At 69.8% G+C, this 57,671-nt stretch carries 38 protein-coding genes (2 of these 38 cut by a window edge); 23 read left to right on the forward strand and 15 right to left on the reverse strand.

The features are described from left to right. Window positions 1-866, reverse strand: the beginning of a protein-coding gene (locus tag ACFU5O_RS07445; RefSeq protein WP_384237499.1) for an N-6 DNA methylase. The gene continues 1,120 nt to the left of window position 1, outside the view; only the first 866 of its 1,986 coding nucleotides appear in the window; its start codon is at window positions 864-866; the stop codon falls past the left edge of the window. A 144-nt stretch (window positions 867-1,010) separates the two neighbouring features. Between ACFU5O_RS07445 and ACFU5O_RS07450 the strand changes: the two genes are divergently transcribed. From ACFU5O_RS07450 to ACFU5O_RS07465, 4 genes are all read left to right on the forward strand, one after another. Next, window positions 1,011-1,952 (forward strand): serine/threonine-protein kinase, encoded by a 942-nt coding sequence (locus tag ACFU5O_RS07450; protein ID WP_384237502.1) that lies wholly within the window; start codon window positions 1,011-1,013, stop codon window positions 1,950-1,952. A gap of 180 nt (window positions 1,953-2,132) precedes the next feature. Continuing rightward, window positions 2,133-3,395, forward strand: coding sequence for a serine/threonine-protein kinase (locus ACFU5O_RS07455; protein WP_384237504.1), 1,263 nt, complete (start codon window positions 2,133-2,135; stop codon window positions 3,393-3,395). A gap of 159 nt (window positions 3,396-3,554) precedes the next feature. Continuing rightward, window positions 3,555-6,797 (forward strand): DISARM system SNF2-like helicase DrmD, encoded by a 3,243-nt coding sequence (gene drmD, locus ACFU5O_RS07460; RefSeq protein WP_384237506.1) that lies wholly within the window; start codon window positions 3,555-3,557, stop codon window positions 6,795-6,797. Next, window positions 6,794-11,113, forward strand: coding sequence for an Eco57I restriction-modification methylase domain-containing protein (locus ACFU5O_RS07465; protein ID WP_384237508.1), 4,320 nt, complete (start codon window positions 6,794-6,796; stop codon window positions 11,111-11,113). Before drmD ends, ACFU5O_RS07465 begins: the two co-directional genes overlap by 4 nt. A gap of 84 nt (window positions 11,114-11,197) precedes the next feature. On the opposite strand, the gene ACFU5O_RS07470 is transcribed toward ACFU5O_RS07465, so the two are convergent. Together ACFU5O_RS07470 and ACFU5O_RS07475 are read right to left on the reverse strand one after the other, a co-directional pair. Next, entirely contained in the window at window positions 11,198-11,404 is a 207-nt protein-coding gene (locus ACFU5O_RS07470; RefSeq protein ID WP_384237511.1) for a DUF397 domain-containing protein, read from the reverse strand. Then, complete coding sequence (locus tag ACFU5O_RS07475) at window positions 11,401-12,270, reverse strand: helix-turn-helix transcriptional regulator (RefSeq protein WP_384237513.1); 870 nt, start codon at window positions 12,268-12,270, stop codon at window positions 11,401-11,403. The genes ACFU5O_RS07470 and ACFU5O_RS07475 overlap by 4 nt, the downstream gene beginning before the upstream one ends. A gap of 227 nt (window positions 12,271-12,497) precedes the next feature. On the opposite strand from ACFU5O_RS07475, the gene ACFU5O_RS07480 reads away from it, so the two are divergent. Continuing rightward, window positions 12,498-12,962 carry an ATP-binding protein gene (locus ACFU5O_RS07480; protein WP_384237515.1) on the forward strand — a complete coding sequence of 155 codons (465 nt, stop codon included), beginning with the start codon at window positions 12,498-12,500 and terminating at the stop codon, window positions 12,960-12,962. A gap of 66 nt (window positions 12,963-13,028) precedes the next feature. Here the strand turns inward: ACFU5O_RS07480 and ACFU5O_RS07485 are convergent, their stop codons facing one another. Next, complete coding sequence (locus ACFU5O_RS07485) at window positions 13,029-13,397, reverse strand: hypothetical protein (RefSeq protein WP_384237517.1); 369 nt, start codon at window positions 13,395-13,397, stop codon at window positions 13,029-13,031. A gap of 180 nt (window positions 13,398-13,577) precedes the next feature. On the opposite strand from ACFU5O_RS07485, the gene ACFU5O_RS07490 reads away from it, so the two are divergent. Then, window positions 13,578-15,224 (forward strand): hypothetical protein, encoded by a 1,647-nt coding sequence (locus tag ACFU5O_RS07490; RefSeq protein ID WP_384237519.1) that lies wholly within the window; start codon window positions 13,578-13,580, stop codon window positions 15,222-15,224. A 175-nt stretch (window positions 15,225-15,399) separates the two neighbouring features. Beyond that, window positions 15,400-16,455 carry an EcsC family protein gene (locus ACFU5O_RS07495; protein ID WP_384237522.1) on the forward strand — a complete coding sequence of 352 codons (1,056 nt, stop codon included), beginning with the start codon at window positions 15,400-15,402 and terminating at the stop codon, window positions 16,453-16,455. Window positions 16,456-16,491: 36 nt separating this feature from the next. Here the strand turns inward: ACFU5O_RS07495 and ACFU5O_RS07500 are convergent, their stop codons facing one another. Further along, window positions 16,492-17,199, reverse strand: coding sequence for a hypothetical protein (locus ACFU5O_RS07500; protein WP_384237525.1), 708 nt, complete (start codon window positions 17,197-17,199; stop codon window positions 16,492-16,494). Window positions 17,200-17,313: 114 nt separating this feature from the next. On the opposite strand from ACFU5O_RS07500, the gene ACFU5O_RS07505 reads away from it, so the two are divergent. Then, a complete protein-coding gene (locus ACFU5O_RS07505; protein WP_384237527.1) occupies window positions 17,314-17,679 on the forward strand; it encodes a hypothetical protein in 366 nt (121 codons plus the stop codon). On the opposite strand, the gene ACFU5O_RS07510 is transcribed toward ACFU5O_RS07505, so the two are convergent. The 6 genes from ACFU5O_RS07510 to ACFU5O_RS07535 form a co-directional block, all read right to left on the reverse strand. Continuing rightward, window positions 17,674-20,976: a type ISP restriction/modification enzyme gene (locus ACFU5O_RS07510; protein ID WP_384237529.1), complete on the reverse strand. Its 3,303-nt coding sequence runs from the start codon at window positions 20,974-20,976 to the stop codon at window positions 17,674-17,676. The genes ACFU5O_RS07505 and ACFU5O_RS07510 overlap by 6 nt on opposite strands. A gap of 329 nt (window positions 20,977-21,305) precedes the next feature. After that, on the reverse strand, window positions 21,306-21,887 hold the full coding sequence (locus ACFU5O_RS07515) for a hypothetical protein (protein WP_384237532.1): 582 nt from the start codon (window positions 21,885-21,887) through the stop codon (window positions 21,306-21,308). A gap of 112 nt (window positions 21,888-21,999) precedes the next feature. After that, window positions 22,000-22,656: a hypothetical protein gene (locus ACFU5O_RS07520; protein WP_384237534.1), complete on the reverse strand. Its 657-nt coding sequence runs from the start codon at window positions 22,654-22,656 to the stop codon at window positions 22,000-22,002. A 14-nt stretch (window positions 22,657-22,670) separates the two neighbouring features. Then, window positions 22,671-23,279 (reverse strand): hypothetical protein, encoded by a 609-nt coding sequence (locus tag ACFU5O_RS07525; RefSeq protein WP_352208829.1) that lies wholly within the window; start codon window positions 23,277-23,279, stop codon window positions 22,671-22,673. Between the two features lie 36 nt (window positions 23,280-23,315). Then, window positions 23,316-25,862, reverse strand: a complete 2,547-nt coding sequence (locus ACFU5O_RS07530) for a DUF262 domain-containing protein (RefSeq protein ID WP_384237536.1) — start codon at window positions 25,860-25,862, stop codon at window positions 23,316-23,318. A gap of 103 nt (window positions 25,863-25,965) precedes the next feature. Continuing rightward, the gene (locus tag ACFU5O_RS07535; RefSeq protein WP_384237538.1) at window positions 25,966-26,799 is read right to left on the reverse strand and encodes a hypothetical protein; all 834 of its coding nucleotides are present in this window, start codon (window positions 26,797-26,799) and stop codon (window positions 25,966-25,968) included. Between the two features lie 334 nt (window positions 26,800-27,133). On the opposite strand from ACFU5O_RS07535, the gene ACFU5O_RS07540 reads away from it, so the two are divergent. After that, window positions 27,134-33,274 (forward strand): AAA domain-containing protein, encoded by a 6,141-nt coding sequence (locus tag ACFU5O_RS07540; RefSeq protein WP_384237541.1) that lies wholly within the window; start codon window positions 27,134-27,136, stop codon window positions 33,272-33,274. Window positions 33,275-33,353: 79 nt separating this feature from the next. On the opposite strand, the gene ACFU5O_RS07545 is transcribed toward ACFU5O_RS07540, so the two are convergent. Next, a complete protein-coding gene (locus ACFU5O_RS07545) occupies window positions 33,354-35,525 on the reverse strand; it encodes a UvrD-helicase domain-containing protein (RefSeq protein WP_384237542.1) in 2,172 nt (723 codons plus the stop codon). A 192-nt stretch (window positions 35,526-35,717) separates the two neighbouring features. Between ACFU5O_RS07545 and drmA the strand changes: the two genes are divergently transcribed. From drmA to ACFU5O_RS07575, 6 genes are all read left to right on the forward strand, one after another. Beyond that, entirely contained in the window at window positions 35,718-39,548 is a 3,831-nt protein-coding gene (gene drmA / locus ACFU5O_RS07550; protein WP_384237545.1) for a DISARM system helicase DrmA, read from the forward strand. Next, complete coding sequence (gene drmB / locus ACFU5O_RS07555; RefSeq protein WP_384237548.1) at window positions 39,545-41,440, forward strand: DrmB family protein; 1,896 nt, start codon at window positions 39,545-39,547, stop codon at window positions 41,438-41,440. The genes drmA and drmB overlap by 4 nt, the downstream gene beginning before the upstream one ends. After that, window positions 41,437-42,216: a DISARM system phospholipase D-like protein DrmC gene (drmC, locus tag ACFU5O_RS07560; protein ID WP_384237549.1), complete on the forward strand. Its 780-nt coding sequence runs from the start codon at window positions 41,437-41,439 to the stop codon at window positions 42,214-42,216. The genes drmB and drmC overlap by 4 nt, the downstream gene beginning before the upstream one ends. A gap of 326 nt (window positions 42,217-42,542) precedes the next feature. Beyond that, a complete protein-coding gene (panD, locus tag ACFU5O_RS07565; protein WP_384237551.1) occupies window positions 42,543-42,977 on the forward strand; it encodes an aspartate 1-decarboxylase in 435 nt (144 codons plus the stop codon). A gap of 96 nt (window positions 42,978-43,073) precedes the next feature. Then, window positions 43,074-43,415, forward strand: a complete 342-nt coding sequence (locus ACFU5O_RS07570; RefSeq protein ID WP_384237553.1) for a GNAT family N-acetyltransferase — start codon at window positions 43,074-43,076, stop codon at window positions 43,413-43,415. 26 nt (window positions 43,416-43,441) lie between these two features. Further along, window positions 43,442-44,068: an aspartate/glutamate racemase family protein gene (locus tag ACFU5O_RS07575; RefSeq protein ID WP_384237802.1), complete on the forward strand. Its 627-nt coding sequence runs from the start codon at window positions 43,442-43,444 to the stop codon at window positions 44,066-44,068. Between the two features lie 319 nt (window positions 44,069-44,387). Here ACFU5O_RS07575 and gndA read toward each other — a convergent pair whose 3' ends face one another. Next, window positions 44,388-45,830 carry an NADP-dependent phosphogluconate dehydrogenase gene (gene gndA, locus ACFU5O_RS07580; protein WP_384237554.1) on the reverse strand — a complete coding sequence of 481 codons (1,443 nt, stop codon included), beginning with the start codon at window positions 45,828-45,830 and terminating at the stop codon, window positions 44,388-44,390. A gap of 256 nt (window positions 45,831-46,086) precedes the next feature. Here gndA and ACFU5O_RS07585 point away from each other — a divergent pair, with 256 nt between their 5' ends. After that, on the forward strand, window positions 46,087-47,340 hold the full coding sequence (locus tag ACFU5O_RS07585) for a transglycosylase family protein (RefSeq protein ID WP_384237556.1): 1,254 nt from the start codon (window positions 46,087-46,089) through the stop codon (window positions 47,338-47,340). Here ACFU5O_RS07585 and ACFU5O_RS07590 read toward each other — a convergent pair. After that, window positions 47,221-48,189, reverse strand: a complete 969-nt coding sequence (locus ACFU5O_RS07590; protein WP_384237559.1) for a DMT family transporter — start codon at window positions 48,187-48,189, stop codon at window positions 47,221-47,223. The genes ACFU5O_RS07585 and ACFU5O_RS07590 overlap by 120 nt on opposite strands. Before the next feature lie 180 nt (window positions 48,190-48,369). On the opposite strand from ACFU5O_RS07590, the gene ACFU5O_RS07595 reads away from it, so the two are divergent. From ACFU5O_RS07595 to ACFU5O_RS07615, 5 genes are all read left to right on the forward strand, one after another. Next, a complete protein-coding gene (locus tag ACFU5O_RS07595; RefSeq protein WP_384237804.1) occupies window positions 48,370-49,089 on the forward strand; it encodes a (2Fe-2S)-binding protein in 720 nt (239 codons plus the stop codon). Window positions 49,090-49,099: 10 nt separating this feature from the next. Beyond that, window positions 49,100-50,266: a glycogen synthase gene (glgA, locus tag ACFU5O_RS07600; RefSeq protein WP_384237561.1), complete on the forward strand. Its 1,167-nt coding sequence runs from the start codon at window positions 49,100-49,102 to the stop codon at window positions 50,264-50,266. Between the two features lie 30 nt (window positions 50,267-50,296). Further along, window positions 50,297-51,514 (forward strand): glucose-1-phosphate adenylyltransferase, encoded by a 1,218-nt coding sequence (gene glgC, locus ACFU5O_RS07605; protein ID WP_384237564.1) that lies wholly within the window; start codon window positions 50,297-50,299, stop codon window positions 51,512-51,514. Between the two features lie 256 nt (window positions 51,515-51,770). After that, window positions 51,771-53,270 (forward strand): SDR family NAD(P)-dependent oxidoreductase, encoded by a 1,500-nt coding sequence (locus tag ACFU5O_RS07610; RefSeq protein WP_384237565.1) that lies wholly within the window; start codon window positions 51,771-51,773, stop codon window positions 53,268-53,270. Window positions 53,271-53,564: 294 nt separating this feature from the next. Beyond that, window positions 53,565-53,738 carry a hypothetical protein gene (locus ACFU5O_RS07615; protein ID WP_384237568.1) on the forward strand — a complete coding sequence of 58 codons (174 nt, stop codon included), beginning with the start codon at window positions 53,565-53,567 and terminating at the stop codon, window positions 53,736-53,738. A 79-nt stretch (window positions 53,739-53,817) separates the two neighbouring features. Here ACFU5O_RS07615 and ACFU5O_RS07620 read toward each other — a convergent pair whose 3' ends face one another. Continuing rightward, window positions 53,818-55,254 (reverse strand): lipase maturation factor family protein, encoded by a 1,437-nt coding sequence (locus ACFU5O_RS07620; RefSeq protein ID WP_384237571.1) that lies wholly within the window; start codon window positions 55,252-55,254, stop codon window positions 53,818-53,820. 348 nt (window positions 55,255-55,602) lie between these two features. Between ACFU5O_RS07620 and ACFU5O_RS07625 the strand changes: the two genes are divergently transcribed. Both ACFU5O_RS07625 and ACFU5O_RS07630 read left to right on the forward strand, forming a co-directional pair. Then, a complete protein-coding gene (locus tag ACFU5O_RS07625; RefSeq protein WP_384237574.1) occupies window positions 55,603-57,012 on the forward strand; it encodes a DUF6777 domain-containing protein in 1,410 nt (469 codons plus the stop codon). Between the two features lie 65 nt (window positions 57,013-57,077). Then, window positions 57,078-57,671 carry the beginning of a SpoIIE family protein phosphatase gene (locus ACFU5O_RS07630; protein ID WP_384237576.1) on the forward strand. 1,491 nt of this gene lie beyond the right edge of the window, so 594 of the gene's 2,085 nt are visible here — the first part of the coding sequence; it begins with the start codon at window positions 57,078-57,080; the stop codon falls past the right edge of the window.

Genomic DNA, 57,671 nt, shown 5'->3' on the forward strand with positions numbered 1-57,671 from the left:
TGCTGCACCCAGGCCAGTTCGGGCTCGGTGCGAGGGGGCAGGCCGTGCGTCCAGCGCTGGTCGGTGGCGAGGTCCTCGTAGCCCCAGTCGCGTTCGTTGAAAGGGGGGTTGCACAGTGCGATGTCGGCCTTCGCTCCGGGAAAGGGGTCGTCTCGCAGTGTGTCGGCGGTGGCGATCCGCGTCCGGATGTCGCGGTCCTCCGCGAGGAACTCGAGCCGGCCGGCCGTCAACGCGGCCAGCGCCGGGTCCCTTTCGCACGCGAGCACCTCCAGCCCAGGGCTGTCGTACTCCTGCACGGCCGCGGCGGCCAGGTGTCCGGTACCGCACGCCGGATCGAGTAGGGTCAGTCCACCCTGTGCCGGGCCGAGGCGGACGGCGAGGGCGATCCGGGCCATCAGCCCGGCGAGTTGCGGCGGCGTGGTACTGAGCTGTCGGACATGGGTTTCCAACCACCGCTGCAGCAGGAACTCGAAGGTCTCGCGCGGTCCCTCTTCACGTCCCACCCTGGCCGCTTCGGCCACCAGGTCACGGGCTCGCGCGGAGAGTTCGGGATGGGCGACCCGCGCCTTGGAGGAACGCATCCGGCGAGCCGCCTCGGCGATGGCCAGCCCCGACTCGTTCCGGCTGCCGAGTGCCTCGAAGCGCGGCCAGAGGAGTTCCCGACCGCCGATTACCCTGAGCTTGCCGTTGTCCCGCAGCCACCGCTCAACCTCTGCCAGCGAGAACTGGGGACTGACGTCGGTGCCCCCGATCCGGGTGGGGAAGGAGTCGTGGCGGCGGCGCCAGTTGCTCACGGCGGCTCGCCCGACGCCGGCGATCCGGGCGATCTCGGCCAGGCTGACGGGGACGGCGTCATGGGCACTCATGGTTCAGTCTCCGAGGTACTTGGCGGCTGGGCTGGTCGGCGTTCCCAGCGGCCGTTCATGCAGGGAAGGCTACTACCCTCATTGACTTTGTTCACAGCGTGTACGTTCCATGTTGTTGTGTGGGGAATGTGGAGGTCGGCAGATATGTGGAGTCTCACGCCGGGAGTGGTGATCCATGACCGCTATCGGCTGGAGTCCATCCTGGGCCGCGGAGTGATGGGGCACGTGTGGCAGGGACGCGACCTGCCTCTTGACCGGCCCGTCGCGGTGAAGACCGTCGCCACGGAACTGCTGGCCGTGGCGAGCAGCCGCGACTCCGCACTCGCACGGTTCGGCAGGGAGACGCGGGCGGCCGCGCGCCTCGACCACGCGAACGTCGCCACGGTCTTCGACGCGTCGATCACGGACGACACGTGCTGCCTGGTGATGGAACTGATCGACGGCGCCACGCTCGAGTACCTCTTCGACCAGCAGGAGGATGGCCGCTTCGACGTGCCCTCGGCGGCCGCCGTCGCCGCCCAGCTGTGCGCGGGGCTGTCCGCGGTCCACGCGGCCGACCTGGTGCACCGTGACCTCAAAACGCAGAACGTCATGGTCCGCCGCGACGGCGTCGTGAAGATCCTCGACTTCGGCCTGGTCAAGCTGCTCAGTGACACCGACCCGCGGCTGACGACGACCGGCGAGGGCGTCGGCAACCTCATCTGCGCCTCTCCCGAACTGCTGGCCGGCCGGGACCGGCTCGACGGCCGCAGCGACCTGTACGCCGTGGGGTGCCTGCTGCACCACATGCTCACCGGTGAGACGCCCTTTCCCACGGATCAGCCTGCGCTCCTGGCCTCCCACCATCTCGCCTCGCCCCCACCCCTCGTCGCCGACGCGGGGGTGCGTGTGCCCGGGGATCTCCAGGACCTGATCACGGCCCTGCTGGCCAAGCGGCCGGACGACCGTCCCGCGTCGGCGGCCGAAGTCTACGCCGCTCTGGCACCCCACCTGCCGAAGCCGGATCCCGGACTGGCCGTCAGGCGGACTCCGCCCGAGGACCCGCGCCGTCCCTTCCTGGTCCCCCAGGGCCCGGTGCCGCTGTGAGCGACAGAGCCACCCGGTTCCAGAGGGCTCTGATCGTTGCAGCCCGCACTTTCTTGGTCACGCGCGGCACATCAGTCTCGTGACCGGTGACAGAATGGCCCGGTCGGCCGGGGCGCCGCGACGCTCCCGGTCGCGGGCGGCGGCGGGCGCGGCAGGCACCGGAACTGAGGGCGGGGCGCGATGGGGCGGAGCCTTGGGCGGTACGAGCTGACGCACGAGCTGGGCCGGGGCGGGATGGGCGTCGTCTGGGCGGCCCACGACCGCGATCGCGACCGCGAGGTCGCCGTCAAGCTCCTCGCGACCCGCGGCCGTGGTGGCGAACCGAGCACGCTGGAGCGCCGGTTCCTGCGCGAGATCCGCCTGACCGGTCGCTTGCGGCACCCGGGTGTCCCCGCCGTCCACGACCACGGCAATCACGAGGGCGAGCTGTTCCTGGTCATGGATCTCGTCCCGGGCCGCGCCCTGGACGCCGTCCTCAAGAACGATGGCCCTCTGCGTGTCGAGCAGGCCGCGGACGTGGCCCGCCGCACGTCCGAGGTGCTGTCCTACGCCCACGGTCAGGGGGTCGTGCATCGCGACCTGAAGCCGTCGAACCTGATGCTGACCCCCGACGGGGGGATCAAGGTCCTGGACTTCGGGGTCGCCGCGGCTCTGGAGCCCGAGCCCGGGGAGACCCGTTTCACCGCTGCCAACGCCACTCCCGGCACGGTCGTCTATATGGCGCCCGAACAAGCCGTCGGACGGACCGTGCCCGCGAGCGACCTGTACTCGCTGGGCTGCGTCCTGTACGAACTGCTCACCGGCGCGCCCCCTTTCACGGACGCCAGCCCGTTCATGCTGTACCACCGGCACGCCAACGACCCCGTCCCGCCGCTCGCCGACCGTCGCCCCGGCGTACCGGACGGCCTGCGGGCGCTGGTTGAGCGGCTGCTGTTGAAGAAGCCCGAGGACCGGCCCGCCTCCGCCGAGGAGGTGGCCGCCCTGCTCGCCGCCTGGACGCCCCGACCGGCTCGCGTCGCCGGGACCACGCCCGCTCACCCGCGGCTGGACGAGCTGGCCGCCCTGCGCCGGGCGGGACGTCCGGCCCGCGCTCTGGAGGAGTACCGCGAGCTGATGGCCGACCCCGGCCTCGACCGCGCGGGCACGCTCGCCGCCCGTGCCGGAGCCGCCCTGTGCGCGGGGGCACTCGGCCGCACCCGCGAGGCCCTGGACGAGCTGAAGTCCGTCCTCGCCGAACAGCGCAGCCTGCTCGGTCCGGGCCACCCCGCCGTGCTGGACACCCGCTACGAGATCGCCGTTCTGCTGATCCGTACTGGGGAACGGCATGCCGCCGAGGAGCTGTTGCGCCGTCTGGCCGACGAGGAGGAGACGGTCCTGCCCGCGTCCGACGACGGGCATGGACGGAGCCGGACGCTGCTGGGGCGGCTGCGTCGCATGGGCTGAGGGCCACCGGTGATCCCAACCGCCGATCCGGTGGTTTGTAATCTCTGTTCACACGATATGGCTCGTGCTAATCTGCCGTCACGTCGTTCCGGAGGGGAGACAGGACACGGGACACTGTCTGCGGACGACGGCAGGTGAACACCGAGGAGAACAGCGCCCATGACGCCAGCAGCTCAGCGCGAGACCGAGCGGACGGGGGCGCAGCCGCTCCCCGAAGAAGGGAATCTGGTCGAGGTGCGCGGCCAGTCCTGGGTGGTCGCCCGCGTCGAGCCGTCCCCTGCCGCGTCCGACGGCGAGGAGAACCGGCGCCCCGCGACCCTGGTCCACCTCCAGTCCGTCGCCGACGGCCGCTTCGGCGACACCCTTGCCGTGATCTGGGAGGTCGAACCCGGCCGCCGCGTCCTGCCCGCAGGCTCCCTGCCCGACGCCTCCACGGGCTCCTATGACTCCCCGAACCGCCTCGCCGCGTTCCTCGACGCCGTCCGCTGGTCCGCCGTCGCCTCCGCCGACGGCAGGACCCTCCAGGCCCCGTTCCGCTCCGGCGTCGCCGTCGAGCCGTACCAGCTGGAACCGGTCTCCCGGGCGGTCGGCGCGCCCCGCGTCAACCTCCTCCTCGCCGACGACGTCGGCCTCGGCAAGACCATCGAGGCCGGCCTCGTCGTGCAGGAACTCATGCTGCGCGGCCGGGCCCGCCGCACCATGGTCGTCTGCCCCGCCGGCCTCACCCTCAAGTGGCGCGACGAGATGGCTGAGAAGTTCGGCCTGGAGTTCACCATCGTCGACTCCGAGCACTGCGCCCGCCTGCGCCGCACCCACGGCACCGCCGCCAACCCCTTCCGGGTGCACCCGCTCACCATCGTCTCCCTGCCCTGGCTGCGCGGCCAGAAGGCCCAGCGCCTCCTCGACGAGGTCATCGGCGCCCCCGAGGAGAGCCCCGACGGCGAACACAAGCGCTTCTTCGACCTGCTCGTCCTCGACGAGGCGCACCACGTCGCGCCCGCCGCGCCCAAGCAGGTGTACGCGGTCGACTCCCAGCAGACCAAGCTGATCCGGCGCCTCGTCCCGCACTTCGAGCACCGGCTCTTCCTCTCCGCCACCCCGCACAACGGCTACCCCGAGTCATACACGGCGCTCCTCGAACTCATCGACGACCAGCGCTTCGCACGCGGCGTCGACCCCGACAAGGAAGCCCTCAAGGACACCGTCGTACGACGCCTGAAGTCGACGGTCACCAACGCCGACGGCACACCCCGCTTCCGCACCCGCAAGACCCTCGAACTCTCCGTCGACTACACCCAGCAGGAACGCGAGATCCACCAGCTGCTCGGTTCCTTCGCCGAGTTGCGGCGCAAGAAGCTGACCCCGAAGGCCCGGGGCGGCCGCCGCGCCGCCGACCTGGTGACCCTGCTGCTGAAGAAGCGGCTGTTCTCCTCCCCGGCGGCCTTCCTCCACACCGTCCAGGTCTACCTCTCCCACCTGGAGGACACCGGCCCCGCGCGCGGCCGTACGGCAGCCGCCGAAGTCCCCGAGTGGCTGGAGGAGTTCGCCGACCTCGTCGCCGATCTCGACGACACGGGTCTGGTCGACGCCGAGGACGACGCGCTGACCCGCTCCACCTCGCTCACCCCGGCGGAGGACGGCCGGGAACTGGACCTGCTTCAGGAGATGGAGCGCTGGGCCCTCACCCACGAGGCCGCGCCCGACTCCAAGGCCGAGGCGCTGATCGCCGAACTCAAGGCCGTCTGCCGCCCCGACGGCAAGCACTGGACCAACAACCGGGTCGTGGTCTTCACCGAGTACCGCGACACCCAGAAGTGGCTCCACGACCTCCTCCAGCAGGAGGAACTCACCGACGGGGGCCGCGTCGAGCGCCTGCACGGCGGCCTGTCCGCCGAGGAGCGCGAGCGCATCCGCCTCGGCTTCCAGACCGATCCGTCCCGCGCGGAGGGCAGGGTCCGCATCCTCCTGGCCACCGACGCCGCCGGCGAGGGCATCGACCTCCAGAACCACTGCCACCGCCTGATCAACTACGACATCCCCTTCAACCCCAACAAGCTCGAACAGCGCATCGGCCGTATCGACCGCTGGGGCCAGAAGCACGATCCGGAGATCACCCACTTCATCGGCTCCGGCTGGCAGCAGGCACAGGCCGGCTCGTACGAGGCTGACCTGGAGTTCCTCTCCCGAGTGGCCAAGAAGGTCGCGCGCATGGAGGCCGACCTCGGCTCCGTCAACGCCGTCCTCGCCGACGCCGTCCAGCGCCGGATGACCGGCGACACCGCACCGGTCGACATCGAGAACGCCAAACCCAAGCCGATCAAGGGCCGCCGCACGGGTGGCGAGGTCGCCCCGGAGCAGAACGTCACCGCGCAGACGAAGCGGCTCGCCGACCAGTACGACGAGACGGTGAGCGCGCTCGGCCTCACGCCCGACAACGTCAAGCGCGTCGTGGACACCGCGCTGGCGCTGGACAACCAGCCGCCTCTGCTGCAGTCCACGCTCCGGGCGGAGGACTTCGAGCCGGGCGACCTCTTCGAGGTGCAGCCCCTGTCCGGCAGCTGGGAGCGGGCCACCCGTGGTCTCGCGCACAAGCTCCGCGAGGGCGAGCAGCGGCCGCTCACCTTCTCCCCGGCGGTGGCCGCCCAGGGCAGGGACGACGTGGTCCTCGCCCACCTCAAGCACCCGCTCGTGGCCCTTTCCACGCGCCTGCTGACCGCCGCCGTCTGGAACGCGGACCTGATCGACCTCCACCGCGTCACCGCCGTCGTCTCCGACGACCCCGCCGTGACCACCACGCTGGTCTCCGCGTACGCGCGGTACGTCCTCGTCGGCACCGACGGCACCCGCCTGCACGAGGAAGTGCTGTACGCGGGCGGCTGGTTCGGCGACACCGGCCGCTTCCGCCGCTGGGAGTCGGTGAACGAACAGGGCAGGGTCCTCTCCCGGGCACTCACCGACGGCGTCGAGGCGGCCCCCCACCTCCGCAAGGAACTCACCGAGGCCTGGTCGAAACTCCGCGACCCCCTCTACCGGTCCCTGGAAACCCGCGCCGGTGAACTCGGCCGCCAGCTGGAGAGCAGGCTCGCCGACCGCCGGACGGAGGAGGAGAGCCGTATCACCGCGACCCTCGACCGCTTCGAGGCCACCCTGCGCGCCAAGCTCAAGGAGGAGGGTGACGGCGAGGGCGAACAGCTCGCGCTGCTGTCCACCCACGAGCTGACCGGCCACGAGCGCCGCCAGTTCGAGGACGACCGCCGCCGCTGGCAGGAACGCCTCGAAGGCCTCCCCGCCGAACGCGAACGCGAACTCGCCGCCATCGCCGCCCGCTACCGCGAGCCCCGTTCCCACCTCTTCCCCGCCGCCGTCGTCTTCGTGATCCCCGCAAAGGAAGCCCGCCGATGAGCCCCCGCCGCCCCGTGAGCTCCGGAGTAGCCGCCGCCAAGGCCCAGGCCGCCGACGGCCGCCGGCAGCACCAGGAGTGGCTCGACCTCACCGAGGTCTCCGGCCCCTTCCTGACCATGCCCGTCCTGCTGCGCGCCTGGCCCCAGCTCGACGCCCTGGAGAAGGACGAGCGCGCCCGCCTCCGGGCCCGCCACGCCGACTGGCAGACGGACACGACGGCGGGCCGCGACGAGTGGGTGGCCTACGTGCTGGGCCGCCTGCTGGGCTGGGACGACCCGTTGGCGTTCCGCCAGGGCGAGTCGGAGCACCAGGGCCTCGACCGCCTCACCCTGCGCGTGGCGGAGCACAACACCGAGGTGCGCCCCGACTTCGCGCTGGTCGAACCGGGCACGGACCTCGCGGTCGAACCGGACGCGGAGTCGGCCGCCAAGCGCGTACGCCTCCTCGGCATGACGGTCCCGGCCGGTACGGCGCCGACTGCCCGCCTCGGCGGTGGCGGCGACTGGTCCGCGGCCCCCGCCGACCGTCTGGCCCGCCTCCTGCGCCACCACGGCGTACCGCTCGGCCTGATCACCGACGGCCGCTGGTGGTGCCTGGTCTGGGCCCCGCTCGGCGGCGTCACGACCACGGCCGTCTTCGACTCCATCGGCTGGAACGAGCGGGCCGAGCGCAACGTCGTCCGCGCGTTCGTGTCCCTGCTGCGCCGCCGCCGCTTCTTCGAGTACGACGACGCCGAGACGCTGGTGGGCCTGCTGAAGGCGAGCCTCGCGGCGGGCGAGGACGTCACCGAGGCGCTGGGCGTCCAGGTCCGCCAGGCGGTCGAACTCCTCGTGGACGCCATCGGGCGCGCGGATGTGCGGGCGGTCGAGCACGGGGCGCCGGGTCTGCACGCGTCCGGCGTCAGCGCGGGCGAGGTCTACCGCGGCGCGGTGGCGGTCATGATGCGCGTCGTCTTCCTGCTGTTCGCGGAGGAGCGGGGCCTGCTCCCGGCGGACAACGAGGTGTACGCCCGCTCGTACTCGGCCCGCTTCCTGCGCGACGAGCTGAAGGCGCGGGCGGACGAGGAGGGCGAGACGTCACTGGAGCACACGACGTCCGCGTGGCACCGCCTGATCGCCCTCTTCCACGCCGTGCACGGGGGAGTGGACCACCCGGGTTCGGGCTTCCACCTCCCGGCATACGACGGCTCGATCTTCGACCCGGACAAGTACCCGTGGCTGGAGCGCACCACCCCGCTCCTCCCCATCGACGACCGCACGGCCCTGCACATGCTCCAGGCGGTCCAGGAGGTCCGCGTCGGCAAGGGCAAGGACCGCGAGGTCCGCACGCTCAGCTTCCGCGCGCTGGACGTCGAGCAGATCGGCTACGTGTACGAGGGCCTCCTGTCGTTCGACGGGCGCAGGGCCACCGAGCACATGGTGGGCCTGATCGGCCCCGACGGCCTGGAACACGAGGTCACGCTGCGGGAGTTGGAGGCGCTCGCGGCGAAGGCCGGCGGTTCCGTGAAGACGCTCGCCAAGTCCGTCCACGAGAAGTGGAAGGACCCGAAGCCCCCGGCGACGGCGGGCCAGTTGGAGAAGAAGCTCGCTCCGCTCGGGGCGGAGGAGTCGGCGGAGGCCCGTCGCCGGCTGAACGCGGTGACGAAGGACCCGGCACTGACGGAGCGGCTCCTGCCGTTCGTCGGCATGCTCCGGGACGACCTGCGGGGCCTGCCGACGGTCATCCCGAACGGCGCGCTGTACGTCACGGAGTCCTCGCTGAGGAAGAACACGGGCACGCACTACACGCCCCGGTTCCTCGCGGAGGAGGTCGTGCTGCACGCGCTGGAGCCGCTGGTGTACGAGCCGGGTCCGCTCCAGACGGCGGAAACGGGGGAGTGGCGCCTGAAGTCGGCGGACCAGATCCTCGACTTGAAGGTCGCGGACATCGCGATGGGCTCGGCGGCGTTCCTGGTCGCGGCCTGCCGCTACCTGGGCGATCGCCTGATCGAGGCATGGGAGTCCGAGGGCCGCGCGGACGCGATGGCGTACCGGGCGGGCCGGGCCGTGGACGCGGTGACGGCGGCGGACGCGGAGCAGGACCCGGTGGTCGTCGAGGCGCGACGCCAGATCATCGAGCACTGCCTGTACGGCGTGGACATCAACCCAATGGCGGTGGAGATGGCCAAGCTGTCGCTGTGGCTGGTGTCGATGGACCCGGGACGGCCGTTCACGTTCCTGGACGACCGGTTGGTCGCGGGGGACTCACTGCTCGGCGTGCACAACATGGAGCAGATCCAGTCCGTCCACATGAAGCCAGGCCAGCAGACCGACATCCTGGCCGAGCAGACCCGGCAGTTGGTGGACCAGCTGACGCGCGAGCGGTTGGCCATCACGGCCATCAAGGGCGTGGACTTGCTGGCGCTCCAGGAGAAGCGGGAGCGGCTGGAGGAGGTCAACCGGCACTCGCGGTGGCTGCGTTTGGTGGGGGACCTGATCGCGGGGGCGGCGATTGCCACTTGTGCTTCGGGGCGGGTGCCTTGGTACGAGGAGGAGGGCGGGGAGCGGGTTCGGGACCTGTTCCCTCGGGCTGCGTGGATCGTGCAGCGGATCATGGAGGACGGGGTCGAGGACGACTCCGAGGTGGTGGGGGCGGCCCGGGAAACGGCGGAGGAGTGGTTGGGGGCGGAGCTGCCGGAGGGGGTGTTGGAGCGGCGGCCGGTGCATTGGCCTTTGGTGTTTCCGGAAGTGTTCTCACTGAGGGGTGGGTTCGACGCCATTGTAGGGAATCCGCCGTTCTTGGGAGGAAGCAAGATTACTGGCGCGGCGGGAGAAGGCTATCGAGAGTGGCTCGTCGATTACATCGCAGATGGGAGGCGAGGAAACGCCGACCTCGTGGCGTATTTCACATTGCGAGTCCACCGGTTGCTTAATGAGGCCGGACAGACGGGCCTGATTGCCACGAACACGCTGGCGCAGGGTGACAGTCGTGAAGTCGGTCTCGATCAGCTGGCTTCCGTAGGTACGAAGATTCGGCGCGCCGTTAAGAGTGCTCCATGGCCGTCTAATTCTGCGATGCTCGAGTATTGTGCAGTGTGGACGAGTAGCACTCAGGTAGGTGCTGGGGCGGCTAGGGTGCTGAATGGTGATGTCGTAGCGAATGGTATCTCTACTTCGCTCAATCCTGAAACTCGTGAGGCACCCTGGGCGCAGTCTCTACGGAGGAATAGTGGTCTGTCTTTTACAGGCAGCAAGATCGATGGCATCGGTTTCACCTTGCCGGAATCAGAAGCCTGTGACTGGATTTCTACAGACGGCAAGTATAAGGATGTCCTGTTTCCATTCCTTAACGGGAGAGATGTCAATCATCACCCCGACTGTAAGACTGCACGCTGGGTGATCAACTTTCATGACTGGTCCGAAGCGCGAGCCAGACAGTATCCTCGCGCGTACGACCAGGTCCTGCGTGATGTAAAGCCGGAGCGGGACCGCAACAACCGCAAGGTCTACCGGGATTATTGGTGGCAGTACGCAGAAAAGCGTCCTGCCATGCTTGAGGCGTTGGCTCGGTTGCAAGAGTGTATCGTTATTACAATTCATACGCATTCTGTCATGCCTGTGATCGTGCCAACCGGGCAAGTTTTCTCTCATGCCCTCGCGTTGTTCGCCTCTGATGACCGGGCGTTGCTTGCCCTTTTGAGTAGTAGCCCACACTACTGGTGGGCCATCGATCGAGCCTCTACTCTGGAAACGCGGGTTCGCTACACGACCACTGACGTTTTTGAAACGCTCCGACTTCCTCCGATGGTCAGTTCCCTTCGTGCGGCAGGTGCTCGGCTGGAGAGTCATCGTCGCGAAGTTATGCTGTGTCGCGACATTGGCCTCACTGATATCTACAACCTATTCCACGACCCGGCGTGTCAGGCCGACGATATCGCTGAACTTCGCCGAATTCATGAGGGCATCGACCGCGATACCGTGGCCGCCTATGGGTGGCACGACCTCCTGGTTAGCCCCGAGCGGACGCCACCCGTCGACCCGACCCACGAGACGTTTCCCCTTGACCATGGCTTCCATGAGACCGACCAAGGCACCCGCTACACGATCGGTCTACTTGCTCGAACCGAGATCATTGATCGCCTGCGTCAGTTGAATCATCAGGCCTATGCCGACGAGGTTCACCTCGGGCTGCATAAAGGCGTGACGGAGAAGAAGGCGAGGGAGAAGCGCCCCGACCTTCCCCCGCCGTCGCCCGAGGCCGTCCGGAAGCGCAAGGAACAGCTCGCCGCGCGAGGTGGGTCGGATTTCGGTGAGGGCGCCGAGGGCGCCCTCTTCTGAGCCGTCGGCATGACAACGGGCTCGCTCACGTCACCCAAGTGACGTGAGCGAGCCCGTTGTTCCGCTCAGAAGCCGTACTCGACCCTACTCCACCGTGAGCGCCACGAACGCCGCCCACTCGCCCCGGCCGACCCGCAGCACTGGCCCACCACCGACGACCTTCGAGTCCCGTATGTACACGGCGTCCAGGCCGGCAGCCACCTCCACGCAGTCGCCACCGTTCGTCCCGCTGTAGCTGCTCTTGAACCAATTCAGTTCAGCGGCCTGAGAAGTGTGCTGGTCGGTGCTCATAGCTCCCCTGCCATGCGCTCGATGAGACGGGAGGACTCCTCGGTGTTGAGGGCCTGCGTGCGCAGCATCCCATACCGCAGCCAGAACTCGCTGACCTCATCCTCATTGGACCTGACGGTCACCACGCCCTGCGCATCGATGTAGACGTGTCGCGTGCGATCCATTGACTCCAGCAACACCATGGGCCCGTTGAGTCCGCTGTGGGCACCTCGGGCGGTTGGCATGATCTGAAGTTCGACGTTACGCCGACGCGAGCATGTCAGCAGGCCTTCCAACTGTGCGCGCGTCACCGCCTTGTTGCCCACCACACGCCGAAGTGCGTCTTCCTCCACCACGAACACGAAGACCACGGGCGGGCTTTTGCGAGTCAACAGGCTCTGCCGTGCCAGACGGGCTGCGACGCGTTGCTCGATGGTCTCGTCGTCCAAGGGCGGGAAGTGAGCTTCGAGCAACGCCTGCGCGTAGGCCTCCGTCTGCAACAGACCAGGAATGAGGAGGGGATCGTACGAGAATCTGCTCAATGCCTCCGCCTCCAGCAGTGCGACGTTGCGGAAGAACCGGGGCAACTTGGCCCGATCTACCTCCTCCTGGAGCGCCTCCAGAACCCCGCCTGCTTCCAGCACCCGCTCCGCCGCCACCGTGAACGCCGCCTTCGCCGGCCGCCGCCCCTGCTCCACCGAGGCGACCTGCTCCAGTGAGTAGCCGATCGTGTCCCCGAGTTGCTGCTGGTTCAACCCGGACCGCTTCCGCAGGTACTGCAACAGCACGCCGTACGCCGACCACACGCCCGGCAGATCGGGCCCCTCGTCCTTCGTCTTCGCGCCCCGCCCCGTCCGCGTGTCCCGTACGCCCCGTACCGTCCTCACAGTCCCACGCCCTTCCCATCCCGCTCCACGCCCCGCCCACGGCCGCGCTCGCCGCCGGTCCATGTCCAACGCGACGGGCGGGAACCGGGACACGCGCCGGACCCGTACAACGCCCGTACAAACCCCGTACAACCAAGCCCACAGCAGGCCGCCCACTCCGTACGACGAGGACGACGTACGGCCGTCGTACCTGGTCAGCCGACTACTCACCCCACCAGGCTGACCCCGTGACCCACCATCAGCTCACCGACGAGGCGAAGCCGCCTCCCACGCCCGTCCGCCAACTGACCCTGCGCTTCAGCAGCACGAGACGTGGCGCTCGCCTCGCCCGCCAGCTCGCCGTCCAGCAGTTCACCGAGTGGACCGGCCTCCCGTACGACTCCGACCCCGCCCGCGCCGTCGCCCTCGTCTCCGCCGAGCTGGCGTCCAACGCGGTCCGCCACGGCAGCCTCCCGGGCCGGGACTTCCGCCTGGCGCTGCTGCTCCTGCCCGACCGTTTCCGCGTCGAGGTGACGGACACCCGCCCCGAGCGCCTGCCTCCGCCGCCCGTGACGCCACAGCCCGCCGACGAGACGTCGGGCCGCGGACTGCTCATCGTCCAGTCCTATGCCGACCGTTGGGGAAGCACGGTCCGCGACGCGTACACGAAGACGGTCTGGGCGGAGGTGCAACTCCGCACCACGGGCTCGTGACGCCGGCCCGCCCCTCGTCCGGGACGGCCCTGGCGAGAGCCGCCGCAACGCCGACGAAAAGGACCGTCAGTGATCGGCGTAGTGCTCCGCCAGCTTCTCGATCTCCCGGGTCCACAGCACCATGTCGTCGCCCGGCCGCTTGTACGGTGAGCGCCGGGCCAGCTTGAAGAAGCCGCCGGACGGCCAGCCGCTGTCCTTCAGTACCACGAGCGCCGACAGCAGGGGCAGCGATCCGTCCGGGCTTTCCCGGACGGACGCGTCCTCCAAGAGGTAAGGCATGGGGCCCTCGTGGGCGGGGACGTGCTGACCGAGCCGTGCCAGTTCGCTGCTGAGATCGCCGTACGGAATGGGTGCCGCGCCCTGGCGTGCCCGCGAACGCAGGATCTCGATCACGGCGTCCAGAGCCTGTTCGTACTCCAGGGTGCCCTTGTGCATATGCCCTCCCGACCTCGGATTCCGACGATCGCCGAACCTACGCAACCGGCCACCCGACCGAGGCCCGAATGCTCGAAGTAGACGTCAACCTCTTGTGAACTGAGTGCATGGATCGCATACTGATGGCGATCAACCGCTACCCGCCCTCCCGGCAGGCGCGCGGACCCCGGGGGGAAATTCATGATCGGCTCAGACGGCAGACTCGTGCAGACCGCGGTGATCGGGAGCCGGAACTCCGGACGCGCGGTCATCCTGCCGACGGACGCCGACGAACTGACTCGCTGGCGCCGACGCCACCCCTCCTACACCTACTGGTGCGGCACCCAGCTCGGCGGTTGCGGCAACGAGCTCTCGGACCGCCTGTACCGGGACAAGGTCTGCCACTTCGCTCACCGACCCCACACCTCCTGCCACCGTACGGCCACAGGCGCAGCCAGCGCGGACCACCTCTTCATCAAGGACGACCTCGCCGCATGGGCCGGACGCAACAGACTGAAAGGGCGGGCCACTTCACGCGACCTCGGTTCCGGACCCGGAGACGCCGTCGACTTCCGAGTGGGCGCGGCGAGGCAGCATGTGCGATTCCAGTTCAGCAGGCTCGCGCACGCCGGGTGGCATCAGGCCCGCCAGCGGCTCTCCAGTGAATCGGCCACCCTCGACTGGGTCTTCGGTCCGGGCACCGCCCAGCCGGAGACGATGGAGGAGCTGTACGACGAGTACGGATACCTGCTCCGCTTCCACTTCGAGACGCACGGTGCGGTACGGCGAATCCGTCTCAGGGCGGAGGACCCCCGGCGCAGCACCGACTGGGTGCCCCTCGACGCCTGTGCGATGACCCCTGCGGGGCTCCGGATCCCGGGAGCGGAGCCGCGACGACGTTCGGGACCCGGCCCGGCCGCCGAGGCGCGAGCCGAGCGTGGCGCGGCGCCGGTGCGACGGTCCCGCGAGGAGCAGGCGCTCGCGCTGAAGGAGGCGCTCCTGACCGCCGCAAGCTTCCGAACACGGCCCACCTGGGAGGCGCTGGCCCGAACCGCCGGCAGCGACCTGCTCGGGCTGTCCGTCCCGGACCGTGTCGGTTTGCTGGTCGCTGTAGAGCAAGCCGGCGGCGGTGAGGGGAGCCCCCTGCTGTCGGCGCTGATCAGGACCGGGGAGAGCGACCCGCCGCCCTACGTGGGGAACGTGGTCGCCGCTGTCGGTTGCGGGGTTCCCGCGACGGCGGCGGTACTCAGACGATGGTGCCAGCGTGAGGCGGACCGGGCGTTCGCCGTGCACGGGGTGCCGTCCCGCACGGCTCCGCCGCGGCTGCTGCTCACCGTGGACGGTCAGATCGCCGCTCAGCAGAGTGCGGACCCCGCTCAGCACCAGACCATCGTCCATGTCAAGGGCGGTCTGGTTCGACAGTCCGCGGCCCCGCCGAAGCCGGAGCCGAAGGGGCACGCCGGTGTTCCCCTGCTCCGTGACACGGAGATTCGGCATGCTCTGCGCAGCGCACGGCAGAGGCGCGGCCCCAGGCCCAGGTACGCCGCGGCTCTCATGGCGCGGGCGGAAGAGGCAATGACGAGGCTGCCGGAGCCGCAACGCACCGAGCTGGTCGCGGAGATGGTGACCACCCGCCGTTGGCTGGACAGCCGACCGGACACTCCGGCGCGCAAGCCGAAGGAGAGCCGGCGAGCCAAGAAGACGGCGGACGCGAAGAAGACCGCGGCCGCGAAGCAGACGGCGCGAGCGCAGAAGACGCGGCAGGGGAAGAAGGCGAAGAACCCGTTGCTGGGTGCACGTCCCCTACCCGGAGTCGGCGACGCCCGACCGAAGACGAGGCCGAAGTGAGCGCCGTTCTCACCGCGAACTGCCGCCCTCGGGGCCTCCGGAGCCGTGCAGGCCCGGCGAATCCGGCTGAGGTCACGGAGGGAAGCTGCGACAAGTTCCTCGTCCAGCGGCGTGAACTCATGGCCGCGATCATGCGGGACTGCTTTCAGACACTTTGATACTTGGGGGCGATGACATGACTCTCTCTGCTTACGAACAACAGGAGTGGGACAAACTCCAAAAGCGAAAGGCGGCCTCCCTCAGCAAGGAGGCGAGGAAGATCCTTCCGCAGTCGGCCCGGGACCGACTCGCTTCGCTCGGCCAGAAGGTGAAGAGCGCCCCGGGCGCCGACAAAGTGGCTGCCGCCTATGGCGGAGCCGCAAGGGGTCTCGGCAAGGCTGTGGGAGACACCGCAAGCCGGACCGTGAGCAAGAAGCGTGTCGTCGTACAGTATGGACGTGCCGGACATGACGTCGCCGGGTTGGACGAGATCCGTGAGCTCGACCTGCGCGTCGTCGATGAGGTCACCAGGCACAACCTGCTTCGGTACGGCCACGCGCTCTCGGCAGCTGCAACCGGCCTCGGCTCCGCCGCGGTCGTGACAGGCGGCGAGGTGCTCGCCAGCGCCGGAACAATCGCCGGCGCAGGCGCGGGTGCCGCACCCGGATTCGGAACCGTAGCCGGGGCGATGGCCGCCGACACCGCGATGATGCTTGCCCTTTCCACTCGAACGGTCGCCGCCACAGCTCTCTACTACGGCTACGACCCAAGCGATCCCGAAGAGGAAATCTTCGTGATGTCCGTGATCGCTCTCGGAATGTCCACGGGCACATCGGCGAAGACGGCCGCTTACGCCGAACTGTCTCAACTCACCCAGTTGCTGGTGAGGAACGCTCCTTGGGCCAAGTTGAACGAGAAGGTTCTCACCAAGATCGCCCAGGCCTTCGCGGCGAAGTTCACGCAGCAGCTACCGAAGAAGAAGCTCGGGCAGCTCGTGCCCATCGCCGGCATGGCTGTCGGCGCGGGGCTGAGTTACATGCTCATCGATCGGATCGCCGTTTCGGCGCGCGACGCGTATCGCGAACGCTTCTTGATCGAGAAGTCGGGTGGCGACCTGACCGGTGACCTTGACTACGGCGACGCCGACCTCGTGCAGGACGATGACGCGATCGGCGTGTTCGAACTGCTCCGGGAGGAGGATGCGCTGCCGACGTCCACCCCGTCCGACTCCGTGGATCAGCCGGACAACTGAGCTCGGCGTACTACCGCACGAGGCGCTTCCTGGAGATCACGCAAGTTTCTTGCCACGGGCGAACAACGCGGCTTCGATCTGGTCCGGGAGGACACCCACTCCTTGCGCGTACTCGTGGGCGAGGAACAGGTACCGGCGGTACCACGGCGTCGTCCAACCGCTTGTGGGCCACATCTCGCCGGTGTCGGCGGCCCGCAGCGCCAGGGCGACGAAACGGTCCAGGATCAGCGGACGCCACGCTCCCTCGCCCTGCTCGTGACCGGCGAAGTAGATCACCTTTGTGAAGAACGCCGGGCCCAAGTACTTGATGTGCTGGTCGTTGTTGAAGGCGTAGTACGCCGCGACGGGGCCCTCCTCCCGGAGCGTGCCCAACCCTGCCTCCAGGCGCGCGTCGATGTCCCCGGCGGAGGCGGCCGCGAAGATGTCAGCGCGACGTGTGACCGAACGGGCCTTGGTACCCGTGCCCCAGACGAGGGCGGCGATCAGCAAATGCCGACGGCCTTCGACGGTGTCCGAGCGACGCGCGACACCGAAGACCGTGTTGCGGTCGACTCTCCGCCGACCGGCCACCGTCGGGCAGTCATCGAGCTCCGGCGGCCACCAGTCGGCGCTGGGCAGCAGGGGCATCCAACGGGCCCGGTCGAACGGAATCGCTTGCCCGAGCACTTCGCCACGGTCAGGGACGGGAGTCCCGGTCGGCATCAAGTCCACCTTGGCCGCCGGCACGCTCTGAGTGTTCCGCATCGCCGTATCAACTCCTCTGTGTTGGGGCGCCGGGGCGCCGCCGCGCGCAATACTGGGGGCATGCTTGTTCCCAGCGGTCAACTGTCGCCGCTCCAGCAACATTTGTTGCGGGAAATGGACCTTTGTGACCTCCCGGCTCCCGAGACGGCGCCGGAGTCCTACGCGGCCCGGGACCTCGACACGGACGAGGTCCGGGACGCCTTGCCGACCCTGTTGTGGTCCGGGCTGGTCGAACAGCGCGGTGGCGACCGGGGCACCCTCCGCCTCACCCCGCTCGGAGCGGCGACCCTGCGTGCGGCGGAGTGCGACGAGCTGACGGCTCGCCTGAGCGCGGTGGCGTCCTTCGCCGACACTGTGTCCACGGGCGCGGTGCCCCGCCCCGCCGGACTCGCCCTGAGACGACTCGCGGAGGGGACATGGACCCTGGAGCAGGCGAAGTCCTATGTCCGCACGGGTGAGACGGGCGCCGACCGCTCATGACTCGTCCGGCTGGCCGAAGTCCAGGACGACGCGGCGCCGTGCACGAGTCGCCCCGGGCTGCGGCGGGAGCACGCCCGCCGATGTGAGGTCGGTGATGGTGACGACCGGCGAACCCACGATCTTCGTGGTGAGCGCCTGCTGTGTAGGTGCTAAGTCGACCAACCGCCGCAGGACGGACAGCAGGTCGATCAGTTCCTCGGTCCACTCGCTCGGCCAGGACGTGACGTGGATGTCGTCGAGCGGGCTGGTCTTCCGGCTGGTGGGGGAGGCCTTCCGGTAACCGAACCACTTCTTGACGACGTTCATCCCGCCGACTTCGTAGTTCCAGACCTCGGGCGGGACACCGGTGAAGGTGCCCGGACCCACCCGCAGGGTGCCGGTCTCCGCGTCGTAGGCGAGCGTGTCGGGCACGGTGGAGCCGATCCCGGTCTCGTAACGCACCTGCCGTGGGTCTCCCGCTGGGAAGGCGACGCTCTCCCGGCCCGACTCCTGCCCGGCGGGAGGGGCGCCGGCGTCGCCGTAGGTCGCCGCCCACAGGAACTCGCGGCCGACGCGGACCGCCTCGCTCCAGAGCACCGGATCGCGGGTGAGGGGTAACCGGACGCCGGGAGTGAGCAGTTCCTCGGCGAAGTGCTCCGTGAAGGCACTATGCCCGGCGACGGCCACGGCGTAGGCGGCGAGGTCGTGCACGGTCAGGTCGTCCATGCCGAGGGCACCGGCCAGGTACCGGAGCAGCCCGCTGGGCACGTTGGCGCTGCCGTCGGGATGGAGCACGGGGTGCACCCTTCCGCCTCGGCCGTTGAAGTGGTGCGTGTCCGGTAACAGCGCGGTCGCCACCAGCGCGGGACCACCGCTTATCTCATGGCTGCTCTGCTGATTGAGGAACACCTGCCCCGGCTGGAGCGACTCCCACAGGTCGGGCCGTGGGAAGTCGAGTGCCCGGTTGTCGGCGATGAGCCACTGGCGGTCGAAACTGCGCAGGGCAATCCGCAACAGTGGTGGGCGGGTGCCGGCCTCCTCGCCGATGCTCCGGTCGGGATGTGGGAATCCCGGCAAGCAGGCCACCCGCCTGTCGAGTTGACGGTCGCGCGTCTCCTTGAACAGCAGGGCCTTGGCCTCCGGGTCCGTCTCACCGATGAGACGAGCCCATCGACGTTCAAGAACCGCCGCGGAAGGAGAGGTCACCCATGACCTATTGGTCTTGCTACCGGGGCTTCCCCACGGGAACACGTCATCCAGCGCCGGATAGTCGTCCCACCCCGACAAGGTCGCCGGAGTGAACGGCCGCACCCCCCGCGCATGCGCGTCCCGCCAGCCCCCGTCATCCAGACTCACCCCCCGGAGCTGAGCGAACTTCTCCGCCCGCCTGCCCTGCAGAGCCCGGTAGTGGACGCGGGCCGGGCGGCCCGAGTCGTGATCCGCCCGCCGTACGAACACGCAGATCGACAACGGCTGGGCGACGTGGGGGAACACGCGGGTCGCCACGTCCGACCGCTGCCCCTCCGGCGACAGGTTGATGACCCACCCTTCGTCGCACGTCCTGCGTAGATAGTCACGCATGCCCCGCCCGGCGGGACCGGTGGCGAACGCCGACGGGGTGATGAAGCAGACGACGCCGTGCCGGTCGTCCGCGTGGGCGTCGAAGACCTTCCAGGTGGCCCAGCGCCAGAAGTAGACGTACAGGTTCTTCAGCGCGTGCTCATAACGGCCGTTGCCCGGATACCGGAAGTCGTCCAGGGGAGGACGGCCTTGACCTTTTACCCGTTTCTCGATCCAGCCGCCGCGGTTCTCCGCCTTGTCGTCGTACGGCGGATTGGAGATGACCACGGTGACGGGGACGTTGGCCTTGACGTGGTTGGCGCGGGCGCGTGACACGGAGAGGGCCGCGTACGTCGAGGCGAGTTGCTCCTCCTGGACATAGGGGTCGTCGAGCGTGTCCGTGACGTGGAGGTTGAGTCCGCCCGGCGGGAGTGGGGCGCCGTGCTTCTTCAGCAGGTCGGCCGCGCGGAGTTCGGCGACCGCGAACGGGCCCATCTGGAGCTCGAAGCCGTACAGTCGCTGCGCCAGCCGGCCGATCGCGTCAGGTGCCATGGCCTCGCCGTGCCGCTCGGCCGCCTGGCGCGCCACCCGCTCGATGACGGTGTGCAGGTAGGTGCCGGTGCCCATCGCGGGGTCGACGATGTGCACGCTCTCGTCGCCGTAGCCGCGCGCCTTGCCCAGGCGGGTGCGCAGCACCTCTTCGGCGAGCCGGACCATCTCCTCTACGACCTGGTGCGGGGTGTAGTACGAGCCGCTGCGCTGGCGCAGGCTGTCGTCGTAGACGGAGAGGAACGACTCGTACAGGTGGAGGTAGGCGTCCCGGTTGCCCTGCCGGATGGTCTCCCACTCGACGGCCGCGACGGTACGGGCGAGGAGGTTCAAGGTCACTTCGAACCGCTCGTTGACGTTGTCGGTGAGCAGCTGGAGGGCTTTGCCCATCAGGGCGTGGCCCGCGTTGAGGCGGCGGCCGATCTCGTGGAAGCTCGTGTCGGTGACCGGGATGTTCTCGGTACGGGCGAGGAGCAGCGCGAAGGTAATCGTCTGGGCACAGCCGTCGGCGAAGGTCGCGTCGTCCGCGGTGGGGAAGAGGTACCGGCGCCAGTCGCTTCTGAGGCCGGTGAAAGGGCGGTCGGCGGCGGAGTCCGCGGCGTTCAGCCCGGCTTCGGCTCGCAGTTGCTCCCTTACGGCCTCGCGCAGCAGACGGCACAGCGGAGCGATGTGCTGGACGAGCACCGAAACACGACGGATCTCCGGCGGATCCCAGCACAGCACAGCCTGTGCCAGTGCGTCGAAGGCGGCGAGGTCGACGGCGGTCAGTCTCGCCCCGGCGCTCTTCAAAGCCCCCGACAGCACGACCTCCTCACCGATCTGCACGCCGTACTGGAACACACGCCAATGGGTGCCGTTGGTGTAGAGCAGGTTGGGGAGGTCGCGCAGGCGTTCCCACTGCTTCTTGTTGTGACCGGTGAAGGAGTCGGGGTCGATGCTTTTTCCAGGCCGCTTCACCTCGATGTAGCCGGTCACGTCCTTGTCGACGCGTACGGCGTAGTCGGGTCGTACCCCCAGGTGCGGGATGCGGGTCTCCGGGTACCAGCCGATCTCGTGGCGAGCATGGTGCGCGGCTATGGTGAGGAACAGTTGTTCCAGAGGGCTGCGGATGGCCGCCTCGCGGTCACCCGGGCCCAGCAGGTTCCGTTTGCATTCGGCGCCGAAGACGGAAACAGCTTCCTTGAGCCACTGAAGACGTGCGTCAGCCATGATCGTCCCCCCATCCCCCCGGTCCCGGACGAGATACGGGACCAGCCCCTTGGTGAAGTATGGGACAGCAACATCCCAAATGGGCAGGGGTGTGCAGGAGTTCGGCCGAGGTGGCGATGCGCCCCACAGCACAGCCGGATGGAGCCGTGGCCCTGGAGCGTGTTGAGAAAACCACCGCTTGAAGGCAATCGCATCGATCACCTCATGGTGACTACGCCACCGGCCACCTCGCTTGGGCGTGCGGTCCGGGAGCAACGGCTCGATCCGCGCCCATTGCGCATCACTCAACGGCGCACCCGGACAGACAAGTGGCTGATCCTCACGAAGCACTAGTCGTCGACGCCCAGATCGGCGCGCATGGACCGCTTCAGTGCCCCCAGGTAAGGCCAGACCTCCCTGTGGAGTTCACTCTCCAGGTTCGCCAGTTCCTCCGCGTATGTGGAGGGTGCCGCTCCGTACTTCCTGAGCTTGCCGTACGCGGCGTTCAAACGCGTCTTTGCCGTGCTGGAGGCGCGCGACACCGCCTCCGGAACGACCAGCTGGGATTCCGCGTAGCTGTCCCGATAGGCCAGCCTGCCCGCCTCGAGATTCTCGAGGGACGTGGCAACGTCTTCACTGCCTTGAAGTGCGTAGAGGTAGCTGGTCATTGCCGTCAGGTACTGGCGTGAGGCAGTGTTCAGTGTGATGTAGCAGGTGCGCCGCCGTTCAAGGCTGTCAAGCTGCCATTGTCTGGCCTGCTCCGTCTTGAGCAGCTCCTCGGCATGACTGCGTTCCTCGCGCCGTTGTTCAGCTGCGGCCTCGAGCTCCATGCGCTTGGTGCGGTCCGCTCGGTTCTGTGTCAGCAGCGCTGCTCCCAGCGTTCCCGCCACGCCCACCATGGCGATCAACATCCCCGCCCAACTGGCGTCCACGATGCCCCCTTTGATGAAGTCGGATGACCTCGTCCCACGGCAGGTCCCCCCGTGCGCCGCTACGGAACCTTCTGACTTCCCAGGTCGGCGCCGGTAGCCGTGAAGCAAGGTCTCACTCGTCATGCCGGGGCACACGAGCCGGCATGATCCGAACGAAAGACCCCCCACCGCGTGACCACCCGGCGTCGAATTCCGGAGCGTCGGCAGCATACGTACATGCCTCGATGCCCTGGCGGGACAGGCGGGCGATGAGCGCTCCGACCGTCGCCTCGTGCACCGCCGTCGCCTCGTCGAGACGGCTGAGGTCCAGCGTGAGATCACCGGAGGCGCGTCGGCCGGTCCTTCGTACCCGGAGAGGGCCGCCGAGAATGTGTGCTTCCGTCGTAGCGGCCGCGACGGGAGTAACGCGTCCAGTGCGTGCCTTTCTCAGCTCCAGACACGGTGCGGGACGCCCCTTGAGCAGTGCCGAGAAGCCGTCTCCGTCGACGACGCAGATGTGCCGTCCCCGGCGGCGCTCGGCCTCGGCGTTCACGAGCGTGCTGCTGTAGGTGCGGCTGTCGTCGGTCACGACCTTGCTGGCCAGATCGCCGTAGATGACAAGGGTGACCTTCTGCGAGAAGTCGGTCTTAGGGGTCGCGCCCTCCTGCCTGGCCCTCTCGGCGCAGTGCGTTCTGACCCTCCACTCGTCGTCGACGAGGACTCGACCTGTGAAGCAGATCGTCTGGCCATTGAGCCTGCGAACAATTCCTCGGCACGGTCGGACCGGCACAGACACTGCCTCCTTCAGTCGCCGTCCCGCGACAGCCAGCCGATATGCCGCAGCACGGGCACGATCCGGAAGCGGACGAAGGCGACTACCGGTGTCTCGTCATCCGCGGCGGGAAAGAACAAAGCGTGCTGGAGGGGTTTCTCGTGCTGTGGGTCGTACAGGTCCACCGGAGGCAGATCCGGTCGGTCGAACGCGGCCTCCAACATGACACCCTCCCGAGCGGTCAGCTCTCTGAGATGGTGCAGTCCCATGGCGTCCGCGAGGTCCACTGTGGTGAGGGACTTCTTGATCCGTGGTCTGCCATGAACGTCGACGTACGTGGGGAACACCATGATGCGCAGTTCCCCAGGCCTCGCAGATGCGCATATTCCGGAGCGCAGTCGGTTGTGCAGATTGGAGAGGGCCGCCGGCATCTCGGGGACGACCGTGGGCTTGTGGAGCACCACGTCGCGCTCGCCGTTCACCCAGTGATTGTCATGGACCGTCAGCGACGCTTGCCCGGGGAGGCGTAGCTCCCACTCGACGGCGGTGGCCCTGGACATTTCCCCGGAACAGGTCGTTCCGCTCTTCTCGATGCCCCTTCCGGCGTTTCGGACCAGCGTGAGGTCGTTCAATAACCGCACGAGTGATGCCTCCTTTGGGAAATCCCCACCACGCATTCAGTCCCTCCGTGCCAGATCCAGCGCCGCCACCCCGACGAACCAGTCCAGCACTTCGCAGATCTCGTCCCCGTGCTCCGCGAAGACCCTGACCGGGAAGGACGGACGCAGCTCCAGTTTCGCCTCGGGCAGGTCGATGCCCTCGATCTTGTTGAGGCGGTTCAGGAGTTCCCGGCGCTGCTCCGTGTCGTCGAAGGGGCTGCGGGTCTTCAGGTACTGGAAGACCACCTCGACCGTTCCGCTGACGGGGTAGATCCCGACCGGCCACATCAGGTGCGGCCGACGGCTGGTCCCGAGGTCCAGCATGGGGAAGCAGCTCGTCTCCTCGTGCCGGCCGTAGGTCACATGGCCGCCCTGGCGGCGCCAGAAGTCGAGGGCCGCCACCACTCCGGCGTACGTGTCAGGCCAGTTCTCCCGCAACTGCGCACGGAACCGCTCGGCGGCCACCGCGTCCTCCCCCTCGGGGAGCGGGTCGTGCGCGGTGGGCTGCGTCACGTCCTTGCCCAGCAGGGTGGCCAGCTCGGCGGCGGACAGGCGCTGGGAGGGGTGAGCCCGCCCGAGCGAGTCGAAGCGCACTCCCTCGCTCGTCAGCAGCTCCTGCGGTGGCGGCCGGTCACTGCCGTCGGCCCAGCGGAACGACGGGGAGATCCTGCCTTCCACGGTGAGTACCCGGTAGGCGCCGAGCACGCTCGTGTTGGCGCCCAGGTAGGTCCCCACGGGTACCGGATGGCTGCCGATCAGCTCGGCGACATCGCCGTACGTCGTCCAGGTGCCGCTCGGCATCGCCGTCAGAGCGGCCCGCAGTTCGGCCCAGCCCGGCGATTCCTCACCGGTCGGCTTGACCCCCCCGATTGGACCGGGCCACAGCTCCACGGCGCGGTTGGCCAGGCGGTCGGCACGCTCCAGGATCTGCGCCTTGCCCCAGCGCTGTGCCGAGGCGATCTCGAGGTTCATGCGCAGCGCGCTGGAGTCGAGGATCTGCTGCTTGCGCTCGAAGGGGTGGTTGGAGAGCTTGGCGTTGTCACCGCTCAGCGTCAGGTTGCCGAGCGTGTGTACCAGCAGGTCGTGCAGCTCCTGCGGAGTCTGGTTCGGCTCCGTCTCCTCCGCGAGCAGGTCGAACCACGCGGGAGCGGGGCGTTGCGGCAGGACGTGTTCCACGCTGAGGGAAGCCTTGGCGAAGTCCACGGGTTCGGAGGCGCGGTAGCTCTCCTCCAGGCGGCGCAGGATGTAGCTGCGCTGTGGAGGGCGCCCGGACCACCAGAACGGTTTGGTGCGGACCGCCTCGCGCAGCTCCTCGTCGCTCGGCCACCGTCGGCGCCGGCCGGACAGGAACCGCCTCACCGCCTCGGCGGCCGGCCGGTCGGTCTCCAGCTCCTTCGGCGCTTCCATGAAGATGCGGTTGAGGTTGGTGGTCGGCGTCTGACAGATCAGGCGTCGCACCAGATACGACTCGACGTAGCCCAATGCCTGGGCGGCGTCGTCCGACGTCGTCCCGCCGGCGTCGAGAAGGTCCAGCAGGTGCAGCGTGAGCGGGTAGTGCGTCTGGCCACCCCAGGCGGCCAGACGTTCCAGGACCGCCCGAAGGGCGGGGGACCGCTCACGCGAGGGGTCGATGATCCGCAGGAACCTCCCGGCCCGCTCGGCCAGTTGCTCGATCTCGCGCTGCAGCGCGTCCTCGTCGCCGGCCAGCGGCTGAAGGCGCTTTTGCTGCTCGCGATAGATCTCACTCTGCTTGGTCTTGTAGTGGCCGCGTACCACCAGGTCGAGCCAGACCAGGAGTTCGAGGTTCTTCGGGCCGAGGCTCTGCTGCATGGGCAGCCACAGTTCCTGATAGATCCGCTCGCCTCGTTTGGGCAGCAGCATGAACACGTAGTTGCGCAACAGGTCGCTCTGACTGAGCCCGACCCCCGTGTTGTTGATCGACTCGAAGATCCGGTACACGTTGTCGCCCGGCTCAGCGGTGATCTCCACGATGGAGAGCAGGTCCTTGAGCGCCGTTTCGACCGTGGCAGTCCACTGCGCGTTGCCCGCCTCATGGCCCTCGGTGAGCACACCGCGGAAGAACCGGTAGGCAGCTCCGATGTTGTCGCTTCCGCCGGCGTCCGCGCGGGACTGGACGCAGGCGGCATACGCGTCCCGGTCCGCCTGAGTGGGCAGCAACCGATAGTGGTCCGCGCCCTCGTGGAACTCGTTGACCAGTATCTGGCGGTGCACCCGGTCCACCCCGCGCGCATCACCCGTCTCCTTCAGGTGGTCGCGCAGGGCGGTGAAGGCCAGCATCAGTGTGGTCAACCGCTGTTGCCCGTCCACCACCAGCCATCTCTGAACCCCGCCCGCCTGGATCTGACCGGGTGCGAGCACCACAGAGCCGAGGAAGTGCGGCGCGGCCGGTTCGCCGGCCAGATGCTGGTCGACGAGTTCCCCGATGTCCTCCCACAGTCGTTGAAGCTGATCCCGGCCCCAGCTGTACGTGCGCTGGTAGAGCGGCACCTGGAACTGCTTGTCCCCTTGGACGAGCTTGAGGAAGGTGATCTCCTGGGCGCGCATGCGCCTCCCTTTCCCACGGCACCTTGACGGGTGTACAAACCGATCCCGTTCATGTCCGATGTATCACGGCCCAGAGGCAGTTGTCCGTTGAATCCATGCTTCGTCAGGCATCGCTGTCTGCCGATGCCAGGGACGAACGGCTGGAGATGCGCGGCATCGTCTCGTTGGGGGAGCGGCGCAGCAGCTTGATGGTGCGGCCCTCGACCCACGCGTTCCACGCTTTGAGGTAGTAGAGCAGGTGCTCGCGTGAGTCGTCGCGGCGCCGGTGCGTGTTGCCCAGGGCCAGGTTGAGCATGGTGTTGCGCAACGTCAGACGCGGATCGCCCGGCTCCAGGCGGGCGCCGGTGACGACCCCCGCCTCCCAGTCGGACTGGTCGATGTCGGGCCGGGCCTCGCTGGTGACGTACCAGCCGATCGTCGCGGCTGTGACGGTGATACGGCATCCCCGGTTCAGCGCGATGCCGTGGTGCAGGGCGTCGCGGACACCGGGGTGTTCGCCGAGCAGGTTCAGGAGCTGGTCGTTGCTGGTGACCGACGATCCGCCGCTCCACGCGGAGTTGGGGGCGTTGCGATACAGGTGCAGTCCGCGCAGGGCTGCCGCCAGGTGGGTCGCGTTGGCCTCCCCCGCGAGAGCCAGCGCGTCCCGGCCGGTGCGCTTACGGCCCGTGTCCATCACGGTGAACGCGGTGCGCGGCACGCCGTGCGTGACGGTCAGGGGCACGGTGATGCCCGCCTTGACGATGGCGGCCAGGCGATGCTGTCCGTCGATGAGAACGTCGTCCTCGTCGAAGGCGATGCCCTGGTGCGTCAGCTGCCATTCCCCGCGCTGGATCTGACCGGCCAATTGCTGCACCGTGCTCTTGCTGAGCGGCCGATTGCTGGTGTTGCGGGTGAGCCACTGCGCCGCCAACTGCGGCGACACGTCAACCACTTGCATGTGCATGGCACCTTTGCCTTCCTCTGGGATGACGCCGAGGACAGCCTCTCGCTCCTTGTGAACTAAGTCAACACTGATATCGCGAAAGGTCGGACTCGAAGGTGTCCTCGAGGGCGGCCGACGTCGTCGGCGATCACTCGTTGGTGGCGATCCGTGCGGGGTGGGAGTCATGGCGTGATGGGTGTCCGGGTTTGCTGATACGCTCGCGATGTGTGCTCAGTTCACACTCGAGTTCGTGCGCCGGGGGGTGCAATTGTGATCGAACTCGTGGTGGTCGGGGCGGTATGACCGGACGGGCCACCGGATGGCCCTCAGCAGCAGTGGGGTGGGGCGTGTGAGTCAGGATGAGCGCGGGCTGAGCGAAGGTCTGCAGCCGGTCGGTTCCGTCTACCAGTACGACGACGGCCTGTATGTGAGGGTGGACGACGTCGTGCCCTACGTACTGGCAGACCCCGAGGACAGCCATGGGTACCGGCAGGGCGACGACCTCGTGCGGTGCACCCTGTCTCTGAGCAACGGCACCGGGCGGCCGCTTGACCTCGACGGCGTCACCCTGCTGGTGCGGGGAGGGCCGTACGGCAAGACGGCCCGTCAGGTGCTCGACTACCGGAGTGACGTGCTCGACGACGAGCTCGAGGGCACCCTGCGTGCGGGGCGCAGGGTCTCCGCCACGTGGGCCTACAGCATCCCGGCCGGCACCGCCGGTGACCTCGACATCGAGGTCCGCTTCCCGGCGCGCGACCGGGGGAGCGTCACGTTCAGCACGGCGTCGGCCGCTGCAACGGTGATCGGCGAGCGCCCCGTACCGATGGCGTTCGACCAGTCCGTACTGTTCGGTGAGCGGCAGCAGTCGTTGTTCGCGGAGCCGGACGACGCCCCGGGGCCCGCGGCCGGGGCCGGGCACGCGGCCCCGGCCGCGGATGGGCAGCGAGCGACCGCACCTGCCGGGCTCGACGGCGTCCCGGCTCAGTCGACCGGCCCCGGGCGTCGGACCGGCCGGTCGCTGGTCCCGGAGGCCTCCGCCGACGATCTGGACGCTGCTCGCGTCCGGCAGATCTTCCGGTTCCTCGCCGAGGCCGAGGAGTCGAAGACGCGCCCCGTGCGCACGCTCGACGGGGCGGCCGGCGCCGTATGGTTCGACGAGTTGCCGGACGACGACGGTGTCGAGGTGATGATCGACGGCGCTCTCGCGGGGGACGGCCCGGCCTGGCTGACCGTCGCTCGCCCCGAACGCGAGGACGTGCCACATCTCAAGGCCCTGCTCGCGCCCTGGGTGGACGAGACCCGTATCCGTGACTTCAAGGAGCCTCGCGCCCCGCACCTGCGCCGGCGTATCGAACCCGAGTTCCCTGACTGGTCGCGGGGTATCCCGCTCGACAAGACCTACCACGAGCTGGACGAACACCCCCAGCGGGAGAAGATCGAGAAGCTGTACGCCGCCTGGGAGCAGGAATGGCTGGCGTGGGCGGAACGGCGCCGCGCGATCGACCCCGTGGTCAGGCTGTACGACCGGCTTCACAAGATGCACGAGGACGCCGCGGGCCTCGGTGAGGCGTACGAACTCGTGCTCGGGCTGGGCCGGCTCACGTGGCAGACGACGTCCGGGCAGCGGGTGGAACGGCACCTCATCACGCACCGCGCCACCATCCAGCTCGACCCGTCCACCGGCACGCTCACCGCCGCTCCCGACCCCACGGGCGCGGGCCTGGAACTCGAAGAAGGCATGCTCGAAGGGGCCCAGCACGTGCCGGGCGCCGTGCGCGAGACGATCGTCGAGGTGCTGGAAGGCGCCTTGGACGTGACCGACCCCGAACACCTCGACGCCGTACACACCGCCCTGCGCAGCTGGGTCAACGCCGCCCACAGCGCCGGAAGTTACGCTCCGACCGTCGAGCGCGCCAAGCCGCGCAGCCTTGACGTCCCGCAGGTGGGGCTCACCCCCGCACTCGTCCTGCGTGAGCGCAGCCGCCGCTCCACCATGGACGCTCTCAAGGCCATTGCCCGGCAGATCGACGCGGGCACGCCGCCCACCGCACTGCTCGCCTACATCGCCGGCCGGGACGGCGCGCTGACCGCGGCGGACCTCGCGGCGGCGGAGGACGACGGAACGGCCCAGGGCGGCGACGAGATGTACTTCGCACTGCCCGCCAACGAGGAGCAGCGCACGATCGCCGAACGCCTGCGCGCCAACCGGCTCGTCGTCGTCCAGGGGCCGCCCGGCACCGGCAAGACGCACACCATCGCCAACCTGGTCACCGACCTGCTCGCCCAGGGCAAGCGCGTCCTCATCACCAGCCACACCCCGCGCGCGCTGCGCGTGCTGCGCGACAAGCTGCCCGAGTCCGTCCGTGACCTGTGCGTGAGCCGCACCGAGGACGGCGCGGCCGCCCAGCGGGAGCTGGAGGCGTCCGTGCAGCGGATCCTCGGCGAGTACGCGGGCTACGACGAGAAGGCCTCCCGCAACGGGATCCGCACCCTCCAGACGCGCCTTGCCCAGGCCCGCGCCGCTCAGCAGGCCATGCTCCGCGACCTCGCCGTACTGCGCGAACAGGAGACCCACCGCTTCGAGGCGGAGATCGGCGACTACAGCGGCAGTCTGCAGAAGATAGCCGAGCGCCTCACCGCGGAGGCGGGACGGTACGACTGGCTGGGCCCGGTCCCGCAGGAACAGCCCGCCCTGAGCGCCGACGAGGCCCTGCGCCTGCTGCACACCACCCGTGCGTACACCCCGCACCACCAGGCCCTCGCGGCCGAGGTGCCCGGCCCCTCCGAACTCCCGGGCCCCGGCGACTTCGAGGAGGCCGTACGCATCGTACGATCGGCCGAGGAAGCACATACGGACGCGCGACAGGACCCGCTGTGCGCGGAGTACGACACGGCCGTGAGGAGCCTCGGCGAGAGGGAACAGCAGCGGCTGTCCTCTGCGCTCGACGCCTTCGCCACCACCCGCGCCCGGGCCACGGCTCTCGCCGCCGCGGCCGGTGACTGGGCCGCAGCGCTCCTGAGGCAGGTGACCGAGGGACAGGACTGGCAGGCACGCAGCCGGCGGGCCGCCGTCGTCGAAACCCTGGCAGCCGTCGACAGCTCGCTCGCCGTCCTGGGCACGGCCATGGTCAGCGGCCTGGAGCAGTACGACCCGGCCACGGCGCTCGCCCAGGTCACCGCACTCCACGACGGTCTCGGTCAGGGACAGAAACTGCGCGGCCCCCTCGGTATGCGCTCCAAGCTGGCGAAGACGGTCGGCGCGTTCGCGGAGAACGTACGAGTCGACGGCCGCGCGCCGGAGGACGTTCCGACGTCGGCCGTCGTCCTCGCCCGCGTCCAGCTGGAACTGCGCCTGGCCCAGGTGGAGTCCGAGTGGGGCACGCCCGTCGCCGCCTGGCAGGGGCACGGACCGCGCCTCGCGCGGCTGCGTCAGGACGCGGAGGTCCTGGACGCGCTGCTCGCCGTCGCCGCCGCCCGCACCGACGTCCTGACCGCCGCGGCCACCTCCCCGGAACTCGCGGTCGCCACCTGGCACGACCCGTCCGTCGAGAACGCCGTACGCACACTTCTCCGCGCGTCGACCACCCTGCGCGCCGCCGAACAGTCACGCAAGGTCATCGCGGACACCGAGGAACTGCTACGCGCCTGGGGCGACCGGCCCGGTGTATCGCCCGCCGTCGGGCGCGCACTCGGCACCGTCCGTGACCGTGACCCCGATGGCTACCGCGCGTTCGGCGACGAGATGGCCGAGGTGCGCGAGGCCGCCCGGCTGCGAGCCGAGCACGACGTGGCCCTCGCTCGTGTCCGCGAGGCGTTTCCGGCCCTGGCCGACCGGATCACCGCCACACACGAGGACAGCGCCTGGGACGTCAGACTGCCCTCGCTCGGCGAGGCCTGGGCCTGGTCCGCGTGGCGCGACCGCATGGAGCGGCTGACCGACCCCGAGGCCGAGCGTGCCCTGCGCCGACGGCTGACGGAGGCAGACGACGAGGCCCGCATCATGCTCGCGCGGCTCGCCGCCGCCCGTGCCTGGCACCGCTGCCTCGGCCTGCTCACCGGCGATCAGTCTCGGGCACTGAGCGCCTACCAGCAGGCGGCGCGGCGTATCAAGGGCAAGTACCAGCACCGCTACCGGCGCGACGCGCAGGCCGCCCTGCGCAAGGCGCAGACGGCGGTGCCGGCCTGGATCATGCCCCTGCACCAGGTCGCCGAGACCGTGCCCATGGACCGGCCGGGTCTGTTCGACGTCGTCATCGTCGACGAGGCCAGCCAGTCCGGCCTGGAGGCCATGCTGCTCAGCTGGCTCGCCGACCGGATGGTCGTCGTCGGCGACAGCAAGCAGGTCAGTCCGTCCAACGTCGGCCTCAAGCAGGACGAGTACTTCCACCTCAGGGATCGTCTGCTCACCGCATTGGAACCGGATGTCCGCAGCCTGTTCGGCCCCGAGTCCAGCTTCTTCGACCTCACGGAAGCCCTCTCGGCGGGCCGCGGCACGCTCATGCTCAAGGAGCACTTCCGGTGCATGCCGGAGATCATCTCCTTCTCCAACGACCTCTGCTACAACCGTGATCTGCTGCCCCTGCGGCAGTACGGCGCCGACCGGCTGCCCCCGGTCCGCACGGTGTACGTCGAGACCGGCGAAGCCATCGGCGCCAACACCCGGCTGACCAACGCCGCCGAGGCCGAGGCTCTCGTCGACGAGATCGTGCGCTGCTGTGCCGACCCCGCCTACGACGGGAAGACCATGGGCGTCGTCAGCCTCCGTGCCAGCAAGGGGCACCTGACGGAGCTCGAGAACCTGCTGGCCGAGCGTCTCGACTACGAGCAGCGCGAGGAGCGGCGCATCCGGGTCGGTGACGCCGAGGACTTCCAGGGCGACGAGCGGCACATCATGTTCATCTCGTTCGTCAACTCGGCGACCACGGCCGCCGGAGCGGTCCCGGGCGGCTTCAACGGCAAGACCTACGAGCAGCGCATCAACGTGGCGGCCTCGCGTGCTCAGGACCAGGTATGGGTGTTCCACAGCGCGCGGGCCGAACAGTTCCACGAGAACGACCTGCGCCGACGGTGGCTCGACCACCTCACCCGGCCCGCGGAGGAGGACGTCGTCGCGGTCGAGGGCGAGGTTCTGCCCGATGTCCGGCACGAAGCGTTCGACAGCCTGTTCCAGCAGAAGGTGTACCTGGAACTGACGGAACGGGGCCACCGGGTCCGTCCGGGATACAAGGTGGGCCGCCACACGATCGACCTCGTGGTGGAGGGCGGAACGCGTCGCCTCGCGGTCGCCTGCGACGGGGATGCCTTCGCCGAGGGCGAGGACGCCTCCACCGCGGCCGCCAGACAGCGCGACCTGGAACGCGTCGACTGGACGTTCGTCCGGATCCGGGGCAGTCGCTTCCACCTCGACCGCGAGCAAGCGCTGGCCCCGCTGTGGGCCGAGCTGGAACGGCTGGGCATCGAACCGGTCGGGCGGGAGCCGGAAGACTCCGGTGCAGCCGACGCCGCGCCCAGCGGGGCGGAGGCGACCGGTGATGCGGCGGCCGGCGGTGAAGCGGCGGCCAGCGGTGACGTGGCCAAGGCGGGGCGCGTGGAGGCGGCTGGTGAGGTTGTCCGCGCGGGGCGCGTTGCCGGGGCGGGTGACGTTGCCTGGGCAGGGGCCGGTGATGCTGCCGTCGGCGACGGCGTGCCGTCCGAGAGGCGGGGTGCATCGAGCCACGATGTGGGGAGCCGGGACGCGGCGCGAACGCAAGCGCCGACCGGGAGTGCGGCCGCCCTGGGAGCGGTGCCCGCGCCCAGGGCCAGGGACCCGCGCGAGTCCCTGCGTGGTCAGGCTCCACAGGTGATGCCTGCCCCGACCCGGCCGCGTGCCGTGACCGCGGAGAGCGGGGCGACTGCTGCAGGGGCGGCGGGGGCGACGGTGTCCGAGGCGACGCCCGCCGTACGGCAGGCGGGCCCGGCTCGGTCGGCGGGGCAGGTCGATCCGTCCGAGGCCTCAGGGCGGTCAGCGGTGCGCACCCCGATCGCGCCGAGCCTCCTGCCGGTCAGGGAGATCCCCGCCGGGGCCTTCCAGCGGCTGGTGCGCGAAGTGCAGCAATTGCAGGCGGCAGTCGACGCTCCCTACGAGACCCCCGCAGGAGCGGACGCGGCCCAGCTGGTCTTCCTCAGGAAGACCCAGGCCGAACAGCGCGACCGGCGCGCCAAGCGCCTCGCCTTCCTACGGACCTTCCTCGACGCCGTCAGCCTCGGGAGGGAGGGGGCCGTCCCCGAGGTCGTGATCCCGGGTGCGCTGCTCCGCCTGGAGTTCGACGGCCAGGTGGACGAGGACACTCTGTACACGATCGCCGAACTGCCCACGGAGGAGGCGGACATCGTCTCTCCGTCCTCTCCACTCGGCCACGCGCTGACCTGGCAGCCGACAGGACGCGAGATCACGTACGACGCGTCCCAGGGCAAGACACGCACGGTCGTCGTGCGGGAGATCCGCGTTTGACCGCAGCCACGGCACTGTGAAAGACGAGCCCTGTCGCGCGGACCCACCTTTCGGTCCGCGGGACAGGGCCCGGTGTGGCTCAGCCGGTGACCGGGTCCAGCATGCGGCTCCGCTCACCGCTCCAGGAGATCGCCAGAGCGTCGCGCGCCCGCGTACAGGCAACGAAGAGAAGACAGTGCTCAGCCAGAAGATCCGAACGGTGCTGCACGGCGTCCTCGTCGGCCGGCGTCACCTGTGGAGCGAACGGCAGCACGTTGGACGTCACGCCGACCACGGCCACACAGCGGAACTCCAGCCCCTTCATGGCGTGCATCGTCGCCACGCGCACGCCCGACACCGTCGGCCCCGGGTCATCCTTGACCGCGACCGCGGGAATGCCCTCCCGGCGCAGGCGGGCGATGACCGCGTCGACCAGTGTGTTGAACCGGGCGCACACCGCCACTTCGGACGGCTTCACACCGTCCTGGTCGACCCACGTGCGGACCTGCTCCACCAGTGCGCGCAGTTCATCGTCCTGGTTGCCATGGCCGCGAGCCACCGGAACGCGGCCGTGCAGCTCGGAACGGTAGCCCCGCAGCGAGTCCTGGCCGCCGTCGTCCTCGTCGTCCTCACCGAGTCGGCCCACCGGCTGCCCGTCCAGGAGGGACGCGGACCAGCGCAGAATCTCCTCCGTGCTGCGGTAGTTGAGGCGCAGCCGGGACGTGCGTCCGCGCACGTTGACGCCCAGGGACCGCAGCGAGACCCGGGAGTCGTAGATGCGCTGATGGGGATCACCGACGAGGAACAAGTCGTCGGCCTGCTCGGCCACGCAGGCACGCAGCACCCGCCACTGGGCCGGATGCAGGTCTTGTGCCTCGTCCACCACGACGTGGCGGTAGTGCGGCCCCTGCTCGGCCAGAATCCGGGCGGCCTGGTCGCACACCATGGTGTACGTCGCGGAGTCGCGCGAGGCCAGATCCCCCGTGAACCGTTCCATGACCCGCCACAGCCGGGCCCGTTGCACCCGCCCCACCTGTGTGCCGCGCCCTCTGCGTACACATCTCAGGTACTCCTCAGGCGTCCGCAGTCCCTGAGCCAGCACGACGTTGCGGAACTCCTGGGACAGGAAGCGCTCCGACCAGGGAAGGTCCTCGCGCGCGGAGGCACGGGTCCACGCGCTCTTCTCCGCTGCCGCCGACAGGGGTTTCGGCGAGCTGCCCCTGGTCTCCCGGATAACCCGGGCGGCCAGCGAATCCACTGTCGTGACGTCGACACGGTCGAGCAGATGCGCGTCGGCATCGCCGAGCAGGAGGGCCAGGCTGTCCCGCAGGGCGCCCGCCATGGCGTTGGTGAACGTGGTGAGCAGGATCCGGTTGCCCTCGCGTCCGGTGCGCAGCAGGTGCCGTACCCGGTGCAGGGCGACGACCGTCTTGCCGGTGCCGGGGCCGCCCGTCACCTGAGCCGGTCCGTTGAAGCCCGGGTGGTAGGCGTGCCGGCGCTGGGCGGGGTGCAGGAAGACGCGCCAGCGAACGAAGTCCTCTGTGAGGATCCGCTCCAGCTCACCGGGGCCGGTGACTTCCACGATGCGGTTGGGCGTGTTGAGGATCGCCTCGCTGAGCGTGACGGCCGGGCGATTCTCCGCCGTGCGCACCGTCTGCCCGCGCGGGGCGATCACCTGCTCCCAGACGTCCTGGGGCGAGTAGTCGGCCGCCAGGTACTCCAGTACCTCGTACTGATCGGCAGGCATCATGGGGGGCGCCATCACCGTCAGATCGTCGGCCGTGACGCACACGCGCGCCAGCCGCAGGACCTGCTCGTCGATGCCGAGGTCACGCAGCACGGTGTCGGAGTGGTGCGCGAAGAGCCGGGCCGGGGTCTGGACCGCCTTCGTCTCGAAGTAGGTCTCCATCTGCTCGAGTGCCTCGACATTGCGGACCTCCAGGCCCCCGGTGGCGCCGTTGACCGAATAGGCACGCTTGCAGGCCCAGTTGATCGCCTCGTCGTGGGGGGCCACCCTGAGGAGAGTGAACAACTCGCCGCCGTCGTCCGGGGCGAGGAGAACGCCCCGGTAGAACCTGGTGACCCGGATCGTACGGATCCGGGGGTCGCGCGCCCCCGCGAGCTTCTCCAGATGCATTCCCTTGCTGGCATGGAGCTGGGGCACCGTCAGGCTCCGGAACATCTGGATCGCGTCGTTGACCTCCTTCTGGACAGGTCTCTGGAGGGAGATCAGATCCGCGACGAAGTCGTCGGAGAGGGCGAGGCGGGGCATGGGAGTCCTCGGGTCGCGGGCGGGCGGTGGGCGCGCGGTGGGCAGACACCAGCCTAGAGACTGACGCGATGCCGAGCGACGGACCCCCCGTATTCGTTGTGTGAACTGAGTCAACGAGTCTATATTTCTCGTGCTGCCACTCCACCGGTGCACATCCGTGCTCCGACGGCCCTGTCCGAAAGGACCCACCGCATGCCGGCCCAGCCTGACCAGGCCGCTGTTCCGCACCCGCTCGACGAAGTTCCCCAGACGTTCCGTGCCGGGGACTCCTACGCGGTGCGGGACGCACTCGTGCACTACGTCCGCAGGGATCTGCTGGGCCCCTGGGACGGTGAGACGGAAACGCTGCCGAGCGCCTCCTCCGGTCCCCGTGACCGGTACCTGGTCGGCATGCTCGGTCCGCGTCCCCAGGCCGTCACCGCGGACCGGATCGCCCGTGCGGCCGCCCAAGGCGCGGACGGGGAGTCGGGTGACGAGCAGGAAGGTGACGACAGCGACCTGCAGGACCGGTTGAGTCCCCAGGCCGCCGGACACATCTGGGCATCCTCCATGGGGCTGTCCTTCACTGCTCCGGCCTCCGTCGGCACGCTCAGCGCCACCGTCCGCTGGGGTCGCTACAGCCAGTCGGACGAGGCCACCGAGCGGGGGACGACGCGCCGGGTCTGGTCACGTGAGCCGGTCGAGCGTCTGGTGGACATCGACGTGACCGACGGGGCCGACCGCACCGTTCAGCTCGACGGCGACACCGTCGTCCTCGACGTGCAGGTACGCCGGCACACCGGCCGCACGGGCGCCGAGGACCTGCGCATAGTCGAGCTGGCCCTGGTGAACCGGCAGCCGGACAGCGCGGACGCACGCGACGCACACTGGCTCTTCCAGACCGAGATCGATGTCACCGCTTTTCCCGACGGTCAGGCGGCCGTCTTCCTGCCGGTCGACGACCCCCTCGACCCGGCGAGCCACGACAACGCTCCCGAGGACGCCGAGGAGCGGCGACTGCGCCTGCTCTACCGGGACAGCCTCAGCCACGCCAAGGGCCGCAACGTCGCCGTTCACGCGCACGTCCGCGACGGAGAGCGCAACGCGCACCGCCTGACCACCGTCTGGCTTCCCGAGTACGACGTCAGGGCGACCACCGCGCCGGCACTCGAGGAGCAGGACCTCCTCCAGGGGCTGGAGCTGGGCATGGACGAGCTGGCGGCACTCGCCGTGCCCGGCCGCCGGGCCGAACTCAGCGCCGCTCTCGCCCCGATGGCCGACGGGTACGGCACGTGGCTGGAGCAGCAGCGCCGCAGTGCCGCCTCACTCCCCGAGGATCTGCGAGAAGCGGCCGAGACCGCGATCGAGCAGGCGCTCGAGGTCTGCGACCGCATCACCCTCGGCATCGACCGGCTCGTGGCCGACGAGACGGCCCTGCTGGCCTTCCGGTTCGCCAACCGGGCGATGGCCCTGCAGCGCCGCAACACGGCCATCGCGGCCGCCCGCACCGGCCGCGAGAACGACTCCCGGTCCTACCGGGAGGCCTACGACGAGGTACACGGCAAGGGCAAAGCGGCGGCCAGCTGGCGTCCGTTCCAGCTCGCCTTCGTCCTGCTGAACATCGACTCCCTCACCCAGCCCGGACACCCGCACCGCGGTACCGGCCGTGAAGCCCTCGTCGATCTGTTGTTCTTCCCGACCGGTGGTGGCAAGACCGAGGCATATCTCGGCCTCGCCGCCTACACCTTCGCCCTGAGGCGCCTCCAGGGCACCATGGGCTCGGGTACGGAAGCCCGGAGCGGTGAGGCGGGCGTGGGTGTGCTCATGCGCTACACCCTGCGGCTGCTGACCGCCCAGCAGTTCCAGCGCGCCGCCGCCCTGGTGAGTGCCTGCGAAGTCCTGCGCCGCGAGGAGTTGGCGCGGGACCGGCGGTGGGGACCCACCCCGTTCCGGATCGGGCTCTGGGTGGGCACCTCCGTCTCCCCGAACTGGTTCGACGAGGCCAAGGAACAGATCGCCGAAGCCAAGGAGAACGCCAGCGACAAGCACGCGCGGGTCCTGCAAGTCCTCACCTGCCCCTGGTGCGGCAGCGGGCTGACCGCCCGCTCGAACATGGAGTACGACGAAGGGCGTCGCAGAGTCCTGCTCTACTGTCCTCGCGGCGAGGGGGAGGACCGCTGCCCCTTCTCCCGTCGCGAAGCGCTCGGCGAGGGCATTCCCGTGCTCACCGTCGATGAGGAGATCTACCGGCTGGCGCCCTCGCTGCTGATCGCCACGGTCGACAAGTTCGCCCAGCTTCCGTGGAACGGCTACTCCGGCCTGCTGTTCGGCAGGGTCACCGAGCTGTGCCCCCGCCACGGCTACCGCCACGACGACCTGGACACCAAGACCGGCTGCGGTGGCCGCCACAACGCCAGGGGTGACCTGCCCGGCGTCACCGCCCAGCCCGTCACCCGCCTGCGACCTCCGGACCTGATCATCCAGGACGAGTTGCATCTGATCTCCGGAGCCCTGGGCACCACCGTGGGCCTCTTCGAGGCGGCTGTCGACCAGTTGTGCACGTGGAGCTTCACCGACGTTCACGGAGGACGTCACGAAGTCGGCCCCAAGATCGTCGCCTCAACCGCGACCACCAAGCGGGCCGCCGACCAGGTACGCGGTGTATTCGGCCGCAAGGTCGCCGTCTTCCCGCCCCAGGTGCTGGACGTCGGCGACACGTTCTTCTCCCGGCAGGTGGAACTGAGCCGGGAGAATCCCGGCCGCCGCTACCTCGGCGTATGTGCGCACGGCACCCGCCTCAAGGCCGCCGAGATCCGCGTCGCGGAGATCCTGCTGCTCGCGGCGCAGCAGCTCCTCGACGACTACGGCAGGCCGGCGGACCCGTACATGACCCTCGTCGGCTACTTCAACGCGACCCGCGAGCTCGCCGGCATGCGGCGGTACATGGACGACGACATCACCACCCGTGTGCGATCCAACGGCAGCCGCAAGGGCCAGGACACGCTGTCGGACCGCATCGTCAGCAGAGCGGGGATGCTCAGCATCCAGGAACTGACCTCCCGCATCTCCTCCTCGGACATCGGGGCGGCCCTGAAGCGGCTGGAGATCGAGTTCGACCCCGAGCGGGACACCTCGGTGCGCAGGCGGGCCTTCCTGCGCGAGTACGCCGCCGCCATGAAGGACAAGCGCGAACCCCGCGCGTCCATGGCACCGACCGTGCGACAGGCCGTCGACGTCGTACTCGCCACCTCCATGCTGCAGGTCGGTGTCGACGTCTCCCGCTTCGGCCTGATGCTTGTCGTGGGTCAGCCGAAAAACACCGCTGAGTACATCCAGGCGTCCTCGCGGGTCGGCCGCGACCCCGCTCGTCCGGGCCTGGTGGTGACCCTCTACAACTGGTCGCGCCCCCGCGACCTCGCCCACTACGAGGACTTCGAGCACTATCACGCGACGTTCTACCGCCAGGTGGAGGCCCTGTCCGTCACCCCGTACACGCGCCGCGCGCTCGACCGCGGTGTCGCCGCCACCTATGTCGCCGCGCTGCGCCACGCGGCCTACGACTCCTCCCGCAACCTCGACGCCCACCACGTCGACCTCGACGGACCGCTCGCCCAGGACGTCGAACGGCGGCTCCTCGAACGTGCCGAAAGGGTGGGAGGCGACCGGCCCCGCCAGTACCTGAGCGAACGTCTGGACCGGCTCAAGGACGAATGGCGCCGCAAACGCGACGAGAGCAGTTCGGCCCTCGCCTACCGCAAGGAGAAGCACAAGACGACCGTCGTGAACGGCCTGCTGCGGCGGGCGGACGGATCCCGGTGGACCGAGCTGACCGTTGGTATGTCGATGCGCGAGACGGAGAACGAGATCAATCTGCTCCTCCCCGGCGGCGGCGCCTTCCTGGAAGAACCCTCGGGCGACGGTCCCGACTGGACGTTCGGCGCCCCCGCGACCGACTCCGACAACGACCCGGACACGGCGAGCACCGTGGACAGCGACGAGTACGGCCCCGTCACGGCCGGCACGGTCAGGAAGGCACAGCGATGAGCAGCCACGGCAGCAACCGCAGGGTCGGCGCCGTACGGCCCAGCCACCTCATGTTCACCGCCGGAGTCGGCGCCCTCGTCGACCTGCCCAACTTCTCCGTCCTGATCCGAGGAATCGACTCCTGGAGTCACTCCGGTGTCACCGACTACGACATCGACGAACCCCGGCTGCGCGCCGCCGTCAACCGGTCGCTCCAGCGCTATGGACGCGGCCAGGTCGAGCAGTTGCGTGCTGCTCCCTGGCTGGAGGGCGCCGACACGGACCCGAAGGGCTGGGCGGCGCAAGGGGTCGGAGTGCCCGTCACGCCGTTCCCCCAGTGGCTGCGCTGCACCGCGTGCAATGTGCTGGCCGCGATCGACTCGGGCGAGTTCGCCTTCGTCAACGCCAACCCACGGACACCGCACGAGGCGAAATTCGTCCACGACTGCAAGCAGGGCAAGCCGCTGGCCGTGGCGGCCCGTTTCACCCTCGTGTGCACCTCCGGCCATCTGGACGAGTTCCCGTACACCGCGTACGTGCACCGTGGGCAGGCCTGCGGCAAGACACCGCGCCCGAAGCTGCGCATGAAGGACCATGGCGGCAACCAGGCCGCCAACGTCACCATCGAATGCGTCGCCTGCGGCGTGAAGCGCAACATCCGGGAAGCCATGGGCGAACGAGGCCGGCGCAACCTGCCCCGGTGTCGTGGACGGCATCCGCATCTCGGCACCTACGAGACGAACGGCTGTGACCAGGAGTCGGTCCTGATGGTGGCGGGGGCGTCCAACCAGTGGTTCCCGCTCACCCTCAGCGCCTTGGCACTGCCCAAGGCGCAGGGCGGAGACATCGGCAAGCTCCTGGACGACCACTGGCCCGACCTCGAACTGATCGAGGACCGAGGGCAGTTCGACTTCATGGCACGCATGCCCAAGTTCACCTTCCTCAAGGAGTTCGACGCCGACGCAGTGGTGGGGGCGATTACGGCCCGGAAGCAGGGAATCACCGGGCCGGTCCCCTCCGCCCCCGACGTCCAGGCCGACCTCTTCGGACCCGAATGGGACGCGCTCTCCGGTCCCGTTCCCACCCCCAGCGACGATTTCGCACTCCGGCAGATGCCCGTGCCGGCCAGTCTGAGCGAGTTCTTCGCCGACATCAGGCAGGTCGAGCGGTTGCGTGAGGCACGAGCGCTGATCGGGTTCAGCCGGCTCGACGCGCCTGACCCCGAATCACCGGAGATCGCCACGCGCGTCGAGCTGTCCCGCGGGATCCGGAACTGGGTGCCGGCCAGTGAGGTGCGTGGCGAGGGCGTCTTCCTGCGTGTGCGGGACGGCCTGATGGCCGAGTGGACCGCTCGTATGGAGAAGTCACCGCAGATGGAGGCGCACAGACAGGCGTACGCGCGGTTCCGCGCCAACCGGAAGTCGGACCGCAAGACCAGTGACTTCGATCCCTACTACGGCTGGCTCGGAGCGCGGTACATCGCTCTGCACACCCTCTCCCACCTGCTGATCCGCACCATCGCCCTGGAGTGCGGCTACAACTCCGCCTCGCTCGCCGAGCGGATCTACGCGGGGGACGACCAGAATCCGAGGACGGGCATCCTCATCTACACCGCCGTCCCGGACTCCGAGGGCACCTTGGGAGGTCTGGTGTCCCTGGCCGAGGAGCGGGAGTTCGACCGGATCGTGCGTCGGGCTCTGACCGACGCACGCCACTGCTCGGCAGACCCGCTCTGCGCCGAGCGCCTGCCGCAGGACCCTGCCGACTTCCTTCACGGGGCCGCATGTCATGTCTGCCTGTTCGTGTCGGAAACTACGTGCGAACGCGGAAACCGGTTCCTGGACCGTCGGTTCCTCGTTCCGCTGACCGGGGACCAGGATCCGGTGCTGACCCCGGTCGGTCTGTTGCCGTGAGCCGACCCGCCTTCGAGGGTGCTGCCGAGACCGCCGTCGCGGCTCTCGGCCTCTCACGCAGCAAGGACCTCGCCGGCCTGCTCGCCCAGGGACGCACCAGGGAACGGATACTGACCGAACTGGCGACACCTGGAGTCAGCGAGGCTGTCGCAGCGCTGCACGACGCCATGGAGTCGGAGTCGGTGCCTGCCTCCGAGGCGGCTGCCTATGTGCGCGGCTATGTCGCCGCCCGGCGGCAGGCCAGGGACACGGTCCGGGTCCGCACCGTGTGGAGCGGCCCTTCGACACCGGCCGTACCGGTGCGTGCCACAGCCCAGGTGCTGGTCGAGGTCATCAATGAGGCGCAGCACGAACTGCTGGCAATGACCTACGCGGCTCGTCCATTTCCCGCCCTGACGAAGGCCCTGACAGAGGCTGCGGGCAGGGGTGTCCAGACGCACATCGTGGTCGAAACCCTGGCCGGCGCAGGCGGCCTGCTCGCGGGGAGGGAACCGGCCGAAGCGTTCGCGTCCGTGCCCGGCCTGCTGCTGTGGGCCTGGGCACGGGACCCGGCCGAACGGGGCCGCTCACGCCAGCACGCCAAGCTGGCGGTCGCCGACCGTCACACTCTCTTGCTCGGCAGCGCCAACCTGACCGAGTCCGCTGCTCGGCGCAACATCGAGGCGGGTGTGCTGGTGACCGGCGGTGAAGCACCACGGCGCGCGGCAGAGCACATCGTCGAACTGCAGCGTCTCGGCATACTCAGGCTTTTCCCGCCACATCACGCTCCCGGCTGACCACGGAACCGTGCTCGCGGTCTGATCGGGCGGGGGCCCAGAGTCTGTGTAAGTGGGGCCGGTGATTGTGAGCATGGGTCGGCGCCGGGGAAGACACCATGGACGCTGACCAGCTGGCCTTACGGATCACTACCCTTGGCTCCTTCCGGCCCGCAGATCGGAGTCCGCCACAACGTGAACATTCGTCAGCAAAGTCAGCAACGGGTCAGTGTGAGTCCTGGAACACCTGGGGACAGCTGACCGGAGATGCGAATCGTTGTAGGCTCCGAATATCGCCCTTGACCTGCGGAAAGCGGGCAGGGAGCCGACAAACCGGGAGCTTCTTCATGCTGCGCACCATGTTCAAGTCCAAGATCCACCGGGCCACCGTCACCCAGGCCGACCTGCACTACGTCGGGTCCGTCACCGTCGACGCCGAGCTGATGGAAGCCGCTGATCTGCTGCCGGGCGAGCTGGTCCACATCGTCGACATCGACAACGGCGCCCGGCTGGAGACCTATGTCATCGAGGGTGAACGGGGCTCCGGCGTCATCGGTATCAACGGTGCCGCGGCCCACCTCGTGCACCCCGGCGACCTGGTGATCCTCATCAGCTACGCGCAGGTCGACGATTCCGAGGCCCGGACGCTGGTGCCCAGGGTCGTCCACGTCGACGCGGACAACCGCATCGTCGAGCTCGGCTCCGACCCGTCGCGGCCGGTGCCCGGCAGCGACACGGAGAGCAGCCCGCACGCCGTCCCGGCGGTCGTGGCCAAGGCTTGAACCGGTCAGGCTTGAACCGGGCATGAACCGCCGGGCCTGAACTGTTGTCGTTGAGATGTGAACTACCGTTCGGCGTATCCGACCGAGGAGACAGCCATGGCAGAGCGCGAGATCCGCGACCACCGGGACAAGGGGCGGCTCGAGGCGTACGAGGACGGCGTGTTCGCCGGACACATCGCCTACTTCACGATGGAGGGTGAGCCCCCGGCGCTCGTCGCGGTGCACACCGTCGTGGAACCCGAGTACGAGGGCAAGGGCGTCGCCGGCTCGCTCGTGGGTGGGTTCTACGCGATGGCCGCACGTGAGGGCGTTCCGGTCGTGCCGCTCTGCCAGTACGCGGCCAAGTGGGCGCTGCGCCATCCCGAGGAGGCGCCCGTGCCCCCCGCCGAACTGGTGGAAGAGGCCGTACGACAGCTGAAGAGCCACCCGGATCTGTGACGCCCTCGTCGGAAGGCGCCTCGGCCGTGCTCGCGCTGCTGCACACGTCCCCCGTCCATGTCCCCGTCTTCGACGCACTGCGGGACCGGGACCACCCAGGTCTCGGACTGCGGCATGTGGTGGACGAGGAGCTGTTGGTCCGGGCGGTCGCCGAGGGCCCGCGGGCGGTCGCGGGTGCGGTCGAGGCCGCGCTCGCAAAGGCGGTCGCGCAGGGGGCGCACGCCGTCCTGTGCACCTGCTCCACCGTCGGCACGGTGGCGGAGGAGTGCGCCGGGGCCGTCGGTGTCCCGGTGCTGCGGGTGGACCGGCCGATGGCCGCGGCCGCCGCCGCCCACAGCAGCGTCGCCGTCCTCGCGGCGCTCGCGAGCACCGTGGAACCGACGGTCGCGCTCATCCGCCAGGAGGCGGGCGAGCGCACACCGCGGGTTCGCGCCCATGTGGTGGAGGGCGCCTGGGAGCTCTTCGAGGCCGGTGACCAGGACGGCTATCTCGATGCCGTGGCCGCCGCCGTCGACGGGGTACGCGACGCGGAGGTGATCGTCCTGGCCCAGGCCTCCATGGCCGGCGCCGCGGCCCGCGCGGGGACGGCCGTCCCCGTGCTCGCCAGCCCCGGTCCGGGCCTCGCGGCCGCTGCCGCCGCCGTACACGGATGACTGGACCCGTCGAGCGTGGGCACCCGCGTCGGGAGAGCCTGGAGCCGTACGGTCCCAACGATCCCCGGGAGCCCGCCATGACGCATCCGAACCCGAGCCCGAGCCCGAACCCGAACCCGAACCCGAGCCCCGATCCCGTGCCTCCCGTGCCCACCCCGCCGCCCGGGCCGGGACCGGGCCCCGCACCCGGCCCCGTGCCCCCTCCGCAGCCGCCTCCTGGTCCCGCACCGGACCCGATCCCCAAGCCGCCGGGACCGGACCCGGTTCCCGAACCGGAACCGGGGCCCGGCCCCCTGGAGTGATCCGCCCTGGCCCTGGCTCAGCCGGCGGGGACCTCCGACCGGTCGCCGCCCCACAGCGTGTGGAACGACCCGTCGCGGTCGGTCCGCCGGTAGGTGTGCGCGCCGAAGAAGTCACGCTGAGCCTGGGTCAGCGCCGCGGGGAGCCGCCGTGCGCGCAGCGCGTCGTAGTACGCCAGCGCGGCCGAGAAGCCGGGCGTAGGGACGCCCTGCCGCGCGGCGGTCGCCACCACGTCACGCCAGTCGTCCTGCGCCGCGCCGATCTCCGCGGCGAACTGCTTGTCGGACAGCAGGCTCGGCAGCTCGGGCTGTGAGTCGTACGCCGCGCGGATCCGGTCCAGGAACGCGGCCCGGATGATGCACCCCGCCCGCCAGATCGACGCCACCGCGCCCAGGTCGACACCCCAGTCGTAGGTGTCGCTGCCGGCCTGGATCTGGTGGAAGCCCTGTGTGTACGACACGATCTTCGACGCGTACAGGGCCTGCTCGACCCGCTCGGCGAACCGCGCAGCCTCCTCGCCCTCGAGCGGCTGCGGCACCGGACCCGGAAGGTCGCGCGAGGCCTCGCGCAGATCCGCGTGACCGGAGAGCGAGCGGGCGAACACCGCCTCCGCGATACCGGAGACCGGAACCCCCAGATCCAGCGCGATCTGTACCGTCCAGCGGCCGGTGCCCTTCTGCTCGGCCTGGTCGGCGACGACATCGACGAACGGCTTCCCGGTCGCGGCGTCCGTATGTGCCAGTACCTCGGCCGTGATCTCGATCAGGTACGAGTCGAGCCTGCCCGTGTTCCAGCCGCGGAACGTCTCTGCGATCTGCGCCGGGGAGTATCCGGCGACCGAGCGCAGCAGGTGGTACGCCTCCGCGATCAGCTGCATGTCCGCGTACTCGATGCCGTTGTGCACCATCTTCACGAAGTGGCCCGCGCCGTCGGGGCCGATGTGCGTCACGCACGGCGTGCCGTCAGGGGCCTTCGCCGCGATCCTCTCCAGCATGGGGCCGAGCGAGGCGTACGACTCCCTCGAACCGCCCGGCATGATGCTGGGTCCGTGCAGTGCGCCCTCCTCGCCGCCCGAGACGCCCACGCCCACGAAGTGGATTCCGCGCTCGCGCAGTTCGCGCTCGCGGCGCCGGGTGTCGGCGAAGTGCGCGTTGCCGCCGTCGATGATGACGTCGCCGGGCTCGAGAAGGGGCGCGAACTCCTGGATGACGGCGTCCGTCGGATCGCCGGCCTTGACCATGATCATCAGGCGGCGCGGCCGTTCCAGGGCGGCGACGAACTCCTCGGCGCTCTCGGCCGGGACGAAGGTGCCTTCGTCGCCGAACTCCTCGATCAGCTCGCGCATCCTGGCGGCTGTCCGGTTGTGCACGGCGACCGTGAAGCCGTTGCGTGCGAAGTTCCGGGCGAGATTGCGGCCCATCACCGCAAGCCCGGTGACGCCGATCTGGGCGTTACCACTCATACGTGTGCTCCTGGAATCCGTCGAGGCCGTCGGAAGTGCCCCTCCCGTGGCCAGTATGTATACGTGTGGGGGCAGAGCGGTGTTCATGGAGGCCGGGGTCGCCCGGCCGGCGCAGGAACGCAGGATTCCGCGAACGGCCGTGCATCACATGCGATGTGGCGCCCCGTCCGCGCCCCTTGTCACATCCTGTCGGGAGCGCTTAGCTTTGGCCGCTGCTGACGCGTTCACACGCTGCTGAAGCGTTCAAGGGGGACTCATGGCCGCTCGCGGGAAGCACCGCCGCTACCAGCCGAGCCGTATCAACCGGGCTTCGCTCTCCGTCACCGCGGGCGGCGCCGGAATGGCCCTGCCGTTGATCGCGGCGGGTACGGCAGGGGCCGCGCCCGTTGATGTCTGGGACAAGGTCGCGGCCTGCGAGTCCACGAACAACTGGCAGATCAACACCGGCAACGGCTATTTCGGCGGGCTGCAGTTCAGCCAGTCGACCTGGGAGGCGTACGGAGGCAGGGCCTACGCCCCGCGTGCCGATCTCGCCACCAAGGACCAGCAGATCGCCGTCGCCGAGAAGGTGCTCGAGGGACAGGGCCCCCGGGCCTGGCCGGCCTGTTCCTTACGCGCCGGGCTCACCCGCGGCGCGGACGCGCCCGCCGTCGAGCCGGACCGGCAGCGCGCGGTGAAGGCCGCCAAGGCCACGCCCGCACGGGCCCCGCAGCAGCAGGCGACGCCGACCACCGTTCCCACCCAGCGTGAGATGTACACGGTCGCGCGCGGCGACTCGCTCTCCGGGATCGCGCGGATCCAGCAGGTCAGGGGCGGCTGGCAGGCCCTTTACGAAGCCAACCGCACCGTCGTCGGCGACGATCCCGACCTCATCCTCCCTGGCCAGCGGCTGCGCATCCAGGTCACGGCGACGCACCCGTCGAGCCCCGCGCAGCCGAAGAGCCCCGGGAAGCGCCGGCCGCCCACGGCCGAGCAGGACAGCTCCCGTCCCGCCGCATCGCAGCAGCGCCTGTCGAAGCCCGCTCCGCACAAGCCACAGGAGCAGCACAAGCGCAAGCAGCAGCCGAAGGACCGCGGCGACCGGGAGGAGCGCCAGACCACCCGCACGGGCTTCACCGCGCCCGTGGACGCGAGCCCCGGTACTCCGTACCGCAGGGCCGGTGCAGCCTGGTCGAGCGGCTACCACACGGGCGTGGACTTCCCGGTGCCCACCGGGACCTCGGTGAAGGCGGTCGCCCCGGGCCGCGTCGTCTCGGCCGGCTGGGCGGGCGCGTACGGCTACGAGATCGTCATCCGCCACTCCGACGGCAGGTACAGCCAGTACGCGCACCTCTCGGCACTCAATGTGCGCGCCGGTCAGCAGGTCAACGGCGGCCAGCGGATCGCCCGTTCAGGGTCCACCGGCAACAGCTCCGGACCGCACCTCCACTTCGAGGTGCGCACGGGGCCGGGGTACGGCTCCGACGTCGATCCGCTCGCCTACCTGCGGGCGCGCGGCGTCACGGTCTGAGACGGCGCCGGCTCCTGCTCCGTACCGGCGCTCCGCGCTGAGCAGGACCAGGCCCGCGGCGGTCACCGCCGCGCACACCAGGGCCAGGACCACCCCGGTCGCGCCGTACCGGAACCGCTCGCCGAAGAGCGCGATCCCGACCGCCGCCGCGACGACCGGATTCACCACGGTGACCGTGGCCAGCGGGGCGGCCAGGCCCGCGCCGCGGTACGACGCCTGCGACAGGAGCAGCCCGGTGGCAGCCAGACCGGCTGTCACCAGCACGCTCGGCAGCAGAGGGGCCACGGTGACATCCCGGAGGTTCCCCAGGTCCTCCGCGACGATCTTGGTGAACACCGAGGCGACCCCGAACGCGGCCCCCGCGCCACCCGCCAGGACCACACCGCGCATCACCGGCCGTCGCACCGCGTGGGCCGCGAGGAACAGCACGGCGACAGCCCCGAACGCAGCCGTGGTGAGCACCAGCCGCCCCTCGCGTCCCGGCACATGGGAGTCCGTGGACCCGGTCAGCGCCAGCAGCCCGGCGAGTCCCGCCGTCGCCAGGAGCGCACCCCGCCAGGCGGACGCCCCGCCGCTGCGCCCGGACATCGCCGCCATGGGCAGGGCGAACACGATCGTCAGCGCGCCGAGCGGCTGCACCAGGCTCAGCGGCCCGTACGCCAGCGCTCCCACGTGCAGCAGCCCGCCGGCGCCGGTCAGCGCGGCGGCGAGCCACCACCGGACGCTGCGCAGCAGGGCGTACGGACCGCGGGGCTCGGCCGCGGCCACGCGCTCCTGCACGATCGCAGCGGCCGCGTAGGCGACCGCCGAGACCAGTGCCAGCAGCACGGAGAGTGCGAGGGACCTCATGGGTTACACGATCTCCCTCGCGGACCACCTCCGTCGTCGTCCTTGAGCAGGCCATGGGCCGTACTGCCGACGGAGTACGCGATTACGGGAATAGGCCCGGGGACGTCGTCCCCCGGGCGGACCGGCAGGACCCGGGTGTGCTTCGATGAGGCCGGGAGCGCGAGCGGATCGGGGCGGCGGGTGGAGCTGGAGCAGCTGGAATCCGTGGGCGGATTCTTCGCCGTCCGTACCGGCGAACCCGGCACCGGACACGTTCCGCTCGCCCGCCTGTACGCGGGGGACCTCGCGCCGCTGACCGCCCGCGTGGACCGGGTCGGGGCCCGGCTCGGCACCCCCGAGCGCAGGGTCGCCGCCTCCGTCGCCCACCTGGGGCTCACCGCACGGCTCTGGTCCACGGCGCTGGGGCCTGCCGCACTGTACGGCGAGTTCCCCGACCCGGCGGCCGGGGACCTGCACTGGGCCCCTGACCTCACCACGCCCGACGACCTGCGCTGGACACGCGCACAGCCCCTGCCGGGCACCGTCGACACCATCCGCGAGGCCGTCCAGTACGGCCATCTCGAACCGCTGTCACTGGCGCTGCGCAGCGACGTCGGAGTCTCGCCCAGGCTGCTGTGGGGCAACGCCGGATCCGCCCTCGCCGGAGCCTCGCGCGAACTGAACCGCTGGGCACGCACTCATGGCCGCCCCGACGTGGCAGGGCGCGCCGCCGAGCTCACCGCCGGGCTGCTGGACCATCCCGATCTGGCCGGCACCGTGAGCGGCCCGGAACTGCGCAGGACCAGCTGCTGCCTCTACTACCGCACCCCCGGCGGCGGGCTGTGCGGCGACTGTGTCTTCGACCGGCCGCCCGGACGCCGGACGCCGCAGCGGTCTTCCGCGCGGCGCGGATCTGAGTGACCATCAAGGAATGAGGGTGGGACTGGTCACACGCGAGTATCCGCCGGATGTCTACGGCGGCGCCGGAGTCCATGTGGAGTTCCTGGCGCGTGAGTTAGAGGCGTTGCTCGACCTCGAGGTGCATGCCTGGGGCGGGATCCCGGCGGCCGGGGGAGCCTTGCGGCACGACGCGCTCCCCGGGCTCGAGGGCGCCAATGACGCACTGCGCGCCTTCTCGGTCGATCTCTCGATGGCGGCCGCGCTGAAGGGCCGCGACGTCGTCCACTCGCACACCTGGTACACGAGCCTCGCCGGTCATCTGGCCAAGCTGCTGTACGGCATCCCGCACATCGTGACCTCGCACTCGCTGGAGCCGTTGCGTCCGTGGAAGGCCGAGCAGCTCGGAGGCGGATACGCCCTGTCAGGCTGGGCCGAGCGGACCGCGATCGAGTCCGCGGACGCCGTCATCGCCGTCTCGCACGGGATGCGTGCCGACCTTCTCGCCTGCTACCCCGCCGTGGACCCGGCCAGGGTCCATGTCGTCCACAACGGCATCGACACCCGTCTCTATCGCCCCGACCCCGGCACGGACGTCCTGCGGCGCCGCGGCATCGACCCCGACCGCCCTTACGTGCTCTTCGTCGGCCGCATCTCCCGGCAGAAGGGCGTCCCGCATCTGCTGCGCGCCGCCCGTGCCCTCGAACCCGGCGCCCAGCTGGTGCTCTGCGCGGGAGCCCCCGACACGCCGGAGACGGGCGCCGAGTTCCGGGAGCTCGTCGAAGAACTCGGGCGGATGCGCGAGGGGGTGGTCTGGATACCCGAGATGCTGCCGCGGCCCGATGTGGTCCAACTCCTCAGCCAGGCAGCCGTGTTCGTCTGCCCCTCCGTGTACGAGCCGCTGGGCATCGTGAACCTGGAGGCGATGGCCTGCGGTACGGCGGTCGTCGCGTCGGCCGTCGGCGGTATTCCGGAGGTCGTCGAGGACGGGACGACCGGGCTCCTCGTTCCGTACGACGCCCGGCATCCGGACCGGTTCGAGGCGGGCCTCACGGAAGCCCTGAACCGGGTGCTCGACGACCCGGCCGCCGCCACGCGGATGGGCGATGCGGGGCGGGAGCGCGCGGTCCGCGAGTTCGGCTGGGACCAGGTGGCCCGGCGTACGTACGACGTGTACGAGGAGACGCTCAAGTCGAGCTGACGGCATGAGCCGGCGGTGTGAGGGGGCACGATGCGCGGTGGACCTTCGGTGCTCGGGATCGTCCTGGCCGGCGGGGAGGGCAAACGGCTGATGCCGCTCACCGCCGACCGCGCGAAACCGGCGGTCACCTTCGGCGGTACGTACCGGCTCGTCGATTTCGTCCTGTCCAACCTGGTCAACGGGGACATCCTGCGGATCTGCGTACTGACGCAGTACAAGTCGCACTCCCTGGACCGCCATGTGACCACCACGTGGCGGATGTCCAGCCTGCTGGGCAACTATGTGACACCCGTGCCCGCGCAGCAGCGGCTCGGCCCGCGCTGGTACCTGGGCAGCGCCGACGCCATCCTGCAGTCCCTCAATCTGGTCCACGACGAACAGCCCGACCACATCGCGGTGTTCGGCGCCGACCACGTCTACCGGATGGATCCCCGGCAGATGCTGAAGCAGCATATCGACAGCGGCGCGGGGGTGACCGTCGCCGGTATCAGGGTGCCGCGCGCCGACGCCTCGTCGTTCGGGGTCATCGGCCCGGCGTCGGACGGCATCCGCGTGGACCGCTTCCTGGAGAAGCCCGCCGACCCTCCCGGACTGCCGGGCGACCCGGGGCGGGTCTTCGCCTCCATGGGCAACTACGTCTTCACCACCAAGGTGCTGGTCGACGCGCTCCACCGGGACGCAGAGGACCCGCACTCGGTGCACGACATGGGCGGCTCCATCCTGCCGATGCTCACCGAGCGCGGTATGGCGCAGCTCTACGACTTCGACGGGAACCATGTGCCGGGGGCGAGTGCCGCCGAGCACGGCTACTGGCGCGATGTGGGCACCCTCGACTCGTACTACGAAGCCCATATGGACCTGATCGCGGACCAGCCGGTCTTCGGCCTCGAGAACCGCCGCTGGCCCATGTACACGCACCCCGGGCAGTTGCCGCCCGCGAGGTTCTGTGCCGGCGGGATCGCGAGCGAGTCGGTCGTCAGCCCCGGCTGTGTGATCCGCGGCCAGGTGACGCGGTCCGTCCTCTCGCCGGGAGTGACCGTGGAACCGGGCGCCGTCGTCCAGGGCTCGGTCCTGCACGACAACGTCCGGGTCGGGCGGGGTGCGGTGGTGCGCGGAGCTGTCCTGGACAAGAACGTGGACGTCCCGCCGGGAGCCACCATCGGCGTCAATCCGGAACGTGACCAGGAGCTGTACACGGTGTCGAAGGGCGGGGTGATCGCCCTGGGTAAGGGACAGCAGGTGCTCTGACCCGGTCGGCGGTGGCTGCTCCTGACGGGACCGGCCCGCCCCCGCAGAAGGCACAACACTGCCGGGACCGTCGCTCCGTGCCGCTGCCGGGAGACGGAGGGTCACCGTTCGGCCGGTCGGCGCCCGATCCGGAGCACCCGGCCGGTGCCCGCCCGAGGCCCTGCGGGAGCGCGGTTTGGCATCCGTGCTACTGACTGACGTAAAGTTCCGCTTTTGGGAATCCACGCGGGACACAGGGAACGGAACGGCAGCGGCGATGACGGTGACACAGGACGGCCCCGGCCAGGAGTGCGGGCCGGTCCAGGAGTACGGTCCGGGCATCGCCCCGGAGCGCCTGGCCGTCTGCCTGAGCGTTCTCGAAGAGCTCGACGGGCTCGAGGTCGACCACCCCGACGCGATCGCGGTCCGACGGGCCACGGCCGGGATCTACCGGACCGTGAAGCAGCGCCGCCGTCAGGAGCGCAGGGCCGCCAAGACCGCGCACGACAAGATGGTCACCGAGGCCACCGCCACCGGCTCAGCCGAGCGCATCGACGACGAGACGCAGGGCCTGCTGCCCTCCTCGTCCGTCGTCGGAGAGGTCGCGGGCATACTCCGGCGTCCGCGGTCCTGCTACATCTGCAAGACCCGGTACGTCGAGGTCGACGCCTTCTACCACCAGCTCTGCCAGAAGTGCGCCGCCGAGAACCGCGCCCGCCGCGACGCCCGCACCGACCTCACCGGCCGGCGGGCACTGCTCACCGGCGGACGCGCCAAGATCGGGATGTACATCGCACTGCGGCTGCTGCGTGACGGTGCCCACACCACCATCACCACGCGGTTCCCGAACGATGCGATCCGCCGCTTCAAGGCGATGCCGGACAGTGACGAGTGGATCCACCGCCTCAAGATCGTCGGCATCGACCTGCGCGACCCCGCGCAGGTCGTCGCCCTCGCCGACTCCGTCGCCGCAGAGGGCCCGCTCGACATCCTGATCAACAACGCCGCTCAGACGGTGCGCCGCTCGCCCCAGGCGTACAGCGAGCTCCTCACCGCCGAGGGCGCCCCGCTGCCGGCGGGCGAGCTCCCTTCCGCGCAGGTGATCGGCACCTTCGGCAGCGGCAGCGTCGACCGCGTCGCCGCCCTGCCCGCCGCACGCTCCGAGATGTCCGCAGAGGCGCTGACCGCCCAGGACGTCACCGATCTGGCGCTGGTCTCCGGCTCGGCCTCGCCGGCCCGGATCGAGGCGGGCACGGCCATCGACGCCGGCGGCCTGGTGCCCGATCTGCACGACACCAACAGCTGGATCCAGACCGTCTCCGAGGTCGACCCGGTCGAGCTGCTCGAAGTGCAGCTCTGCAACTCCACCGCGCCGTTCATCCTCATCAGCAGGCTCCGCCCTGCGATGATCGCCTCTTCCGCGAAGCGGAAGTACGTCGTGAATGTGTCCGCCATGGAGGGCGTCTTCAGCCGTGGCTACAAGGGGGCGGGCCATCCGCACACCAATATGGCCAAGGCCGCGCTGAACATGCTGACCCGCACCAGTGCCCAGGAGATGTTCGAGGCCGACGGGATCCTGATGACCGCTGTCGACACCGGCTGGATCACCGACGAGCGCCCGCACCCGGACAAGATCCGGCTCGCGGCCGAGGGCTTCCACGCCCCGCTCGACCTGATCGACGGCGCGGCCCGTGTCTACGACCCGATCGTGCGGGGCGAGGACGGCGAGGACCTGTACGGCTGCTTCCTCAAGGACTACGCGCCGGCCAACTGGTAACCCGGTCGGCCGTAACCCCCGGGCGTGCAGGGCGGCCCGGGGGTTTCCTGTACCCGATGGGCCGTCATCTCTGTACGTTTTCCTGTACAGAAACACCCAATGTGACGTTCCCCATCGAGCGCAGGAGCGCTCATTTGGTTACGCTGGAGCGCACGGACGGCCAACAAGGGCCCACGAAACCCCTCGGCCGCCCTGGGACAGGCCCGCAACCACGGCCGCGATCCCGCCAGAGAACGGCGCCACCGCGACCGAATGCCCCTAGTCCCCCTGTTACGCGACGCAGAGGAGTGCGCGGTGACAACTGAAGTGACCAAGCCGGAGAAGCGGCCTGCCGAACGAGGCGAACGCCGGGCCGGGCGCGCCGGTGAGCTCGGCAGCCTGGAAGTCTGGGCCAGGTCCGCCCCGATCCGGCTCGCCGGATACGAGGACGACCTCGAGGAGCCGCACATCCTCCCCGGCGTCGACTGATTCGCTCGCCGATCTCCATACCCCCTGCTCCCTGACGGGACGGGGGGTATGGGGCTTTTCCATCTGTTTGCTCCCCTTTTTACACCTGTTCGGCCGTCACATCGGTCGTCGTGTTCAGCCGGGTCGGCGGCAGGAAGTCCCGTAGATAGCGCCGCTGCCAGCAGGCGCCGGTGGCCCGCAGCTGCCGCCAGTTCGTGAACTCGTAGTGGTAGAGACGGGCGCGTACGTAAAGGGGCGGGGCGTCGGGGAACGGATTGCGGCGCAGCAGCTTCAGCGTGTCGCGGTCGTTGTCGAGCAGCCGCTCGACGAAGCCGCCGAACCAGGGGCGGGCGTAGGCGGGGGAGAGCGCCGCGAACCACATCAGCCAGTCGAGGCGCAGATGGTACGGGGCGAACTGGCGCGGCCACCGCCGGATGTCCCCCGGCTTGCCGTGGAACTCGTACTCCCGCCATACCGTGCCGGGGCGCAGTTCCCGCTCGTCCGTACCTTCCACGACGACCTCGAACCTGACCCGGCCGACGGTGCCGAACGCGCCGTAGGTGTTGACGAGGTGAAGGGGGTCGAACGAGCGGTTCATCGTCTGGTGCCGGGAGAGCAGATTGCGGACCGGGCGGTAGCTGAGGGCCACGACGAGCACGGTCACGGCGATCACGAGGATCTCGTACCAGAGCGGCGGAGCCGGAAGCGGACGCGGGCCGGTGAGGGGGGAGAGGTCGACGGCGGAGAGCGCGAGCGCGATCGTCAGCCAGTTGAGCCAGGCGAAGTTTCCCGACAGGACCAGCCACAGCTGCGTCAGCACGATCACGCCCGCCGCCACGCTCGCGACCGGCTGCGGGGTGAAGAGAAGGAACGGGACCAGAAGTTGGGCGACGTGGTTGGCTCCGGCCTCGGCCCGGTGGAGCGGCCCCGGCAGACGGTGGAAGAGCCAGCTCAGCGGCCCCGGCATCGGCTGGGTCTCATGGTGGAAGTACATGCACGTCAGCTTGCGCCAGCACTCGTCGCCGCGGATCTTGATCAGGCCCGCGCCGAACTCCACCCGGAACAGCAGCCAGCGCGACAGCCACAGCACCAGCACCGGCGGCGCCGTGCGCTCGTTCCCGAGGAAGATCGCGAGGAATCCCGTCTCGAGCAGCAGTGATTCCCAGCCGAAGGCGTACCACGTCTGGCCCACATTGACGATCGACAGATAGAGCGCCCACAGCACCGCCCACCACAGCATCGCGGCCCACAACGGCAGCTGATCGGCGGCTCCGCCCACCAGCGCGGCCGCCAGCGCCGCCCCGGTCCAGGCGCAGCTTGCGAAGAACCGGTCCGAGTAGTGGAGTTGGAAGACGCTCGGCGTCCGCCGCTTCGGTACGAGGCGCAGGTACTCGGGCACCGGAAGCATGCCGCGCTCCCCGATCAGCGCGCGGAACTGGAGAGCGGCGGCCAGAAAGGCGACGAGATACACGCCCGCCAGAGCCCGCTGGAACACCAGCCTGCTCATCCAGTAGTCGGGTGCCGTGAACCACTCCATCGCGGACCTCCGGTACTTCCAGTATCGGTCCCTGTTCGCGGTCCGCCGGAGCGCGGTCCCGCGGATCCGCTGCCGGGTCCCGCCGCCCGGCCGGGCGCAGGGAGCGTCTCGTCGCCGCCACGAACGGACGCGGATGGCGTGCGCAATGCGCGAGTCAGCCTTTCGGCGCTGTCCGTCCGCATATTCCGCCAGGTCAGCGGGGCCACGGCCCGGACGTCCGAAGCCGGCGCCGGTGAACCGGCCGGTCGTGTCGGGTCGCGGGTCCGGCCGGAATGCGGCAAGACAAGAGTGATCACTCCGGATTTCATCACAGGCGGGAGATGGCGGGACATGTTCGTGTGCTCACCGATGCATCGCCGGTACGCCAGGCTCGCCGCGCTGCCGGCAGTCCTGTCGGCCGCACTTCTGGTTACGGGTTGCAGCAAGCTGACGGATTCCGGCCGGTCCGGAACGGAGTCGAAGCAGCAGGAGCAGGTGGTCCATCTGCAGCCGGCCGCGGATCAGGGTCCCGATCCCTTCACCCCTTCGACGGCCACGATCGCCGGCGCGGCCGGATCGCTGCCCTCGCCACGTGCCTCCGCGTCCCCGCGTGCTTCCGAGCCGAGCATCCGGTCCGTCCGTACGGTGCTGGGCTCCACGCCCGGTCTGTACGGCGGCACGCGCTCGATCGCGAGCTGCGACGTCGAGCAGCAGATCCGCTTCCTGATGTCCGACGGCAACAGAGGCCGTGCGTTCGCCGGTGGCGTGGGCGTCGGTCAGACGGACCTTCCCGAGTTCCTTCGGGGACTCACGCCGATGATCCTGCGCGCCGACGCCCGGCTCACCGGTCACAGCTACCGCGACGGCGCGGCCCAGCGCTTCCAGGCCGTCCTTCAGGGTGGCACCGCGGTCCTGGTCGACCAGCACGGCTCTCCCAGGGTCCGCTGCGCCTCCGGCAGCCCGCTGGCCTCGCCGGTGATCGACGCCGGTGTGCCCGAGGAGCAGGGCAGGGCGTGGCCCGGCTACGACCGTGAGCGTGTCGTTGTGATCACGCGCTCGCCCGATGTGATCAACAGCTTCATCATCGCCGACATCGCCGGCCGTTCCTGGCTGGCGCGGACGAGCGGCAGCGACGGCGAGGCCGACCGCAAGCCGGACGTGCTCCCGGCCTACGACCCCGGGGTCCCCGTCACGGAGATGCCGTACAGCCAGCCGGCGGGCCCCGACACGTCGAGCCCCAAGCCGATCCTTCCGGACGCGGGGGCCGGCGCGAGCCCGAACACGAACCGCCAGGGCGTGCCGGCCGTCCCCGACCCCGCCCGGTCCGCGGCGGGGACCGGCGCGGGCTCCGGCAAGGTGCCGGCCCCCGACGCGCCGGGGTCCGGGTCCGGCACGCTGGAGAACAACCCCCAGCCCGCCCCGGTGCCCGACTTCCCCGACGGCACGGACCCCGGCTCCGCCGACCCGAACGGCGTCGACCCCCAGACGCAGGACGGGAACACCTACGAGTCCTCCCAGAGCGACTCCGACATCCTCTTCGGTCCTGAGAACAGCCCCGGCGGCAACTCCGGCGCGAACGCTCCGGAGGCCACCCGCCGGGGCGGCCCGGGCAACATCGGCGGCCACGGCGGCATCGGCGGCATCGGTGGCCACGGCGGCGCGGGCAACACGTCGGGAGCGCCTTCGGCAGGCGCGGGCAACATGTCCAAGGCTCCCGCCGCCGGCGCAGGCCGCGGCGCCGGATCGCCCGCACAGGGCGGTGGCGCCCTCCGGGGCTGAGGGCGCCGGGCGGACGGATCATCTGTTCGCTCGAAATATCGGATAAATGATGGCAGAGTGTCACCATGGTTGATCGGGCAGCGGGTGCCGTGTCGCTTCCCGACGACTGGCCGGCCCACCCGGATCTGAGCCTGTCCCTCAACCGCATGGGCAGCTTCGACTGGGATCTCGACAGCGGACTGCTGCATCTGGACCAGTCGGCGCTCGAAGTGTTCGACGTGGCGGCGGAGGAGTACGACGGGCGCCCCCAGAGTCTGTCGCTCCGCGTCCCGCAGAGCGAGGCGACCCGGCTGGACGGCCTGGTCTCACAGGCGCTGAAGAGCGGCAGCAGCACCTACGGCGCGTACTTCCGGATCCGGTGCCGTGACGGCAGCCTGCGCTGGACCCACACCCAGGGGGCGGTCAGGCGCGACGCCGCCGGCCGCCCCCACCGCATCATCGGCATCGTCCGCGACGCGACCCAGGAGCTGGCCGACTCCTCCGCCCGCGCCGACCTCGACGCGGAACGTCGCCGCCAGACGAGCGTCGTCGAGAGCACCACGGCGGCGCTCGCCCACGCCAGGACGGTCAGGGACGTCATCGACGTGCTCAAGGACTCGCACGGCCTCGAGCGCCTCGGCGCCACCAGCATGGTGGTGGGGTTGCTGGAGTCGGGGAGG

This window comes from Streptomyces sp. NPDC057445, assembly GCF_042802855.1.
Classification (GTDB): Bacteria; Actinomycetota; Actinomycetes; order Streptomycetales; family Streptomycetaceae; genus Streptomyces.

Bases quoted from the DNA above. Each gene is read 5' to 3' on its own strand.
- ACFU5O_RS07450 (WP_384237502.1), top strand. From the start codon at position 1,011: ATGTGGAGTCTCACGCCGGGAGTGGTGATCCATGACCGCTATCGGCTG.
- ACFU5O_RS07455 (WP_384237504.1), top strand. From the start codon at position 2,133: ATGGGGCGGAGCCTTGGGCGGTACGAGCTGACGCACGAGCTGGGCCGG.
- drmD (WP_384237506.1), top strand. From the start codon at position 3,555: ATGACGCCAGCAGCTCAGCGCGAGACCGAGCGGACGGGGGCGCAGCCG.
- ACFU5O_RS07465 (WP_384237508.1), top strand. From the start codon at position 6,794: ATGAGCCCCCGCCGCCCCGTGAGCTCCGGAGTAGCCGCCGCCAAGGCC.
- ACFU5O_RS07470 (WP_384237511.1), bottom strand. From the start codon at position 11,404: ATGAGCACCGACCAGCACACTTCTCAGGCCGCTGAACTGAATTGGTTC.
- ACFU5O_RS07485 (WP_384237517.1), bottom strand. From the start codon at position 13,397: ATGCACAAGGGCACCCTGGAGTACGAACAGGCTCTGGACGCCGTGATC.
- ACFU5O_RS07490 (WP_384237519.1), top strand. From the start codon at position 13,578: ATGATCGGCTCAGACGGCAGACTCGTGCAGACCGCGGTGATCGGGAGC.
- ACFU5O_RS07495 (WP_384237522.1), top strand. From the start codon at position 15,400: ATGACTCTCTCTGCTTACGAACAACAGGAGTGGGACAAACTCCAAAAG.
- ACFU5O_RS07500 (WP_384237525.1), bottom strand. From the start codon at position 17,199: ATGCGGAACACTCAGAGCGTGCCGGCGGCCAAGGTGGACTTGATGCCG.
- ACFU5O_RS07505 (WP_384237527.1), top strand. From the start codon at position 17,314: ATGGACCTTTGTGACCTCCCGGCTCCCGAGACGGCGCCGGAGTCCTAC.
- ACFU5O_RS07510 (WP_384237529.1), bottom strand. From the start codon at position 20,976: ATGGCTGACGCACGTCTTCAGTGGCTCAAGGAAGCTGTTTCCGTCTTC.
- ACFU5O_RS07530 (WP_384237536.1), bottom strand. From the start codon at position 25,862: ATGCGCGCCCAGGAGATCACCTTCCTCAAGCTCGTCCAAGGGGACAAG.
- ACFU5O_RS07535 (WP_384237538.1), bottom strand. From the start codon at position 26,799: ATGCAAGTGGTTGACGTGTCGCCGCAGTTGGCGGCGCAGTGGCTCACC.
- ACFU5O_RS07545 (WP_384237542.1), bottom strand. From the start codon at position 35,525: ATGCCCCGCCTCGCCCTCTCCGACGACTTCGTCGCGGATCTGATCTCC.
- drmA (WP_384237545.1), top strand. From the start codon at position 35,718: ATGCCGGCCCAGCCTGACCAGGCCGCTGTTCCGCACCCGCTCGACGAA.
- drmB (WP_384237548.1), top strand. From the start codon at position 39,545: ATGAGCAGCCACGGCAGCAACCGCAGGGTCGGCGCCGTACGGCCCAGC.
- panD (WP_384237551.1), top strand. From the start codon at position 42,543: ATGCTGCGCACCATGTTCAAGTCCAAGATCCACCGGGCCACCGTCACC.
- ACFU5O_RS07570 (WP_384237553.1), top strand. From the start codon at position 43,074: ATGGCAGAGCGCGAGATCCGCGACCACCGGGACAAGGGGCGGCTCGAG.
- gndA (WP_384237554.1), bottom strand. From the start codon at position 45,830: ATGAGTGGTAACGCCCAGATCGGCGTCACCGGGCTTGCGGTGATGGGC.
- ACFU5O_RS07585 (WP_384237556.1), top strand. From the start codon at position 46,087: ATGGCCGCTCGCGGGAAGCACCGCCGCTACCAGCCGAGCCGTATCAAC.
- ACFU5O_RS07590 (WP_384237559.1), bottom strand. From the start codon at position 48,189: ATGAGGTCCCTCGCACTCTCCGTGCTGCTGGCACTGGTCTCGGCGGTC.
- glgA (WP_384237561.1), top strand. From the start codon at position 49,100: ATGAGGGTGGGACTGGTCACACGCGAGTATCCGCCGGATGTCTACGGC.
- glgC (WP_384237564.1), top strand. From the start codon at position 50,297: ATGCGCGGTGGACCTTCGGTGCTCGGGATCGTCCTGGCCGGCGGGGAG.
- ACFU5O_RS07610 (WP_384237565.1), top strand. From the start codon at position 51,771: ATGACGGTGACACAGGACGGCCCCGGCCAGGAGTGCGGGCCGGTCCAG.
- ACFU5O_RS07620 (WP_384237571.1), bottom strand. From the start codon at position 55,254: ATGGAGTGGTTCACGGCACCCGACTACTGGATGAGCAGGCTGGTGTTC.
- ACFU5O_RS07625 (WP_384237574.1), top strand. From the start codon at position 55,603: ATGCATCGCCGGTACGCCAGGCTCGCCGCGCTGCCGGCAGTCCTGTCG.